This is a genomic window from Streptomyces flavidovirens DSM 40150 (assembly GCF_000429085.1).
Classification (GTDB): domain Bacteria; phylum Actinomycetota; class Actinomycetes; order Streptomycetales; family Streptomycetaceae; genus Streptomyces; species Streptomyces flavidovirens.
In genome coordinates this window covers 1-54,127 of the sequence record NZ_AUBE01000025.1, presented here as the reverse complement: position 1 = coordinate 54,127, position 54,127 = coordinate 1, and the positions used below count along the sequence as shown (strand labels likewise).

The 54,127-nt window shown below is 71.0% G+C and carries 59 protein-coding genes, 1 tRNA gene and 1 pseudogene; 40 read left to right on the top strand and 21 right to left on the bottom strand.

Features of this window, described 5'->3' with window-relative positions:
* Nucleotides 1-110: 110 nt before the first annotated feature.
* The 3 genes from G412_RS0125970 to G412_RS0125960 all read left to right on the top strand — a co-directional run bounded on the left by G412_RS0125970 (nt 111) and on the right by G412_RS0125960 (nt 1,628).
* On the top strand, nt 111-950 hold the full coding sequence (locus G412_RS0125970) for a sulfurtransferase (protein ID WP_028814640.1): 840 nt from the start codon (nt 111-113) through the stop codon (nt 948-950).
* Between the two features lie 36 nt (nt 951-986).
* The gene (locus G412_RS0125965; protein WP_028814639.1) at nt 987-1,274 is read left to right on the top strand and encodes a DUF1416 domain-containing protein; all 288 of its coding nucleotides are present in this window, start codon (nt 987-989) and stop codon (nt 1,272-1,274) included.
* 93 nt (nt 1,275-1,367) lie between these two features.
* Nucleotides 1,368-1,628: a DUF3099 domain-containing protein gene (locus G412_RS0125960; protein ID WP_028814638.1), complete on the top strand. Its 261-nt coding sequence runs from the start codon at nt 1,368-1,370 to the stop codon at nt 1,626-1,628.
* 48 nt (nt 1,629-1,676) lie between these two features.
* On the opposite strand, the gene G412_RS0125955 is transcribed toward G412_RS0125960, so the two are convergent.
* Nucleotides 1,677-2,039: a DsrE family protein gene (locus tag G412_RS0125955; RefSeq protein WP_028814637.1), complete on the bottom strand. Its 363-nt coding sequence runs from the start codon at nt 2,037-2,039 to the stop codon at nt 1,677-1,679.
* A gap of 185 nt (nt 2,040-2,224) precedes the next feature.
* Between G412_RS0125955 and G412_RS0125950 the strand changes: the two genes are divergently transcribed.
* The 6 genes from G412_RS0125950 to ygfZ all read left to right on the top strand — a co-directional run bounded on the left by G412_RS0125950 (nt 2,225) and on the right by ygfZ (nt 6,841).
* Nucleotides 2,225-2,962 carry a hypothetical protein gene (locus G412_RS0125950; RefSeq protein WP_028814636.1) on the top strand — a complete coding sequence of 246 codons (738 nt, stop codon included), beginning with the start codon at nt 2,225-2,227 and terminating at the stop codon, nt 2,960-2,962.
* Nucleotides 2,959-3,735 carry a hypothetical protein gene (locus tag G412_RS0125945; protein WP_028814635.1) on the top strand — a complete coding sequence of 259 codons (777 nt, stop codon included), beginning with the start codon at nt 2,959-2,961 and terminating at the stop codon, nt 3,733-3,735. The genes G412_RS0125950 and G412_RS0125945 overlap by 4 nt, the downstream gene beginning before the upstream one ends.
* Complete coding sequence (locus tag G412_RS0125940) at nt 3,732-4,556, top strand: hypothetical protein (protein WP_028814634.1); 825 nt, start codon at nt 3,732-3,734, stop codon at nt 4,554-4,556. Before G412_RS0125945 ends, G412_RS0125940 begins: the two co-directional genes overlap by 4 nt.
* A 222-nt stretch (nt 4,557-4,778) precedes the next feature.
* Nucleotides 4,779-5,342 (top strand): heme-binding beta-barrel domain-containing protein, encoded by a 564-nt coding sequence (locus tag G412_RS0125930; protein ID WP_028814632.1) that lies wholly within the window; start codon nt 4,779-4,781, stop codon nt 5,340-5,342.
* Nucleotides 5,343-5,388: 46 nt separating this feature from the next.
* The gene (locus G412_RS0125925; RefSeq protein WP_028814631.1) at nt 5,389-5,850 is read left to right on the top strand and encodes a Fur family transcriptional regulator; all 462 of its coding nucleotides are present in this window, start codon (nt 5,389-5,391) and stop codon (nt 5,848-5,850) included.
* A gap of 10 nt (nt 5,851-5,860) precedes the next feature.
* Nucleotides 5,861-6,841, top strand: coding sequence for a CAF17-like 4Fe-4S cluster assembly/insertion protein YgfZ (gene ygfZ / locus G412_RS0125920; RefSeq protein WP_028814630.1), 981 nt, complete (start codon nt 5,861-5,863; stop codon nt 6,839-6,841).
* 42 nt (nt 6,842-6,883) lie between these two features.
* Here ygfZ and dtd read toward each other — a convergent pair whose 3' ends face one another.
* Nucleotides 6,884-7,309: a D-aminoacyl-tRNA deacylase gene (gene dtd, locus G412_RS0125915; RefSeq protein WP_037649914.1), complete on the bottom strand. Its 426-nt coding sequence runs from the start codon at nt 7,307-7,309 to the stop codon at nt 6,884-6,886.
* Nucleotides 7,310-7,425: 116 nt separating this feature from the next.
* On the opposite strand from dtd, the gene G412_RS0125910 reads away from it, so the two are divergent.
* From G412_RS0125910 to G412_RS0125885, 6 genes are all read left to right on the top strand, one after another.
* The gene (locus G412_RS0125910; RefSeq protein ID WP_028814628.1) at nt 7,426-8,028 is read left to right on the top strand and encodes an RsiG family protein; all 603 of its coding nucleotides are present in this window, start codon (nt 7,426-7,428) and stop codon (nt 8,026-8,028) included.
* A gap of 53 nt (nt 8,029-8,081) precedes the next feature.
* Nucleotides 8,082-9,062, top strand: coding sequence for an asparaginase (locus G412_RS0125905; protein WP_028814627.1), 981 nt, complete (start codon nt 8,082-8,084; stop codon nt 9,060-9,062).
* 121 nt (nt 9,063-9,183) lie between these two features.
* Nucleotides 9,184-10,428, top strand: a complete 1,245-nt coding sequence (locus tag G412_RS0125900; RefSeq protein ID WP_028814626.1) for a GNAT family N-acetyltransferase — start codon at nt 9,184-9,186, stop codon at nt 10,426-10,428.
* A 91-nt stretch (nt 10,429-10,519) separates the two neighbouring features.
* Nucleotides 10,520-11,224: an HAD family hydrolase gene (locus G412_RS0125895; protein ID WP_244283211.1), complete on the top strand. Its 705-nt coding sequence runs from the start codon at nt 10,520-10,522 to the stop codon at nt 11,222-11,224.
* Nucleotides 11,225-11,265: 41 nt separating this feature from the next.
* Complete coding sequence (locus tag G412_RS0125890) at nt 11,266-11,886, top strand: TetR/AcrR family transcriptional regulator (RefSeq protein WP_028814624.1); 621 nt, start codon at nt 11,266-11,268, stop codon at nt 11,884-11,886.
* Between the two features lie 42 nt (nt 11,887-11,928).
* Entirely contained in the window at nt 11,929-13,944 is a 2,016-nt protein-coding gene (locus G412_RS0125885) for a HelD family protein (RefSeq protein ID WP_028814623.1), read from the top strand.
* Nucleotides 13,945-14,052: 108 nt separating this feature from the next.
* Here G412_RS0125885 and G412_RS0125880 read toward each other — a convergent pair whose 3' ends face one another.
* Nucleotides 14,053-14,493 carry a nitroreductase family deazaflavin-dependent oxidoreductase gene (locus G412_RS0125880; protein WP_037649911.1) on the bottom strand — a complete coding sequence of 147 codons (441 nt, stop codon included), beginning with the start codon at nt 14,491-14,493 and terminating at the stop codon, nt 14,053-14,055.
* Nucleotides 14,494-14,673: 180 nt separating this feature from the next.
* Between G412_RS0125880 and G412_RS0125875 the strand changes: the two genes are divergently transcribed.
* The 4 genes from G412_RS0125875 (at nt 14,674) to G412_RS0125860 (ending at nt 16,778) form a co-directional block, all read left to right on the top strand.
* Complete coding sequence (locus tag G412_RS0125875; RefSeq protein ID WP_028814621.1) at nt 14,674-15,177, top strand: DinB family protein; 504 nt, start codon at nt 14,674-14,676, stop codon at nt 15,175-15,177.
* Between the two features lie 94 nt (nt 15,178-15,271).
* Nucleotides 15,272-15,709 carry a helix-turn-helix domain-containing protein gene (locus G412_RS0125870; protein ID WP_028814620.1) on the top strand — a complete coding sequence of 146 codons (438 nt, stop codon included), beginning with the start codon at nt 15,272-15,274 and terminating at the stop codon, nt 15,707-15,709.
* A 25-nt stretch (nt 15,710-15,734) separates the two neighbouring features.
* Nucleotides 15,735-16,307 (top strand): hypothetical protein, encoded by a 573-nt coding sequence (locus G412_RS0125865; protein WP_028814619.1) that lies wholly within the window; start codon nt 15,735-15,737, stop codon nt 16,305-16,307.
* Between the two features lie 126 nt (nt 16,308-16,433).
* Nucleotides 16,434-16,778, top strand: a complete 345-nt coding sequence (locus G412_RS0125860) for a DUF2516 family protein (RefSeq protein WP_028814618.1) — start codon at nt 16,434-16,436, stop codon at nt 16,776-16,778.
* Nucleotides 16,779-16,801: 23 nt separating this feature from the next.
* On the opposite strand, the gene G412_RS0125855 is transcribed toward G412_RS0125860, so the two are convergent.
* The 3 genes from G412_RS0125855 to G412_RS0125845 all read right to left on the bottom strand — a co-directional run bounded on the left by G412_RS0125855 (nt 16,802) and on the right by G412_RS0125845 (nt 20,437).
* Nucleotides 16,802-18,073, bottom strand: coding sequence for a PP2C family protein-serine/threonine phosphatase (locus G412_RS0125855; RefSeq protein WP_425274514.1), 1,272 nt, complete (start codon nt 18,071-18,073; stop codon nt 16,802-16,804).
* Between the two features lie 322 nt (nt 18,074-18,395).
* On the bottom strand, nt 18,396-19,436 hold the full coding sequence (locus tag G412_RS0125850; protein WP_028814616.1) for a C40 family peptidase: 1,041 nt from the start codon (nt 19,434-19,436) through the stop codon (nt 18,396-18,398).
* Between the two features lie 194 nt (nt 19,437-19,630).
* Nucleotides 19,631-20,437: a class I SAM-dependent methyltransferase gene (locus G412_RS0125845; RefSeq protein WP_028814615.1), complete on the bottom strand. Its 807-nt coding sequence runs from the start codon at nt 20,435-20,437 to the stop codon at nt 19,631-19,633.
* 164 nt (nt 20,438-20,601) lie between these two features.
* On the opposite strand from G412_RS0125845, the gene mshA reads away from it, so the two are divergent.
* Both mshA and G412_RS0125835 read left to right on the top strand, forming a co-directional pair.
* A complete protein-coding gene (gene mshA / locus G412_RS0125840; RefSeq protein ID WP_028814614.1) occupies nt 20,602-21,948 on the top strand; it encodes a D-inositol-3-phosphate glycosyltransferase in 1,347 nt (448 codons plus the stop codon).
* Nucleotides 21,941-22,441 (top strand): type III secretion system chaperone family protein, encoded by a 501-nt coding sequence (locus tag G412_RS0125835; RefSeq protein WP_028814613.1) that lies wholly within the window; start codon nt 21,941-21,943, stop codon nt 22,439-22,441. The genes mshA and G412_RS0125835 overlap by 8 nt, the downstream gene beginning before the upstream one ends.
* Nucleotides 22,442-22,512: 71 nt before the next feature.
* On the opposite strand, the gene G412_RS35985 is transcribed toward G412_RS0125835, so the two are convergent.
* Nucleotides 22,513-22,929: a hypothetical protein gene (locus G412_RS35985; protein WP_037649895.1), complete on the bottom strand. Its 417-nt coding sequence runs from the start codon at nt 22,927-22,929 to the stop codon at nt 22,513-22,515.
* 538 nt (nt 22,930-23,467) lie between these two features.
* Here G412_RS35985 and G412_RS35980 point away from each other — a divergent pair.
* Nucleotides 23,468-24,547: pseudogene (locus tag G412_RS35980) on the top strand (glycosyl hydrolase family 28-related protein); the annotation flags it as partial.
* On the opposite strand, the gene G412_RS35975 reads toward G412_RS35980, so the two are convergent.
* Entirely contained in the window at nt 24,537-25,916 is a 1,380-nt protein-coding gene (locus G412_RS35975) for an MDR family MFS transporter (protein WP_341860600.1), read from the bottom strand. The pseudogene G412_RS35980 and the gene G412_RS35975 sit on opposite strands and share 11 nt — an antisense overlap.
* Before the next feature lie 154 nt (nt 25,917-26,070).
* On the opposite strand from G412_RS35975, the gene G412_RS0125810 reads away from it, so the two are divergent.
* Nucleotides 26,071-26,832 carry a phosphoglyceromutase gene (locus G412_RS0125810; protein WP_028814611.1) on the top strand — a complete coding sequence of 254 codons (762 nt, stop codon included), beginning with the start codon at nt 26,071-26,073 and terminating at the stop codon, nt 26,830-26,832.
* A 130-nt stretch (nt 26,833-26,962) separates the two neighbouring features.
* The gene (locus tag G412_RS37355; protein ID WP_157839157.1) at nt 26,963-27,259 is read left to right on the top strand and encodes a hypothetical protein; all 297 of its coding nucleotides are present in this window, start codon (nt 26,963-26,965) and stop codon (nt 27,257-27,259) included.
* Between the two features lie 130 nt (nt 27,260-27,389).
* Here G412_RS37355 and G412_RS40310 read toward each other — a convergent pair whose 3' ends face one another.
* Nucleotides 27,390-27,554 carry a hypothetical protein gene (locus tag G412_RS40310; RefSeq protein WP_167546491.1) on the bottom strand — a complete coding sequence of 55 codons (165 nt, stop codon included), beginning with the start codon at nt 27,552-27,554 and terminating at the stop codon, nt 27,390-27,392.
* A 131-nt stretch (nt 27,555-27,685) separates the two neighbouring features.
* Nucleotides 27,686-28,378: a phosphate signaling complex protein PhoU gene (gene phoU, locus G412_RS0125800; protein WP_028814610.1), complete on the bottom strand. Its 693-nt coding sequence runs from the start codon at nt 28,376-28,378 to the stop codon at nt 27,686-27,688.
* A gap of 188 nt (nt 28,379-28,566) precedes the next feature.
* On the opposite strand from phoU, the gene phoR reads away from it, so the two are divergent.
* Nucleotides 28,567-29,838, top strand: coding sequence for a two-component system sensor histidine kinase PhoR (gene phoR / locus G412_RS0125795; protein WP_028814609.1), 1,272 nt, complete (start codon nt 28,567-28,569; stop codon nt 29,836-29,838).
* Complete coding sequence (gene phoP / locus G412_RS0125790; RefSeq protein WP_028814608.1) at nt 29,835-30,515, top strand: two-component system response regulator PhoP; 681 nt, start codon at nt 29,835-29,837, stop codon at nt 30,513-30,515. The genes phoR and phoP overlap by 4 nt, the downstream gene beginning before the upstream one ends.
* Before the next feature lie 107 nt (nt 30,516-30,622).
* On the opposite strand, the gene G412_RS0125785 is transcribed toward phoP, so the two are convergent.
* Nucleotides 30,623-31,303, bottom strand: coding sequence for a copper chaperone PCu(A)C domain-containing protein (locus tag G412_RS0125785; RefSeq protein ID WP_028814607.1), 681 nt, complete (start codon nt 31,301-31,303; stop codon nt 30,623-30,625).
* 566 nt (nt 31,304-31,869) lie between these two features.
* Here G412_RS0125785 and G412_RS0125780 point away from each other — a divergent pair.
* The 6 genes from G412_RS0125780 (at nt 31,870) to G412_RS0125755 (ending at nt 38,440) form a co-directional block, all read left to right on the top strand.
* Nucleotides 31,870-32,352 (top strand): CarD family transcriptional regulator, encoded by a 483-nt coding sequence (locus tag G412_RS0125780; protein WP_006380568.1) that lies wholly within the window; start codon nt 31,870-31,872, stop codon nt 32,350-32,352.
* Nucleotides 32,353-32,729: 377 nt separating this feature from the next.
* Nucleotides 32,730-33,485 carry a 2-C-methyl-D-erythritol 4-phosphate cytidylyltransferase gene (ispD, locus tag G412_RS0125775; protein ID WP_028814606.1) on the top strand — a complete coding sequence of 252 codons (756 nt, stop codon included), beginning with the start codon at nt 32,730-32,732 and terminating at the stop codon, nt 33,483-33,485.
* Nucleotides 33,475-33,993 carry a 2-C-methyl-D-erythritol 2,4-cyclodiphosphate synthase gene (gene ispF, locus G412_RS0125770; protein ID WP_028814605.1) on the top strand — a complete coding sequence of 173 codons (519 nt, stop codon included), beginning with the start codon at nt 33,475-33,477 and terminating at the stop codon, nt 33,991-33,993. Before ispD ends, ispF begins: the two co-directional genes overlap by 11 nt.
* A 198-nt stretch (nt 33,994-34,191) precedes the next feature.
* Nucleotides 34,192-35,595: a cysteine--tRNA ligase gene (gene cysS, locus G412_RS0125765; protein ID WP_028814604.1), complete on the top strand. Its 1,404-nt coding sequence runs from the start codon at nt 34,192-34,194 to the stop codon at nt 35,593-35,595.
* An 82-nt stretch (nt 35,596-35,677) separates the two neighbouring features.
* Nucleotides 35,678-36,634, top strand: coding sequence for a 23S rRNA (guanosine(2251)-2'-O)-methyltransferase RlmB (rlmB, locus tag G412_RS0125760; RefSeq protein ID WP_028814603.1), 957 nt, complete (start codon nt 35,678-35,680; stop codon nt 36,632-36,634).
* A 108-nt stretch (nt 36,635-36,742) separates the two neighbouring features.
* A complete protein-coding gene (locus G412_RS0125755; protein WP_028814602.1) occupies nt 36,743-38,440 on the top strand; it encodes a DoxX family membrane protein in 1,698 nt (565 codons plus the stop codon).
* Between the two features lie 119 nt (nt 38,441-38,559).
* On the opposite strand, the gene G412_RS0125750 is transcribed toward G412_RS0125755, so the two are convergent.
* The 3 genes from G412_RS0125750 to G412_RS0125740 form a co-directional block, all read right to left on the bottom strand.
* Nucleotides 38,560-39,285 carry a nucleotidyltransferase family protein gene (locus tag G412_RS0125750; protein ID WP_028814601.1) on the bottom strand — a complete coding sequence of 242 codons (726 nt, stop codon included), beginning with the start codon at nt 39,283-39,285 and terminating at the stop codon, nt 38,560-38,562.
* Nucleotides 39,286-39,324: 39 nt separating this feature from the next.
* Entirely contained in the window at nt 39,325-39,741 is a 417-nt protein-coding gene (locus tag G412_RS0125745; RefSeq protein ID WP_028814600.1) for a membrane protein, read from the bottom strand.
* A gap of 239 nt (nt 39,742-39,980) precedes the next feature.
* Nucleotides 39,981-41,117: an ABC transporter ATP-binding protein gene (locus G412_RS0125740; RefSeq protein ID WP_028814599.1), complete on the bottom strand. Its 1,137-nt coding sequence runs from the start codon at nt 41,115-41,117 to the stop codon at nt 39,981-39,983.
* Between the two features lie 206 nt (nt 41,118-41,323).
* On the opposite strand from G412_RS0125740, the gene G412_RS0125735 reads away from it, so the two are divergent.
* Nucleotides 41,324-41,401 (top strand) — tRNA-Thr (locus G412_RS0125735).
* A gap of 60 nt (nt 41,402-41,461) precedes the next feature.
* Here the strand turns inward: G412_RS0125735 and G412_RS0125730 are convergent.
* Nucleotides 41,462-42,853 carry an NAD(P)/FAD-dependent oxidoreductase gene (locus G412_RS0125730; protein WP_028814598.1) on the bottom strand — a complete coding sequence of 464 codons (1,392 nt, stop codon included), beginning with the start codon at nt 42,851-42,853 and terminating at the stop codon, nt 41,462-41,464.
* An 87-nt stretch (nt 42,854-42,940) separates the two neighbouring features.
* Here G412_RS0125730 and G412_RS0125725 point away from each other — a divergent pair, with 87 nt between their 5' ends.
* Entirely contained in the window at nt 42,941-43,903 is a 963-nt protein-coding gene (locus G412_RS0125725) for an aminoglycoside phosphotransferase family protein (protein ID WP_208857934.1), read from the top strand.
* The gene (locus G412_RS0125720) at nt 43,900-44,370 is read left to right on the top strand and encodes a GNAT family N-acetyltransferase (RefSeq protein WP_037649894.1); all 471 of its coding nucleotides are present in this window, start codon (nt 43,900-43,902) and stop codon (nt 44,368-44,370) included. The genes G412_RS0125725 and G412_RS0125720 overlap by 4 nt, the downstream gene beginning before the upstream one ends.
* Before the next feature lie 62 nt (nt 44,371-44,432).
* Here G412_RS0125720 and G412_RS0125715 read toward each other — a convergent pair whose 3' ends face one another.
* Complete coding sequence (locus G412_RS0125715) at nt 44,433-45,437, bottom strand: zinc-binding dehydrogenase (RefSeq protein WP_028814595.1); 1,005 nt, start codon at nt 45,435-45,437, stop codon at nt 44,433-44,435.
* A gap of 87 nt (nt 45,438-45,524) precedes the next feature.
* Entirely contained in the window at nt 45,525-46,709 is a 1,185-nt protein-coding gene (locus G412_RS0125710; protein WP_028814594.1) for a phytoene desaturase family protein, read from the bottom strand.
* Nucleotides 46,710-46,837: 128 nt separating this feature from the next.
* Between G412_RS0125710 and G412_RS35965 the strand changes: the two genes are divergently transcribed.
* A complete protein-coding gene (locus G412_RS35965) occupies nt 46,838-47,548 on the top strand; it encodes a pentapeptide repeat-containing protein (RefSeq protein ID WP_051338610.1) in 711 nt (236 codons plus the stop codon).
* A 187-nt stretch (nt 47,549-47,735) separates the two neighbouring features.
* Here the strand turns inward: G412_RS35965 and G412_RS0125700 are convergent, their stop codons facing one another.
* From G412_RS0125700 to G412_RS35960, 3 genes are all read right to left on the bottom strand, one after another.
* Nucleotides 47,736-48,239 carry a hypothetical protein gene (locus tag G412_RS0125700; protein WP_028814593.1) on the bottom strand — a complete coding sequence of 168 codons (504 nt, stop codon included), beginning with the start codon at nt 48,237-48,239 and terminating at the stop codon, nt 47,736-47,738.
* Nucleotides 48,240-48,366: 127 nt separating this feature from the next.
* Nucleotides 48,367-49,014: a response regulator gene (locus G412_RS0125695; protein WP_028814592.1), complete on the bottom strand. Its 648-nt coding sequence runs from the start codon at nt 49,012-49,014 to the stop codon at nt 48,367-48,369.
* On the bottom strand, nt 49,011-50,159 hold the full coding sequence (locus tag G412_RS35960) for a sensor histidine kinase (RefSeq protein ID WP_051338613.1): 1,149 nt from the start codon (nt 50,157-50,159) through the stop codon (nt 49,011-49,013). The genes G412_RS0125695 and G412_RS35960 overlap by 4 nt, the downstream gene beginning before the upstream one ends.
* A 356-nt stretch (nt 50,160-50,515) precedes the next feature.
* On the opposite strand from G412_RS35960, the gene G412_RS0125685 reads away from it, so the two are divergent.
* Both G412_RS0125685 and G412_RS35955 read left to right on the top strand, forming a co-directional pair.
* Nucleotides 50,516-51,070, top strand: a complete 555-nt coding sequence (locus tag G412_RS0125685) for a GlcG/HbpS family heme-binding protein (protein ID WP_028814591.1) — start codon at nt 50,516-50,518, stop codon at nt 51,068-51,070.
* A gap of 57 nt (nt 51,071-51,127) precedes the next feature.
* A complete protein-coding gene (locus G412_RS35955; protein ID WP_051338609.1) occupies nt 51,128-52,612 on the top strand; it encodes a M1 family metallopeptidase in 1,485 nt (494 codons plus the stop codon).
* A gap of 36 nt (nt 52,613-52,648) precedes the next feature.
* On the opposite strand, the gene G412_RS0125675 is transcribed toward G412_RS35955, so the two are convergent.
* Complete coding sequence (locus G412_RS0125675) at nt 52,649-53,224, bottom strand: TerD family protein (RefSeq protein ID WP_028814590.1); 576 nt, start codon at nt 53,222-53,224, stop codon at nt 52,649-52,651.
* A gap of 157 nt (nt 53,225-53,381) precedes the next feature.
* On the opposite strand from G412_RS0125675, the gene arfB reads away from it, so the two are divergent.
* Together arfB and G412_RS40565 are read left to right on the top strand one after the other, a co-directional pair.
* Complete coding sequence (arfB, locus tag G412_RS0125670) at nt 53,382-53,807, top strand: alternative ribosome rescue aminoacyl-tRNA hydrolase ArfB (RefSeq protein ID WP_028814589.1); 426 nt, start codon at nt 53,382-53,384, stop codon at nt 53,805-53,807.
* Nucleotides 53,808-53,879: 72 nt separating this feature from the next.
* Nucleotides 53,880-54,127: hypothetical protein (locus G412_RS40565; RefSeq protein WP_208857933.1), on the top strand; the 248-nt coding region annotated here is incomplete at its 3' end.

The window sequence follows — 54,127 nt, the reverse complement described above, 5'->3', positions numbered from 1 at the left end:
TCAGGGCCACCCCCGCCCGTGCGGTCGTACGCCGCCCCGCTTCCGCGTACCGGCGTACCCGCACAGCCCCTCGCGCATAACCGCCGCACACTGCCCCGGAGGAGAACAGCATGAGCCGCAGCGACGTCCTGGTCGACGCAGACTGGGTCGAGGCCCACATCGAGGACCCGAAGGTCGCGATCGTCGAGGTGGACGAAGACACCTCGGCGTACGAGAAGAACCACATCCGCAACGCGATCCGGATCGACTGGACCAAGGACCTCCAGGACCCCGTCCGCCGCGACTTCGTCGACCAGGCCGGCTTCGAGAAGCTCCTGTCGGAGAAGGGCATCGCGAACGACACCACGGTCGTCCTCTACGGCGGCAACAACAACTGGTTCGCCTCGTACGCCTTCTGGTACTTCAAGCTCTACGGCCACCAGGACGTTCGCCTGCTGGACGGCGGCCGCAAGAAGTGGGAGCTCGACTCCCGCGACCTGGTCGCCGAGGTCCCCCAGCGCCCGGCCACCCAGTACAAGGCCAAGCCGCAGGACACCTCGATCCGCGCCTTCCGCGACGACGTCGTCTCCGCGATCAACAACCAGAACCTCGTCGACGTGCGCTCGCCCGACGAGTTCAGCGGCAAGCTGCTCGCCCCGGCCCACCTGCCGCAGGAGCAGTCGCAGCGCCCGGGCCACGTCCCGTCCGCCCGCAACATCCCGTGGTCGAAGAACGCCAACGACGACGGCACCTTCAAGTCCGACGAAGAGCTCAAGGCCCTGTACGAGGCCGAGCAGGTCGACCTGGCGAAGGACACCATCGCGTACTGCCGCATCGGTGAGCGTTCGGCCCTGACCTGGTTCGTCCTGCACGAGCTGCTCGGTGTCGACAACGTCAAGAACTACGACGGCTCGTGGACCGAGTACGGCTCCCTGGTCGGCGTGCCGATCGAGCTCGGCGCCAACAAGTAACCCCTCTCGCCTGAGACTTGAAGGACGGATTTCAACATGTGTGGAGCAAAGGCCGGCGGCCCCGACGCCTCGACGATCAAGCCCGGTGAGACCACCATCCAGGGCAGCGTGACCCGCGACGGCGAGCCCGTCACCGGTTACGTCCGCCTCCTGGACTCGACCGGCGAGTTCACCGCCGAGGTGCCCACCTCGGCCACGGGCCAGTTCCGCTTCTACGCGGCCGAGGGCACGTGGACCCTGCGCGCGCTGGTCCCCGGCGGCACGGCCGACCGTACGGTCGTCGCCCAGAAGGGTGGCCTCGCGGAGGTCGCGATCGCCGTCTGACGACGGTTTCACTACTGGCCGAAGGGCCGCACCCCAGGGGGTTTGGACGCTCTGCCTGGACCGGGTGCGGCCCTTCGGTCGTACGGTGGAGATATGTACGCGCGGCGGCGGCACGCCTACTTCCTGCTGATGGGCGGATGCGTCTTCCTCTTCGTCTCCGCCTGGGCCGTCGTGCGGCTGTGGTCGGTGCCGGCGGCCGTCGCGATGTGCTTCGTCGCCATGGTCATCCCGCCCGTCGCGGCGATGGTCGCCAACCGGCGGGGGCCGGACGACCGCTGGTGGGACGATCCGTCCGGGGACCCGAAGTCCGACGACTGGTGGGACGAGCTGGACGGCAAGAAGCGCCCCCAGTAGGCCGCCAGTCCCCCAGCAGCAGGCCGTGAGTCCACCAGCAGCAGGCCGTCAGTAGACGAGGGACTGGACGTCGTCCGCCATGACCTCGCTGACGAAGACCTGGGCTCCGGCGATCCGTACGCCCTCGATCACGTCCTTCTCGGTGATCTCCCGCCGCGCCGCGCACTGCGTGCACAGGGTGATCTGTCCGGCCGCCGTGATGGACTCGATCAGGTCCGGCAGCGGCGCCGCGTGCGGCAGTTCGAACTCGGCCGCGCGCCCCGGCAGCGCGAACCACGAGGACTCGCCGGTCAGCCAGAGCGAGACCTCCACTCCACTGGCGACGGCCACCGCCGCCACCGTGAACGCCTGCGAGCACCGCTCGGGGGCGTCGGCCCCGGCGGTCACCTTGATCACGAGCTTCTTCGCCATGTCCGAACTGTAATCCGCCGCCGTACAACCGCGGCCGCCCCTCACTGGTCTGTAGTGCGCCGCAGGTGATGGAACCTGCGCTTCAGGTCTGGTGGGGGGACCCTTTGGAAGCTCAGCAAAACGTTCCTGATCAGCAGGAACCAGCAGAATCGCAGGAAGCGGCCGCGCCGGCGGACGACCGCCCAGTGCGCCGCGTCCGCCCTCGGGGCCGTACAACCCTGATCATCGCCGCCGCCGCGGTGCTGGGCATCGTCGGCGGGACCGCGACCGGCTACACCGTCCAGGCCGAGCGGCCGCCGACGCCACTGCCGGCGCTGGCGCAACCCGGACTGGCGTACCCGGCCAAGGCCCTGCCCGAGGGCAAGGAGCCCGCGCCGCTGTCCGCCAGGGACGACCGCCGGGTCAGGACGGACGGGGACCTGCGCAAGCTGCTCCTGCCCAAGCCAGCGGGTGCGCGTGCGTCGGACGAGGAGTGGGTGAAGGACGGCCGGGGCGACCTCACCTCGTACGCCCGCGGCTACGACAGCGAGGGCTACATGTTCGGGGAACTGGCCGCGTGGGACTTCCGCCGGTTCGTGGGCACCGCCTGGGAGCAGGACGCGAACCGGTGGGTGAGCGTACGGCTCGTGCAGTTCGGCTCGGGCCCGGTGGCCGGCGCCGCCGAGCACGCGGACGGCCAGTACAGCTACATGCCCGAGGACGAGGACGGCGCCGGCAACAACGGCGACGCGCTCAAGGGCAGCGGCAACGGCCGCTACTACGTCTACAAGGTGGACCGGAAGGCCGGATACCTGCCGGGCTACCGGGCCCGTGCCCTCTTCCAGCGCGGCGACATCATGGCCGACATCCACGTCTTCGACACCAAGCCGATCAGCAAGAAGGACATCCGCGTGCTGGCCGAGCGGCAGCTGGAGCGACTGTGAACAAGACGCCTGTGAACAAAAACGTGACGCGCCGGCTCCTCGGCACGGTGCTCCCCGCTGTCCTGGTGCTCGGCGCCGTCGGCGGCGGGCTGGCGTACACCCGGCACACCGTCGTCAACGCGGACGTGACCGTCCCCACCACCGTCTGGAAGGAGACCGACGGCGAGCCCGCCAAGGACCCGGCGGGCGACGTCGGCCGGGGCAGGGACTCGACCGAGCTCAGCGCCCTGCTGCTCCCCGTCCCCGACGGCTACCGCCTCGGCCCCGACATCGAGTCGCACGGCAACGACACCGAACTCAGCGGCGCGCAGGCGGTGGCCCTCCTCAAGGAAGCGGGTCAGGGAGTCTCGGCGGCCAAGCGCAGGGAGTACGAGCGGAAGGTCGACAAGCTGGGTGTCCAGGGCATCGCCCTGCGGTCGTACCTCTCGGAAGAAGACGACCTGGTCGTCAGCACGCAGATCGTCCGGATGAAGGACAAGAAGCACATCCACGATCTGAACCAGTTCCGGGCGGAGCTGCTCCGCTTCCTCGACGTGCCCAAGGGGCCGAAGATCAAGAAGCACAAGAAGGCGTTCTGTTACATGGCGCCGCAGGAGAGCCGGAACGGCTCGGACGCCAAGTCGGCCCTCGACGGAATGATCTGTTCCGGGTACGACGGCGAACTGATGGTGACCGTCACCGCGTCCGGCACGAAGCCCTTCTCGAAGTCCACCGTCGCCGCGCTGGTGGAGGACCAGCTCGACCACATCGTGTCTCCGGGGGAGTACATATGACCGAGCAGATCACGCCCCCTGTGCCGGCGCACGAGCCGGCCGTGGAGCCGGCCGCCGCGCCCGCGCCGCCCCGCAGGGCCCTGCGGGCCGTCGCCCGCTGGGCCGCCGCCCTGCTCGTCTGCGGCGGCCTCGGCACCGGCACGGCGCTCGGCATCACCTCGATGGACCGCGCGGACGTCCCCGGCCTGGCCACCCGCGACGACGGTCGCTGGGACTATCCGCGCCTCTCGCTGCCCGCCCTGCCGGCCGGCTCCCCGCGCCCCTTCAACGACGGCAACCGCGGCGAGATCCACCACGCCGACCTGCGCGCCCTGCTGCTGCCCCTGCCGGCCGGTGCCGAGCAGGACAAGGAGCTGGACGGCGGCTGGGTCGCTCCGGAGCGCTATACGGCGGCGTACGAGGAGGAGAAGCGCGCCGACCTGGCCCTGGCGCTCGACGACTACGCCGTACGCCATGTCGCGGCACGTGGCTGGACGATGCCGGACGGCACCACGGCCCGCGTCCACCTGCTGCGGTTCAACTCGGCCGGGATCGCGGAACGCTTCAAGGTCCGCGTCATCGGCGTCGGTCTGAGCAGCGGTCTCCCGCCGGCGGGCTCTCCGTCCCTGGAGCTCGACCCCGTGTGGACCAGCTCCGGCCTCGTGGAGAACACGACGGCATATCTGTACGCGGAGACGAAGCCGTACGACGGCGAGCAGCTACGGCTGGCGTACATCCAGTCCGGCGACACGATCGCGCTGATCACGCACGCCAGGAAGGGCGGCGTTCCCGAGGTGCCCTTCCACCAGTCGGTGATTCTGCAGAACCAGCTGCTCGGCTGAAGCCCCCGGACGGCCGTGCCGGGCCCCGCCGACTAAGCTGGGGCCCGGCCCCGTACTGCCCACCGCTCGTGCAAGGAGCAACCCCGTGCTGACGATTTTCTTCGAAGCCCTGCTGGTTCTGGTCTGCGTCGGCGTTCTCGCCTTCGCCGGTCTGACCGTGAAGAAGCTCTACCAGGGTCAGCGCTAACCCACCCTCCCCCTCACAGATCGTCTGAGCAGCTCATGATCGAGATCCCGTCCGACCTCCACCCGGACCTCGTCCCCCTCGTCTTCCTCCTCGGTAACTGGGAGGGTGCGGGCGTTTCCGACTTCCCCGGCGCCGAGAAGTGCAACTTCGGCCAGGAGGTCAGCTTCACCCACGACGGCCGGGACTTCCTCGAGTACGTCTCGCACACGTGGGTGCTCGACAGCGAGGGCAAGAAGGTCCGCCCGCTGGAGAGCGAGACCGGTTACTGGCGCATCGACAAGGACCGCAAGGTCGAGGTCGTCATGATCCGCGACCAGGGCGTCGTCGAGATCTGGTACGGCGAGCTGGCCGACCAGAAGCCGCAGATCGACCTGGTGACGGACGCGGTGGCGCGCACCGCCGCCTCGGGGCCCTACTCCGGCGGCAAGCGTCTCTACGGCTACGTGAAGAGCGACCTGATGTGGGTCGGCGAGAAGGCCACCCCGGACGTCGAGCTCCGCCCCTACATGTCGGCGCACCTGAAGAAGGTCGTCGACCCGAGCGAGTGGGCGAAGGACCTCAAGGACCTGCCCGACGACGGCATCGCCTTCTTCAAGTAGGCCGGACACCCCGTCGGTCGCTCGCCGCGCTGCCTACACTGGGCACGTGGTGAGCACCGACTGGAAAAGCGACCTGCGGCAGCGCGGCTACCGGCTGACGCCCCAGCGTCAGCTTGTCCTGGAGGCCGTGGACACCCTGGAGCACGCGACACCTGACGACATCCTCGTCGAGGTACGCAAGACCGCGTCCGGTGTGAACATCTCCACCGTCTACCGGACCCTGGAGCTCCTGGAGGAGCTGGGTCTGGTCAGCCACGCGCACCTGGGGCACGGGGCCCCGACGTACCACCTGGCGGACCGCCACCACCACATCCACCTGGTCTGCCGGGACTGTACGAACGTGATCGAGGCGGACATCGCGGTCGCCGCCGACTTCACGGCCAAGCTGCGTGAGACGTTCGGCTTCGAGACGGACATGAAGCACTTCGCGATCTTCGGGCGCTGCGAGAAGTGTGCCGCGAGGGCATCGGCGCAGGCTTCGTCGCAGGCTTCAACTACCGAGTCGTAGGCTGGCGGGTATGCAGCCACACTCACCGGCAAGCCCCCTGCTGTCCCTGCCCGGCGCCGTCCCCGCCGAAGGGCGCGACGAAGGTGTCGCCGCGCACTACGGAGACCTGTTCCGCGAGCAGCGCGCGCTCGCCGGCGGCACCGGTTTCGTCGACCTCTCGCACCGCGGCGTCGTCACCGTCAGCGGTGACGACCGGCTGAGCTGGCTGCACCTCCTGCTCACGCAGCACGTCAGCGATCTCCCGGCGGGCCAGGCCACCGAGGCGTTGATCCTTTCCGCGCACGGTCATGTCGAGCACGCGATGTACCTCGTCGACGACGGCGAGACGGTGTGGATGCACGTCGAGCCGGGTACGCAGGGCGATCTCATCGCGTACCTGGAGTCGATGAAGTTCTTCTACCGGGTGGAGACCGCCGACCGGACCGAGGACTTCGCGGTCGTCCACCTGCCGGCCGGCTCGATCGCCGACGTGCCGAAGGGCGTGGCCGTACGCGAGACCCCGCACGGCCGTGACCTGTTCCTGCCGCGCGGTGAGCTGGAGGCGTACGCCGGGGCTCATGGCCCGGCGGCCGGCATCCTCGCGTACGAGGCCCTGCGCGTCGAGGCCCACCGGCCGCGCCTCGGCTTCGAGACCGACCACCGCACCATCCCGCACGAGCTGGGCTGGATCGGCAGCGCCGTACACCTCCAGAAGGGCTGCTACCGGGGGCAGGAGACGGTCGCCCGCGTCCAGAACCTGGGGAAGCCGCCGCGGCGGCTCGTCTTCCTGCACCTGGACGGCAGCGATGTGCTGCTGCCGGGGCCGGGGACCCCGGTGCGGCTGGCGGCGGACGGTGAGGAGGGGCGCCAGCTGGGGTTCGTCACCACGTCGGCCCGCCACCACGAGCTGGGGCCGATCGCGCTCGCGCTCGTCAAGCGCAATGTGCCGGTGGACGCGGAGCTGCTGGCGGGGAACACGGCGGCGGCGCAGGAAGTCGTCGTAGAGCCGTAGGTCCGGGCTCGGCGCTGACCGTAGGTCCGCGCTCCGCGCTGCTCAGACTTCGATCAGGACTGTGAACGGGCCGTCGTTCGTGAGGGAGACCCGCATCTGGGCTCCGAAGCGGCCCGTCTCCACGTGCGCGCCCAGCGCGCGCAGCTGCGCGACGACCTCGTCCACCAGCGGTTCGGCGATCTCGCCGGGGGCCGCGGCGTTCCAGGTGGGGCGGCGGCCCTTGCGGGCGTCCCCGTAGAGGGTGAACTGTGAAATGACCAGAAGCGGCGCATTCACATCCGAGCAGGACTTCTCGCCCGCGAGGATCCGGACCGACCACAGCTTCCTGGCGAGCTGTGCGGCCTTGTCCGTTGTGTCCTCGTGGGTTACTCCCACCAGCACACACAGCCCTTCGCCAACGATTTCGCCGACCGTCTGTCCGGCCACGACGACGCTCGCGCCGTCCACTCTCTGCACCACTGCACGCATACGCAGCAATGTATCGGGGGCTGAACGGGCGTAGAGCACCTGCGTAGCCGCCGTCAAGAGTGGCACGATGCACAAAGGCGGTGCGCGCCGCACCGGTCGAGGGGACGGAACAATCCATGAGCACACCTGGCGCCGGGCAGCCGCCCGGCCCCGTACCTATGCAAATGATCCAGCTGACGACATCCGCTCCCGCCGCCCGGCCACCGGCGCAGCGGACCGGCGAGAGCGCGGATCGTGAGACGCGCAACGATCTCGGCGGGCTGCGGCTGCCCGAACTGCGCGGCCTGCGCCGGGACTCGCAGCGGGACGAGGCGGACCTCAGCTATGTGCGGCGTCTGCTGCACGGGCGGATCGACATTCTGCGGGCCGAGCTGGCGCGGCGTACGGGGCCGGAGTCCCCTGTCGTCGAGCGGCTGTCGGAGATCCTCGCGGACGCCCCTTCCCAGCACCGCTCGTCCGCCCGACACGTGACGATGTCCACCCCGCACAGCGAGGAGTTCCGGCTGCTGGCCGCCGAGATGCTGGCGGACGTGGAGCTGTCGGACCTGGCTGCCCGTACGGACGAGGAACTGCACGCGGCCATGGGGCGGCTGGTCCGGTACGAGCAGCAGGTCTCGCGGCGCCGGCAGCAGCTTCAGCGGACGGCGGACGATTGCAGTGCGGAGATTGCCCGCAGGTACCGTGATGGGGAAGCACAAGTAGACGACCTGCTGACCTGAGGCCACGCCGGCCTTGCGGGAGCCTGGTCTGTTCCCGTTCCCGGAAGGTCGAGATGTCCTCCAGCACCGCCGCCGCTGCCGCCACGCCCCCGGTCATATCCCCGGTCCTCGCGGAAGTCGTCCGTTCCGGTTTCGTCGAGGGCCGGCACCGGGGTTCGCTGGTCGTGCTGGCGGCGGACGGCAGTGTGGACCTGGCGGTCGGGGATCCGTACGCCCCGGTCTTCCCCCGCTCCAGCAACAAGCCGATGCAGGCGGCGGCGATCCTGCGGGCCGGGCTCGACCTTTCGGGGGAGCGGCTGGCGCTGGCGGCCGCGAGTCACTCGGGGGAGCGCTTCCAGCTCGATCTCGTACGGAAGATGCTGGCGGACGCCGGACTCACGGAGGCGGACCTCCAGACTCCGCCCGATCTGCCGCTGGACCCGGTGGAGGCCGAGTCGTACCTGGCGGCGGGCGGTGTGCGGGAGCGGCTCACGATGAACTGCTCGGGCAAGCACGCGGCGATGCTGGCGGTGTGCGGGCTGAACGGGTGGGACACGGCCTCTTATCTGGATCCCGCGCATCCGTTGCAGCAGCTCGTGCTGCGCGTGGTCGAGGAGGCGAGCGGCGAGCGGGTCGCGGCGGTGGGTACGGACGGGTGCGGCGCGCCTCTGATGGGGATCAGCCTGGTCGGTCTCGCGACGGCGTTCCGCGGCTTCGTGCTGGCCGAGCCGGGTACGGCCGAGCGCCGCGTCGCGGACGCGATGCGCGCGCACCCGGAGTACGTCGCCGGTACGCGCCGCCCCGACACCTGGCTGATGCGCGAGGTGCCGGGCACGCTGTCCAAGATGGGCGCCGAGGCGGTCCAGGCGGTGGCCCTGCCGGACGGCCGCGCCCTGGCGTTCAAGGTCGACGACGGAGCGACGCGCGCCCTGGGGCCGGTGCTGGCGCGGGCGCTGCGGCGGCTCGGCGTGGACGGGCCGGTGGTGGAGCGGATCGGACGGGCGCCGCTGATGGGCGGAGCCGCCGAGGTGGGGGAGATACGGGCGGCGTTCTGAGGGCCGGAGTCCGGGCGCGGGGCGGCTGGTCGGCGGGCAGCGAGGGCTGGTCGGCGGGCGGCCGGCCGGGCGGGCGGAAAAGCACGCGACAGGGCGTGTCCGGTGTGCTTAGCGTGGGCGCATGAGTGTCGACGTCCGCACGATCACCGAGTCAGAATTCACCGACTGGCTGCGCGCACTCGCCACCGGTTTCCTCCGGCCGCCCGTCGTCCGGGAGGACGAAGCGGCGGAGCGCCTGCCGCACATGGGCCTGCCGCGTATCCGGGGCGCGTTCGACGACGGGCGCTGTGTCGCGACGTACCGCTCCTTCGCCCAGGAGCTCACGGTGCCGGGCGGGGGGAAGGTCCCGGCGAGCGCTGTGTCGAACGTGACCGTGTCGCCGACGCACCGCCGCCGGGGGCTGCTCAGCCGGATGATGGACGCGGACCTCGCGGCGGCGAAGGAGCGCGGGGATGTGCTGTCGACGCTGATCGCCGCCGAGTACCGGATCTACGGGCGGCACGGGTTCGGGCCCGCCGCGTCGATCACCGAGTGGGAGGTCGACGTACCCAGGGCCGGGCTGGACGCGCGCTGGGCGGGGCCCGGCGACGGGGGCCGGATCGATCTGGTCGACGGGGCCGACGTACGGAAGCTCGGGCCTGAACTGCACGAGCGCTTCCGCGCGACGCAGCACGGCGCCGTCGACCGGGACGAGCGCTGGTGGCAGCTCGGCACCGGACAGGTCGTCATGTCGTTCCAGCCCTGGACCGAGCCGTTCTACGCCGTGTACCGGTCGGCGCAGGGCGAGGTGGAGGGGCTGCTGGTCTACCAGGCCGACGAGAAGTGGGGCGACGCCAAGCAGCCGCTGAACACGGCGACCGTACGCGACATGATCGCGGTGTCGCCGGCGGCGGAGCGCGCGCTGTGGCACTTCGTCTGCGCGGTCGACTGGATCACGACGGTACGGTCCGGATACCGCGCCAGTGACGATCTGCTTCCCCTCCTGCTCCCGGATCCCCGCGCCGCCAGGATCGTCACCCAGGCGGATTTGCTGTGGGTGCGGCTGCTGGACGTCGTACGGGCCCTGGAGGCCCGCACGTACGCGGTGCCCGGCTCGCTCGTACTTCAGGTGCACGATGCGGCGGGGCTGGCCGGCGGGCGGTTCCGGCTGGACGCCTCGGCGGACGGGGCGGTGTGTGCGCCTTCCGCCGAGTCGCCCGATCTGACGCTGGACGTACGGGAGTTGGGGTCGCTGTACCTGGGTGAGGAGTCCGCGGTGCGGCTGGTCGCGCTCGGCCGGGTCACGGAGGAGTCGGCGGGCGCCGCCGCCGTTGCCGACGCCCTGTTCCGTACCCCCAGGCGACCGTGGTGCCCGGACATCTTCTGAGCCTGGTTCGACGCCCTCTGGAACACCGTCACGTCTGCCCCGACACTTTCAAGCGACTCCTGATGTGGCTCAAGGCGGACAGGTGGCACCGGTGATCCAGCAACTGCGGAATCTGATCAAGGGTGCGCAATGCGTGCTCTTCGACTTCGACGGCCCCATGTGCCGGCTCTTCGCGGGCCGCCGGGCGCACGACGTGGCGGCCGGCCTGGCCGACTGGCTGGAGAAACGCGGCCACCATGTGCCGTCGGCCCAGGAGGGCTTGGCTTCGGACGACCCGCTCGCCGTCCTGCGGGCCGTGGCCCGGATCCGCCCCGGCGGCGACTTGGTCCAGGCCCTGGAGGAAGAGCTCACCCGCGAGGAACTCCGCGCCGCCGCCACCGCCCGGCCCACCCCTTACGCCGACCCGCTGGTACGCACCTGGAGCGCGGTCGGCGGGCGCCTCGCGATCACGACGAACAACTCCCCGCTGGTCGCGGAGCAGTACCTGACCGGCCGTGGCCTCGCCGGCTGCTTCGCGCCGCACTTCTACGGCCGTACGACCGACCTGAGCCGGCTCAAGCCGGACCCCGACTGCGTCAAGCGCGCCCTGACCGGCTTGGGCGCCTGCCCGGACGCGACGCTGATGATCGGCGACACACCGTCGGACCTCTTCGCGGCGCAGGAGGCGGGCGTACGGTTCCTCGGCTACGCGCGCGACGAGACGCGGGCGCGGCGGCTGCGCGGGGCGGGGGCGGAGGTGGTCGTGGACACCCTGGAGCCGGTGCTCGCGACGGTACGGGCGATGGCGAGTCCGTGACCTCAAGTTCTGTTGAGGTCAAGCGCGTACGCTTCGTCCTCATGAGTGGTTTGCGCGAGCGGAAGAAGCAGCGGACGTACCGGGTGATCTCCGATGCCGCGATCGCCCTGTTCCTGGAGAAGGGCTTCGACAAGGTCTCCGTCGCCGAGGTGGCGGCCGCGGCCGAGATCTCCAAGCCGACGCTCTTCCGCTACTTCCCCGCGAAGGAAGACCTCGCCCTGCACCGGTTCGCCGACCATGAGGACGAGGCGGCCCGTGTGGTGACCGCCGGGCGGGCGGAGGGGCTCTCGCCGCTGGACGCCCTGCACCGGCACTTCCTGGCGGGCCTCGGCCGGCGCGAGCCCGTGACCGGGCTCAGCGACGACGCCGACGTGCTGGCCTTCCACCGGCTGCTGTACGGGACGCCGAGCCTGGTGGCTCGGCTCCATGCGTACGTGCGGCGTTCCGAGCAGGCGCTCGCCGCCGCCCTCGACGGACCGGACGACCTCGTCGCCGCACGGCTCGCGGCCGGGCAGATCGTGGCCGTACAGCGGATCCTCGCGGAGGAGAACTGGCGCCGGATCGAGGCGGGGGAGCGCGCGGAGGACGTGCTTCCGGGGGCCGTGGCGGCGGCTGCTCTCGCCTTCGGGCAGCTGAGGGCCGGACTCGGGTCCAAATTCTAATGCTAGGTTAAATTCGTTACTAGGTTACGTTATCTTGGGTGGATGACGTCACTCGACCATGCCCTCAGCCAGGAACGGACCTTCCACGACCTCTGCCGCGCAGCCCTGACCCGGATGACCGAGGGCGCCGGTGAACAGGTCGTCACCGGTGAGGACGTGTCCGCCTCCGGCGCCGACGCCGAAGCCCTCGGCTTCCATCTGCGCTCGTACGCCAAGGAGTTGCGGGAGGAACCCGAAAGCCCGCTCTTCTTCGGGCGGCTGGATCTGGCCGACGGCCGCAGTCACCACATCGGGCGCCGCCGCATCGCCGAGCACCCCGCCGATCCGCCGCTGGTCATCGACTGGCGCGCCCCCGTCTCCCGCGCCTTCTACCAGGCGAGCGCGCGCGACCCGCAGGGCGTACGGGTGCGCCGGCGGTTCGGCTGGGCGCCGTGGAGCAAGGGGGCCTCGGAGGATCTGACCGGGCTGGAGGACGAGCGGCTCGCGGCGGGGGAGCAGAGCGGCGGCGTACCGGGGGGTGGCGTACCGAAAGGCGGCATCCTCGCCGGTGAGATCGAGCGGCCACGCGTCGGTCCGATGCGCGACATCGCCGCCACCATCCAGCCGGAGCAGGACGATCTCGTACGCGCCGGGCTCACCGAATCCCTCTGCGTACAGGGCGCTCCGGGCACCGGCAAGACCGCTGTCGGCCTGCACCGCGCGGCGTACCTCCTCTATACGTATCCGCAGCGCCTCAGGCGCGGCGGCCTCCTGATCCTCGGGCCCAACCGGACGTTTCTGTCGTACATCCGCGAGGTGCTGCCGGCGCTCGGCGAGGGCGGCATCAGACAGTCGACGGTCGAGGACGAGATCGCGCGCCATCCCGTGCGCGCCGAGGACAGCCCCGCTGCCGCCGCCGTCAAGCACGACGTCCGGATGGGCCAGGTGCTCCAACGCGCGCTGTACGGGCGGGTGTCGGCGCCCGCCGAGGCCGTCGCCGTGCCCGACGGCTCGTACCGCTGGCGGATTCCGCTCGGCGAGCTGGAGCGGATCGTCGAGGAGGTACGGGCGGAGGCGCCCCCGTACGCCGTCGGCCGCGAGCGCGTCCGCACCCGCGCCGTGCGCGCGCTCCAGCTCCAGGCCGAACGCCGCGCCGGGCCGACCGGCAACGAGTGGCTGCGGCGGATGGGGCGGTGCCGGGCGATCGGGGCGTTCGTCGACTCGGTATGGCCGAAAATCCACCCGGAGGAGATCGTGGCCGCGGTGCTCACCGACCCGGCCGACCCCCTCCTCACTCCTGACGAGCGGCAGGCCATCCGCTGGGGGAAGCCGCCGCGGTCCTGGCGGAGCGCCAAGTGGTCGGCCGCGGACCTGGTGCTGATCGACGAGGTCGCCGGGCTGATCGAGCGGCCCGAAAGCTATGGCCACGTCGTCATCGACGAGGCACAGGACCTCTCGCCGATGCAGTGCCGGGCGATCGCGCGCCGCGTCGGCTTCGGTTCGGTGACGGTGCTGGGCGATCTCGCGCAGGGTACGACGCCGTGGGCCGCCCGCACCTGGCCCGAGCTCCTCGCCCACCTCGGCAAGGAGACGGCCGCCGTCGTGCCGCTGACCACCGGTTTCCGTGTCCCCGCCGCGATCGTGGAGCTGGCGAACCGGCTGCTCGGGGCGCTGGACGTCGACGTACCGCCGGGCCGGTCGCTGCGGTCCGACGGGGAGCTGGCGGTGCGTGAGGTGCGGGATGTGGTGGCCGCGACCGTCGACGCGGTACGGGCGGCCCTGAGCCGGGAAGGATCGGTGGGCGTCGTCGCGGACGCGGGCCGGGTGCGGGAGCTGCGGGAGGCGCTGGACGCGGCGGGGCTCGGCGAGGCGGCGGCGGGAGAGGAGCGCCGGGTGTCCGTACTGCCCGCCACGCTGGCCAAGGGCCTCGAATTCGACCACGTCGTCGCCGTCGAACCGGCCGAGATCGCCGGCGCCGAGGACCGGGGCCTGCACCGCCTCTACGTGGTGCTGACGCGGGCGGTCAGCCGCCTGGACGTGCTGCACTGCCGTCCGCTTCCGCCGCACATGCGGCCCTGAGCGGCTCGTAGCGCCGGGTGGACGCACGAGCCCTCCCATGGGGGAGCCGCCCGGCGCCCCGAAGCTCCGGGCGGCTTCCGCCTGAGCCGTGCCCCTCAGCGGTTCCCCTCAGCGGTCCGTACGCCGCAGCCGTACTACCGGAATGTCACGGGTGGTCTTCTTCTGGTAGCTCTCGTACGGTGCGAAGACGTCCACCAGGTGCGGCCACACACGGGCCTTCTCCTCGGCGGAGAGGGTCTCGGCGCGGGCCGGGAACCGCTCGGTACCGACGCGCAGTTGTACGTCCGGGTTGTCCTGGATGTTCAGGTACCACAGGGGGTGCTCGTCCGAGCCGCCCTTCGACGCCACGACCAGGTAGTCGTCGCCGTCGCGCCCGTAGATCAGCACGGTGCGCCGGACGGTGCCGGTGCGCCGTCCCACGTAATCCAGCAGCAGGCAGGGCGCGCCCTGCATGGTGGTGCCCTTGGTGCCGCCGGACTCCTCGTACAGCTCGGCCTGCTCGGCCACCCAGCCGCTGGGGCTGAGCTTCACCGCACTCACCGCACTCACCGCACCGCTGCCGTCGCCGGTGCTGTTCTCGTCTGCCACGTGTGTGGTCACCTGTGCCGCTCCTTCTCGCCGTATCGCTGTCGCGTCGTAGTGCCGGACACCATCCAGGGTCACCCCTGTCGCCTCCGGTGGCGCAAAATCGCTCGACAACGGTCGTACGGGCAAAGAACATTCACCCCGATGACACGAACCGATATCCCTCCCACGCCCGACGAGCGCGCCTCGCTTGCGACCTTCCTCGACTACGTCCGCGACACCGCGCGCGCCAAGTGCGACGACGTGTCGCAGGAGGACGCCCGCAAGGCCCCGCTGCCCGGATCGCCGCTGATGACGCTGTGCGGGCTCATCAGCCACCTCCACTGGGTCGAGTACTACTGGTTCCAGGTGGTGTTCCTCGGCGAGGAGGACGAGGGGCCGTGGACGGAGGAGGACCCGGACCGCGAGATGCGCATCGCCCTCGACGTCCCGCTCGCGGACCTGCTCTCGGCGTACGACGCCCAGTGCGCCCGCTACCGGAAGCTGGTCGCCGACCACGACCTGGACACCGAGGCGCGGCGCGCCAGGGACAACGGGAGCCGCGTCAATCTGCGCTGGATCCTGCTGCACCTGATCGAGGAGACCGCCCGCCACAACGGCCACCTCGACATCCTGCGCGAGCTGGCGGACGGCCGTACCGGCTCCTAGGGGCCGCCGTACAACTGAGGCCCGAGGGCGACACGTGAACACTTTTGCAAGCAGGCGCTTGCAAAAGTTAGCGATGATGGCGCACTATCGGGACATGGCATCACTCAACGTCGGCAATCTCGGCGAGTACCTGCGCGAGCAGCGGCGCACCGCGCAGCTGTCGTTGCGGCAGCTCGCCGACGCCGCCGGGGTGTCCAATCCGTATCTCAGCCAGATCGAGCGCGGCCTGCGCAAGCCGAGTGCGGAGATCCTGCAGCAGCTCGCGAAGGCGCTGCGGATCTCCGCCGAGACGCTGTACGTGCAGGCCGGGATCCTCGACGAGCGGGAGCGCGAGGAGCTGGAGACGCGTGCCGTCATCCTCGCCGACCCGTCGATAAACGAGCGGCAGAAGCAGGTGCTGCTCCAGATCTACGAGTCGTTCCGCAAAGAGAACGCGACGGATGTCCCCACGGACGTCCCGTCGGACGCCCCGGCCGGCCGCCCCCGCACGGCCGACGACGGCAGTGATGCCGGCACACCACCCTCACAGTGAACTGAGCTCCGGGAGGACCACAGTCATGGCCATCACCGATGACCTGCGTAAGACCCTCACCGACCCGACCCCCCTCTACTTCGCGGCCGGCACCGCGGACCTCGCCGTACAGCAGGCGAAGAAGGTGCCGGCGCTGATCGAGCAGCTGCGTGCCGAGGCCCCGGCGCGTATCGACGCCGTGCGCAACACCGACCCCAAGGCCGTCCAGGAGAAGGTGACCAGCCGCGCCAAGGAGGCCCAGGCCACCGTTCAGGCGAAGGTCACCGAGGTGCTCGGCACGCTCGACACCGATGTGAAGAAGCTGGGCGAGCAGGCCCAGGACCTGGCGCTGCGGAGCGTGGGCGTGGCCGCCGAGTACGCGGTCAAGGCGCGTGAGGCGTACGAGAAGGTCGCCGAGCACGGTGAGCAGAGCGTGAAGGCCTGGCGGGGCGAGGCGGCTGAGGAGATCAACGAGATCGCCGTCGCCGTCGAGCCCGACCCGGAGCCCAGGGCGGACGAGCCGAAGGCCGCCGAGGCCAAGGCCGCTCCGGCGAAGAAGACCCCTGCCGCACGCAAGGCGCCGACGGCGAAGAAGGCCACCCCGGCCTCCGAGAAGTAGGACAAACAAGGCGAGCAGGCGATCAGGGCTGTACGGGCGCGAGCCGGGCACCTTTATGGGTGTCCGGCTCGTTGTCCGGGTACCTTGGCCGCGAGGCGCTCATCCACTCTCTAGGCGGTGTACAGCATGTTGCTCCAGGGATTCGGCACTTTGTTGTCGTTGCTCAACCTCGCCATGCTCCTCCTCGCCGTGGTCGCGCTGTTCTTCGCCGCGACGGCCCGCGAGGACGCGTACCGCGCCACCGACAAGCAGACCAAGGTCTTCTGGCTGGTCCTGCTGGGCGTCACGGTCGCCGTGAACCTCTTCGTCCCGATGCTGTTCCTGCAGATCGCCGGTCTGATCGCGACCATCGTCTTCATGGTCGACGTACGGCCCGCGATCAAGCAGGTCTCGGGTGGCGGCGGTGGCGGGCGCAGGGGCGGCGGCAGCAGCAGCGACGGTCCGTACGGGCCGTACAACGGCGGACGCTAGACCGCAGCGGGCGGGCGGCTGCCTCAGCCCCGGTCCAGGAGCACCAGCGCCACGTCGTCGGTCAGTTCACCGCCGTTGAGGTCCCGTGCCTCGGTGACCGCGGCCTCCAGCAGGGCCTCGCCGCTGAGTCCGGCCGCCAGCTGGCGGTTGATCATCTCGACCATCCCGTCCTGGCCGAGCCGCTGCTTCGAGCCGGGCGGGCCGACCCGGCCCTCGATCAGGCCGTCCGTGTACATCATCAGGCTCCACGAACCGCCCAGCTCGACCTGCCGGCGCGACCAGCGGGCGCGGGGCAGCAGGCCGAGCGCGGGGCCCCCGTCCTCGTACGGGAGAAGCTGCGCGGCCCTGCCCTGGCGCGCTATCAGCGGTGACGGGTGGCCGGCCAGGCACAGTCCGGCCCGCCGTCCGTCCGGCGCGATGTCGACCGTGCAGAGCGTCGCGAAGATCTCCTCGCTCTCCCGCTCGTGTTCCAGGACCTGCTGGAGCGTGGACAGCAGCTCGTCGCCGCACAGTCCCGCGAAGGTCAGGGCGCGCCACGCGATGCGCAGTTCCACACCGAGGGCGGCCTCGTCCGGGCCGTGGCCGCAGACGTCGCCGATCATCGCGTGGACCGTGCCGTCGGAGGTGCGGACCGTGTCGTAGAAGTCGCCGCCGAGCAGCGCGCGGGAGCGTCCGGGCCGGTAGCGGGAGGCGAAGCGCAGGTTCGAGCCCTCCAGCAGCGGGGTGGGCAGCAGGCCGCGCTCCAGGCGGGCGTTCTCCTGGGCGCGCAGCCGCGACTCGGCCAGCTTGTGCTGCGCGGTGTCGGCGCGCTTGCGCTCCACGGCGTACCGGATGGCCCGGCTGAGCTGGCGCCCGTCGAGCTCGTCGCGGAAGAGGTAGTCCTGCGCGCCGACGCGCACCGCCTCGGCGGCCCGCTCGGCGTCCGTCTCGGAGGTCAGAGCCAGCACGGCGTGCCGGGGCGCGAGGCGCAGCACGTGCCGCAGCGTGGCCAGCCGGTCCCCGTTCTCGCCGTCGTCGCCGGTCTCCGCGGAGGGTCCGGAGGTGGGGGCGGGCAGGGCCAGGTCGAGCAGGATGCAGTGCACGTCGTCCGTGAGCAGCCGTTCGGCCTCGGTGAGGTTCCGGGCGGTGCGGATACGGACACGGGTGCCGGCGGCGTCGAGCAGCGAGGGCACGGTGAACGTCCCCGCCGGATCGTTCTCGATCACCAGCAGGGTGAGGTCGGTGCTGTTCGCGGACACGACGGGGGCGGCCGGGGCGGCGGGACCCGCGACGGCCGGGGCTGACGCGCTCTCCATGCTGCTCCCGGCCTGCTGTTTCGGCAGGACGGCCTGACCGTGTTCCACGGCCGGACTCTCACGCTGCCGCGGTACGGGTACGGGCATCGGTTTCGGTTTCCTTCCCTCCCCCCGAGGGTGCGGCGGCACGACGATCGACGTTCCGCCAAACGGGGACCATAGCGTTACCGGGCACTCCGGCGGAATGCCGTGCGGAAAGCCGGCCGCGGCCGTATGCCGCCTCCCGCAACGCATCCGGCGGCATCGGCGGCTTCCCGCGCCATGACGAACATCACGCCCCCGGCCACCCGTACGGCCCCTCGCGACCCCCGCGCGCCCGGCTTCACTTGTCCGGACGTACGACTCCCAGAATCGGCATCGAACCGGCCCCGGCGATCGTCACGTTCCGGCCGGGGCGGGGCGCGTGCACCATCGCGCCGTCGCCCACGTACATCCCGATGTGGCTGGCGTCGTCGAAGTAGACGATCAGGTCGCCGGGCCGCATGTCCCGCACGTCGACGCGGGGCAGCCGCTTCCACTGCTCCTGCGACGTGCGCGGTATGGCGCGTCCGCCCGCGAGCCACGCCTGCGACGTCAGCCCCGAGCAGTCGAAGGAGCCCGGACCCTCGGCCCCCCAGACGTACGGCTTGCCGATCTGCGCCGTCGCGTAGGCGACAGCCGCCGCGCCGCCCTTCGTCGCCTTGCCGGCGGCGCCCCGGAGCACGCCGGAGTCGAGCCAGGCGGTCTGGGCTCTGAACTGCGCCTCCTGCTCCATCGTGAGGAGCCGCGCCCGCTCCTCCTTCTCCAGCGTCGACTCCAGCTTCTCGGCGGCGGCGATCTGCTTCTTGATCTCCTTCTTCGCCGCTTCCTTCTTCTTACGGCTGGACTCCAGCCTCTGCCACTGGGCGGTCGCGTCCTTGGTGTACGCCTCCAAGTCGGCCTGGGTCCGCGACAGTTCGCCGAGAAGCCCCGCGGCCGCCTGCTGGCCCTCACGGATGCGGCCCGCCCCGTCCAGGAAATGCTGCGGGTCGCCGCTGAGCATCATCTGCGCCTCGGGCGGCAGCCCGCCGGTGCGGTACTGGGCGCGGGCCTCCGCCCCCACCTGCTTCTTCAGCCGGTCGATCCTCTTCTGGCCCTCGACGATCTCCCTGGCCAGCTTCACGATCTCGGACGACTGCTTGTCGGCGCGCTCCTCGGCGAGGTTGTACGCGTCCGTGGCCGCCGCGGCCTTGCGGTAAAGGGCGTCTATCTCGCCGCGTACCGCCTGGAGGATCTGCTCACTCCTCGGCGGCTTGGGGTCCGCGTACGCCTGTCCAGGTGCGGCCAGCACGGTCAGGGCGCAGACCAGCGCGATCGCGGTCGCGGCGCTGCGACGTCGGTTCACAAGCTCCCCCGGATCCCGGATCCCTCATCACATGGCCCCGCATGTGATTTACCGTCAGTAACTTAGGTGCGATGCCGTGATGCTGCCATGTCGTCCGTGAAAACGACAGAGCCCCCACTCACAGGTTTCTGACGAACAGCCGGCCCGCCGCGTTCCCCCTGTCCACCACTCTTCCGAGTAGGTCCAAAACCGTTTCAGCCGGTGCGCGGCTGGAGAGCGGCCCAGTTCACCGTGACTTCGCCCTGCCGCCACCGCCGCTCCCCGTCCGCCAGCGGCCAGTCCGCCGACAGATCGCGCACGGCCTTGATCCAGCGCTGCCGGGCGCCGAGCGAGGCGTACGGAGCGGCCGCCGCCCACGCCCGGTCGAAGTCCCGCAGGAAGGCGTGCACCGGCTCGCCCGGCACATTGCGGTGGATCAGCGCCTTCGGCAGCCGCTCCGCGAGGTCGGAAGGCCGCTCCAGCGACCCCAGCCGCGTCGCGAACGTAACCGTCCGCGGCCCCTCCGCCCCCAGCGCGACCCACACGTGCCGCCGCCCGATCTCGTCGCACGTCCCCTCGACCAGCAGCCCGCCGGGCGCCAGCCGTCCGCACAGCCGCGCCCAGACGGCGGCGACCTCCCCTTCGTCGTACTGGCGCAGCACGTTCGCCGCCCGGATCAGGGCGGGGCGGCGGCCGTCGGGCAGGGGCACCTCGAAGCCGCCGTGCCGGAAGGCGAGGCCCAGCCGCTCGTACGGCTTCGCGGCGGCGACGCGGGCCGGTTCGATCTCGATGCCCACGACCTCGGTGGCGGGTGCGGCGGTACGCAGCCGGCCGAGCAGCTCGACGGCGGTCCAGGGCGCGGCCCCGTACCCGAGGTCGACCGCGACAGGATCGCTGCTGCGTCGCAGCTCAGGGCCGTGCGCGGCGGCGATCCAGCGGTCCATGCGGCGCAGGCGGTTGGGGTTGGTCGTCCCGCGGGTGACGGCGCCGACCGGGCGCGCGGGGGAGGTGCGGGAGGCCATGAAGCGAGGGTAAACGCCCGCGCGGCCCGGTAAAGGTTGAGGCAGCCGAAGTAATGATTTGGCAAAGCGGAAATTGGAGGGGGTCATTCCGCTGTTTGGGCTCAACGGAGGGCGGACCGCGCGCCCTCGCCCTGCCATGTCCCGAGCGAGGAGGATCCGTCGACGTGAGCCAGTACGTCTCCCGACTCGCCGGCACACTGGCGACGCCGCCCCGCCTCCGGCTGCCCGGCGGCCACCACCGCAAGCCGCGCCGGATCGCCATGCTCAGCGTCCACACCTCCCCGCTGCACCAGCCGGGGACGGGCGACGCGGGCGGCATGAACGTCTACATCGTCGAGCTCGCCAAGCGCCTAGCCGCCATCAACATAGAGGTCGAGATCTTCACCCGCGCGACCACGGGCGGCCTGCCGCCCAGCGTCGAGCTGTCGCCCGGCGTGCTGGTCCGCCACGTCGACGCGGGTCCGTACGAGGGCCTGGCCAAGGAGGAGCTGCCCGCCCAGCTCTGCGCCTTCACGCACGGCGTGATGCAGGCCTGGGCCGGCCAGCGACCCGGCTACTACGACCTCGTCCACTCCCACTACTGGCTCTCCGGACACGTCGGCTGGCTCGCCGCCGAACGCTGGGGCGCGCCCCTCGTCCACGCCATGCACACCATGGCGAAGGTCAAGAACGCCGCGCTGGCGGCGGGCGACACCCCCGAGCCGGCCGCGCGCGTCATCGGCGAGACGCAGATCGTACGGGCGGCGGACCGCCTCATCGCCAACACGGCGGAGGAGGCGGACGAACTGGCCCGCTTCTACGAGGCCGACCCCGGCAAGATCGCCGTCGTACACCCCGGCGTGAACCTGGACCGCTTCCGCCCTGCCGACGGCCGGGCAGCGGCCCGCCACCGCCTGGACCTCCCCCAGGACGCGTTCATCCCGCTCTTCGCGGGCCGCATCCAGCCGCTCAAGGCCCCGGACATACTCCTGCGAGCGGTAGCCGTGCTCCTCGACAACGACCCGTCGCTGCGCTCGAAAATCGTCGTACCGGTCGTCGGCGGACCGAGCGGCAGCGGCCTCGCCAAGCCGGAGGGCCTGCAGAAGCTGGCGGCCCGCCTGGGCATCGCCGACGTCGTACGCTTCCGCCCGCCCGTCGGCCAGGACCGTCTGGCGGACTGGTTCCGGGCGGCCTCCGCGCTGGTCATGCCCTCCTACAGCGAATCGTTCGGCCTGGTCGCGATAGAGGCCCAGGCGTCCGGCACGCCCGTCGTCGCGGCGGCGGTCGGCGGCCTTCCGGTAGCCGTACGGGACGGGCAGACCGGCATCCTCGTCGAGGGCCACGACCCGGCCGGATACGCCCGCGCGCTGCGGCGCTTCATCGACGAACCGGGCCTGGCGGACCGGATGGGCGCGGCGGCCGCCCGCCACGCCCAGTCCTTCGGCTGGGACACCGCCGCGTCCGCCACGGCCGACGTGTACACGGCCGCGATGCACGAACACCGCCGTCGCGTACGCTCGCACCATGGCTGACGCGCAGCAGCAGGGCATCGAGACGCTAGAGCAGACGCTGAAGGACGCGGAGCTGGAGTGGGAGAGTCCTGAGCCCGGCTCGTACGTGGTGAAACTCCCCGGCACCCGCAAGCTCTCCACGACGTGCTCCTTGATCGTCGGTCGCCACTCCCTCTCCATCAACGCCTTCGTGATCCGCCACCCGGACGAGAACGACGCGGCGGTGCACCGCTGGCTGCTGGAGCGCAATCTGCGCCTGTACGGGCTGAGTTACGCGATCGACAGCCTCGGCGACATCTACCTGACCGGCAAGCTGCCGCTGTCAGCGGTCACTCCCGGCGACGTGGACCGCTTGCTGGGGAGCGTTCTGGAGGCGGCGGACGGCAGCTTCAACACGCTGCTGGAACTGGGCTTCGCGAGCGCGATCCGCAAGGAGTACGCGTGGCGGGTGTCGCGCGGCGAGTCGACGAGAAACCTGGAAGCGTTCACGCACCTGACCCAACGGCCCGACTGACCTGCCGAACGGCCCCGCCTCCACGTTGGAGGCGGGGCCGTTCGAATGCGGCGACAGCTCGCCGGCTTTCGTCAGTCCTTGTCGCGGTGGCCCTTGTGGGCGTGGCCCTCGTGGTGCTCCTCGCCCGAGGCGTGGGCGGCGTGGAGCTTGGTGATGCCGTTGCGGCCGCCGATGTTGACGAAGCCGAACTCCCCGTACTCTCCCCCCTCGTGGTGGCTGTAGCTCTTGTACCCCTTGGAGCCCTTGTGGCCCTTCTCGACGTGCTCGCCGTGGTGCTTCTCGCGCGAGGAGAAGGAGCCGTGGGCCTTGGTGATGCCCTTGCGGCCGCCGATGTTGAGGGCGTCGACCTCCCCGTGGGCCTTCTTGGCGTCGTAGCGGTTGGACTTGTAGGGCCTGCCGTCGTCCATGGTGGCGGCGGCAGCGGGGCCGGCTGCCATGAAGCCGGCGGCGGTGATGCCGACGAGGGTGATAGCGACGCGACGAAGCATGTTTCGCTCTCCTGTTACGTACGTGACGGGTGGGGCCTGACGGGGTCTGACTCCACCTCACCCCGCGGGCACTCGTCAGCGGCACACGCCATGAGGTCATCCGGACGGGGGAGACCCCTGCATCCGATCGGTCGCACCAACTGGTGACCCCAGGCCCGCCCACCGACGGCACGCGACCGCGCCCGACCCCGCCTCGCCTGCCTGGCCGCCGGGGAGGGGACGTGTCGGGGCGCTCCCCGCAGGGCGTTGAACGCAACCACCGCGAACGAACCAGCACCTACCCGAACGTTCGACGCCCGAGGAGACGCCCCGGCGCGGCACCGCCCCCGAAGCTCCAACCCCCTTCCGCCCGCCCCCACCCCGTGGCATGCTCGCCGCCGACGCACATATGAACACCGTTCACATACTTGGAGGCGAAGTATGGGTCAAGGTCAAGGTCAACAAACCATCACCAGACTCGGCCTGATCACCGCGATAGCCCTAGCAGCGGCAACCACCCCCACCCCAGCGCACGGCACCGCCCGCCGAAGCTCCCCGCCCCCCACCACCCCGTAGTGGCCAACGTCCTCACCACGGCGCCAAGCCCGACAACTCCGCCGACGCCGCCCCCGCGATCAACCGCGCCCTGGCCGCCGCCGGCGCCCGCGGCGGCGGCACCGTCCTCGTCCCGCCCGGCACGTACCGCATCGACGACGTCATCCGCATCGGCCACAGCAACGTCGTCCTGCGCGGCGCCGGCAGCTGGGACGACAAGACCAAGCTGACGAGCTACGTCCCGTACGAATGGCCCGTACGCATCACCCGCGTCACCGGCACCACACTCACCCTCGAACGCCCCCTGCCGCTCGACATCCGCCCCGAGTGGGACCCGAGACTCACCACCCTCACCACCCCCCTCACCGGCTCCGGCGTGGAAGGCCTCACCCTGGAAGCGGTCGAGACGCCGCAGGCCCCGCACCTCCTCGACAAGGGCTACAACGGCGTCACTTTCCAGTGCGCGTACGACTGCTGGGCCGAGGACGTCACCGTCCGCCACGTCGACAACGGCTTCGGCCTGGTCGCCGCCTCCGCCTGCACGCTCCGCCGCACGCGCGTCGAAGGCCGCGGCTCACACCACCCGTACTTCTGCCGCGAAGGCTCCCACGACGACCTCGTCGAGGACTTCACCATCGCGCAGCGCACCACCCCACCCCCCACGGGCACCCAGCTCCACGGCATCAACGTAGAAGGCCTGTCCAGCTACAACGTCTGGTCACGCGGCGTCATGCACATGGGCACCTTCGACACCCACCGCGGCATGCCGTTCGCCAACGTCCGCACGGAGATCACGGTGAACAACAACGGCCGCCACGGCGGCGACGCCTCCGCCGGTCCGCTCTACGGCGCCCGGTTCACCCACTGGAACGTGACCGTCACCAACGCCCGCGCCGGCCTGGTCAGGATCGACACCATCGCCCCGTACAGCGCGACCGTCGGCATCAGCGAGGTGAGGGAGTTCGACCAGACCGACGTCCCCGATTTCACCGGGCCTCTGCACAGCCGCCTGGAGGCGTACGGATGCCCCACTTCCGTACACCCGCCCAACCTCTACGAGGCCCAGCGCGCCCTCACCCGCTGACCTTCTCCCCGTCCGCATCAGGAGCCGGAACGGGGACGACCGCCACCGCACCCGCACCGGCCACCGCACCAGCACCGGCACCTGCACCCGCCACCGCACCAGCACCGGCCGCCGCCACCGCAGCAGCCTCCGCCTCCGCTTCCTCCTCCGCCCCAGCGAGCACCCGCCGCAGCAGCGTCGCGTACCCCGCCGCGGCGACCACGCCGATGACCCCGCACCCGATCCACAGCACGTCGGGCCCGGGCCCGTCCACGATCCAGCCCGCCAGGATCGGCGCCAGGAAGCCGGCCAGGGCCCAGGACATGCCCATCACGCCCTGGTACCGCCCCCGCGCGTGCTCCGGGGCCAGCCGCGCGGTGGCGGCGGCGTTCGTCGGCACGTGCACCATCTCGCCGAGCGTCCACACCACCACGGTCACCGCGAACAGCAGCGGCGTCCCGGCCAGCGCGGTCGCCCCGGTCCCGGCGGCGAACAGCAGCGAGGAGACGGTGAGCAGCGCGGCCGGTGAACGCCGGTCGGTGATCTTGTTGACGAGCAACTGGAAGCCGACTATCACCACACCGTTGACCGCGATGACCATGCCGTACGCACTCGGCTCAAGACCCTCGCCGGCCATCGTCAGCGGCAGCCCCACCCACGGCGCGGTAAAGATGAGGCACACCAGCAGGTTGAGCAGCACCAGCGTCCGGAACGGCCCGTCCCGCAGCACCTCGACCAGACTCACCTTCGTCCCGTTCGTCCCGCCGGCCGCTTCTTCCCCCTTCACCGCCGCCGGGACGGCGGGCCGGGTCTCCGGCAGCCGCAGGAAGACGATCACCGCGCACAGCACGGTCGCCGCCGCGTCCACCAGGAACAGCGTCCGGTAGCCGAAGACGATCGCCGCGCCACCGCCGAGCGCGGCGATCGCGAAGCCGAGGTTGAGCGCCCAGTAATTCAGGGCGTACGCGCGCCTGCGCTCGTGCTCCGGCACCAGGTCGGCGATGGTCGCGCCGATGGCCGGGCGTACCGCCTGCATGGCGACGCCCATCAGCAGCACCACCACGGCGACGCCGACCGCGCTGGTCACCACGGCGAGCGCGGCCGCGCCCGCCGCCGTACCGAGGTGCCCGGCGATCATCGTGGGCCGCCGCCCCCATCGGTCGGTGAGCATCCCGCCGAGCGGCGAACCGGCTATCCCGCCGAGCCCGTGCAGCGCTATGACGAGTCCCGCGTACCAGGCCGAGTAGCCCAGCTCCTGCGTCAGATACAGCGACAGGAAGGTCAGGACGAAGGCACCGGTGCGGTTCACCAGTGTCGAGGTCCACAGCCACCAGAAACCGTCGGGCAGCCCCGAGACCGTTTCCTTCGCGGCACGTCCGATCGTGGCCATGGACATACGTCATCCCCCCAGGGACCTTCGGTGGCGGCGGTGGACGCCTGTAAGCGGCTGAAGCGGTATCCGCAAATTACAAGGGCGACGCTCCCCCGGCCACTCAATTGACGCGAGCCGTCAACCGTCCGAGGCGTCCATTAGTCTCGTACGCATGGCCGACGCACCGTACAAGCTGATCCTCCTCCGCCACGGCGAGAGCGAATGGAACGCGAAGAACCTGTTCACCGGATGGGTGGACGTCAACCTCACCGAGAAGGGCGAGAAGGAGGCGGTACGCGGCGGTGAGCTGCTCGTCGAAGCCGGCCTGCTGCCCGACGTACTGCACACCTCGCTGCAGAAGCGCGCCATCCGCACCGCCCAGCTCGCGCTGGAGGCGGCGGACCGCCACTGGATCCCCGTGCACCGCTCCTGGCGCCTGAACGAGCGCCACTACGGCGCCCTCCAGGGCAAGGACAAGGCGCAGACGCTCGCCGAGTTCGGCGAGGAGCAGTTCATGCTCTGGCGCCGCTCGTACGACACCCCGCCGCCGGTCCTCGAAGACGGCACGACGTACTCCCAGTCCGACGACCCGCGTTACGCGACGATCCCCAGCGAGCTGCGCCCGCGCACGGAGTGCCTCAAGGACGTCGTCGAGCGCATGCTGCCGTACTGGTACGACGGCATCGTCCCGGACCTGCTCGCGGGCCACACCGTCCTGGTCGCCGCCCACGGCAACTCGCTGCGCGGCCTGGTGAAGCACCTCGACGGCATCTCCGACGAGGAGATCACCGGCCTCAACATCCCCACGGGCATCCCGCTCTACTACGAGCTCGACGCCGACTTCCGCCCCGTCACCAAGGGCGGCAAGTACCTCGACCCGGAGGCCGCGAAGGCCGCCATCGAGGCCGTGAAGAACCAGGGCAAGAAGAAGTAACACGCACGGATCGAGCCCCCTGGCGCGGATTTTCCGCGGCAGGGGGCTCGGTGTTGCTGCGTGACGTGAAGGTTCCCGACGGTCCGCGATGTACGCGGTACGCATGTACGCGAAGAGGCGAGCGCACGATATGAGCGACACCCTGCTGACCACATTGGCCGCCACCATGGCGCAGTTGGTCACCGCCATCGACCTGACGGACGAGGACGACGTCGATCCGGACCTGGCCACGACCTGGTTCGAAGACGTCGCCGACAACCTCGGCAGGCTCTCCGCCGACGACCGTCACCGGCTCGCGGCGCTCTTCCGGGAAGCGGCCATGGAGGAGACGCGCCCGGAGTTCCGGGAGGCGATGCTGGAGGTGCCGGAGAACTTCGGGCTCGAGGACGACGACGATGACCGGTACGACGACGGGGACGCGGCGTAAGCGGGTCAGCCCGTACGGAACGTACCGAACGTAAACAGGTCAAGCCGTACCCAATGTGACAGGTCAGCCCGTATGGAAAGGGACCCGTCCGCACCGGACGGGGCCCTTTCCATACGCACCGGCAGCCCCGCTAGCCGCAGCAGCCACCGCACTGGCACGGCGCGCCCGACTGGCAGCCGCAGCCGCAGCTCGACCCGCAGCCGCACGCGCCGAGGACGGGCAGCGACGCGGGACGGTGGTGGACCGCTTCAACCGGCGGTTCCTGCTGGGAGTTGGGCGTGGGGGAATCGGCCATGGGGATCCTCCTCGAAGGCGCGCGCGGCGTACTCCTGCTGCCCATTGGATGCCCACTCCAGCGGGCGCATCAACGGCGCACACGCGCAATGCTCCGATGTGCCGCGCCTACGCGCCTGCGCGCCTACGCGTCTACTCGCCCTGCGCGGGCTGGGGCGTCGTGGCGGCCGCCGCCTGGAGCTCGTCCGCGTGCTCACCCGTCACCAGGTACACCACGCGCTTGGCCACTGACACCGCGTGGTCGGCGAACCGCTCGTAGTAGCGGCCGAGCAGCGTGACGTCGACCGCCGTCTCGATGCCGTGCTTCCAGCGGTCGTCCATCAGGTGCTGGAACAGCGTGCGGTGCAGCAGGTCCATCTCGTCGTCGTCGTGCTCGAGCTGGAGCGCGAGGTCGACGTCCTTCGTGGTGATGACCTCCGCGGCCTTCGCCATCAGGCGCTGCGCGAGCTGACCCATCTCCAGCATGGTGGCGTGCAGGTCGTGCGGTACGGCCGAGGCCGGGAAGCGCAGCCGGGCGAGCTTCGCCACGTGCTGGGCCAGGTCGCCCGAACGCTCCAGGTCGGCGCTCATCCGCAGCGAGGTGACGACAATCCGCAGGTCCGTCGCCACGGGCTGCTGGCGGGCCAGCAGGGCTATGGCGCGGGCTTCCAGGTCGTGCTGGAGATCGTCGACCTTCTGATCGGCGGCGATCACGCTCTCGGCGAGCTTGAGGTCCGCGTCGAGCATGGCCGTGGTGGCCCGCCCGATGGCGGAGCCGACGAGCCGGGCCATCTCGACCAGGGCTTCACCGATCGAGTCAAGTTCCTCGTGGTACGCGTCGCGCATGTGAAAGTCCCTCTCTTGTCTTTCTGAGGCCTCTGAACCCCACGCTCCCACGTTCTGTCCGTTACGCGTCCGATTCCGGCACCCCAAGTGAACCAACCCCATCCCCTTGGTGAACTCTGAGCGACGAGTGTTCGAGAGGCCACCCATTTGGCTGGGGGAGTGTCACAGCCCCCGCTTAACCTGGGTGCATGGACGTGAACGCGGCAGTCGCCGCAGCAGCAGCGATCGCCGGTCTGCTGACCGGTGTGATCGCCGTGCTGACGTTCCGCTGGAGCGAGCGCGAGCAGGCCAGGCCCACCCGGTCCTCCATGCGGCCCGACGTCAACGCGGTGCTGCCGCCGGGCGTCGACACCGTGCTGTCCGTGCTCCGCTCCTCCGCCGTCGTACTGGACGAGAGCGACAGCGTCGTCAAGGCCAGCTCGGCGGCGTACGCACTCGGGCTCGTCCGGGGCGGGAAGCTGGCCGTCGATCCCATGCTCCACATGGCCCGCGACACCCGCCGCGACGGTGAGATACGCCAGGTCGAGCTGGACCTCCCGCGTCGCGGCACGGGCCGTGGCGAGGCTCTCGCGGTCTCCGCCCGCGTCGCCCCGCTCGGCTCGCGCCTCGTACTGCTCCTGGTGGAGGACCTCACCGAGGCCCGCCGCATCGAAGCGGTACGGCGCGACTTCGTCGCGAACGTCAGCCATGAGCTGAAGACTCCTACGGGTGCGCTGTCGCTGCTCTCCGAGGCCGTCATGGACGCCTCGGACGACCCTGAGGCGGTCACCCGGTTCGCGGGCCGTATGCAGATCGAGGCGACCCGCCTCACCAATCTGGTCCAAGAGCTCATTGATCTTTCCCGCGTCCAGAACGACGACCCCCTGGAGGACGCGGAACCGGTCCGCGTCGACGAACTGGTCGCCGAAGCCATGGACCGCAGCCGCCACGCCGCGTCCACCAAGAACATCACGATGGCCGCCGGCGGCACCGATGGCCTGTACGTCTGGGGCAACCGCGGCCAGCTCGCCGCCGCCCTCGGCAACCTCGTCGAGAACGCCGTCAACTACAGCCCGGCCCGTACCCGCGTCGGCATAGCGGGCCGCAGGATCTCCGCGCCCGGCGGGGACCTGATCGAGATCGCCGTCACCGACCAGGGAATCGGCATCTCCGAGAAGGACCGCGAGCGGATCTTCGAGCGCTTCTACCGCGTGGACCCGGCCCGCTCCCGGGCCACCGGAGGCACGGGCCTCGGCCTGGCCATCGTCAAGCACGTGGCCGCCTCGCACGGCGGGGAGGTCACGGTGTGGAGCTCCGAGGGACAGGGCTCCACCTTCACCCTGCGACTGCCCGAGGCAGCCGCGTCACGCGACCGGTCCCCGGTCGCCGCCCCGGACGACGACGAGTCGGCAGATACTGCTGCCGGGCCGTACGAGACCACTGATCGCGAACCCATTCCCCACCCGGAGGTCCTTCCGTGACCCGAGTGCTCGTCGTCGAGGATGAGGAATCCTTCAGCGACGCCCTGTCCTACATGCTCCGCAAGGAGGGCTTCGAGGTCGCCATCGCGGCCACCGGCCCCGACGGGCTCGACGAGTTCGAGCGCAACGGCGCCGACCTCGTCCTGCTGGACCTGATGCTCCCCGGCCTGCCCGGCACCGAGGTCTGCCGACAGCTCCGCAGCCACTCCAATGTCCCGGTCATCATGGTGACCGCCAAAGACAGCGAGATCGACAAAGTCGTGGGCCTGGAGATAGGAGCCGACGACTACGTCACCAAGCCCTTCTCCTCGCGGGAGCTGGTCGCCCGCATCCGCGCGGTCCTGCGCCGCCGCGGCGAGCCGGAGGAGGTCACTCCGGCCGCTCTGGAGGCCGGTCCGGTCCGTATGGACGTCGACCGCCACGTGGTCACGGTAGGCGGCGGCAAGGTCGACCTCCCGCTGAAGGAGTTCGACCTCCTGGAGATGCTGCTGCGCAACGCGGGCCGGGTCCTCACCCGCATGCAGCTGATCGACCGCGTCTGGGGCGCGGACTACGTGGGCGACACCAAGACCCTCGACGTCCACGTGAAGCGCCTGCGCGCCAAGATCGAACCGGACCCGGGTGCGCCCAGATATCTGGTGACGGTCCGCGGCCTGGGCTACAAGTTCGAGCCGTAAAGTCGAAAACTGATCATGCATGCTGAAGGGGGCGCTCTTGCCGGTACGAACCGGCGGGAGCGCCCCCTTCAGCATGCTGCGCGTGATGCTGCGCGTGCGTACGGGCGTCAGTGGGACGCGCCGTGCTCATCGGCGTCGTCCTCGGGCTCCGAGGCGCCCTTCGACGGGCTCGTCGACGCCGTGGCGCCCGCCGCGCCCGTGGCCGCGCCCGTCGGGGTGCCCGAGGGGGTGGTGGTCGCCGTGCCGGACGGCGCCTGGGCCGGCGGCTTCGGGAGCTCGCTCGGGCCGACGTCCTTGAAGTAGTGCGTCGCCGGGACGACGAACGCCCGCAGCTCCACCGTGCCGGTCTCGCTGAGCTCGAAGCGCACGGGCTGCGCGTCGCCGGCCTTCGCCGCCTCGCGGCCGTTCTCGATCACGGCGGAGGCGTTGCCCTTGCCGCCGAGGAGGAGCGAGCCGCCGGCGGGCACGGTCAGCGGGCCGGAGCCCTTGGCCGGCTTGAGCGTCACCTTGGCGCTGGTGCCGGGCAGCGTGATCGCTTCGAGCGTCTCCGCCTTGGTGCCGTTGTTGAACACCATGCCGGTGACGACCGCGGGACCCTCGGCGTCGGGCTTGGGCTGGGTGACGATCGTCGCGTTTTGGATCTTGATGTCGTCGACGCTGGCCGCGGCGTTGTCCGGCCTGACTTGCAGTGTCTGCGCGTCGTTGCCCGCCCCACAGGCGGCAAGCGAAGCGATCGAGAACACGATGGCGGTGGCGGCGAGGGCACCGCGTCGAAGGCTGCGGCTCACGGCGGAGGCATCTCCTGTTAGACGGGTTCGAGCGGCGTAAAGCCGCCCTAAGGGTGTGTCAGCGCGCTTAGGTTACCGAGCCGCCGTCCGGCCCTCGCACCCGACCCGCCCCACCCCGCCCGCCCATACCGGCCACCGGTGACGCGGCGGCTTGTTTCGTACGGCGCTCACAAATCCGCAGGGCGGCGTACGTGCGTCCCGCATGCGGATTATTCGTAAGGAATGTATGGGGGCCGGGGGAATTGATCACGGTCGTCGTGATCAATTCCCGATTCCGGCCGAACGGGTGACCGGTCGCCGAACGGAGTACGTCAAGTTCACCGCTTGGAACCCGGCAAAACGGGACGTTCGGCCTCTTCGGGGGGCTCCGTGATGTGTGTAACGTACGCGTTTCTCTCCGCCCGCACAGCCGCTCCGACCTGCGAATACCCGCTTCCGGAAGGCCTGCGCAGCACGTTCCTGTTGCTGTTGTCAAGCCCCGAGATACGCCCTGACCTGCGGAAACGCCATTCAGAAGAAGCCGTATCCGTGTTACTCTGGATAGCCACGGAAGGGGTACCTGTCACATGACGTTCAAGGTTGGCGACACCGTGGTCTATCCCCATCACGGGGCCGCGCTGATCGAGGCTATCGAAACTCGCCAGATCAAAGGCGTGGACAAGACCTACTTGGTGCTCAAGGTCGCCCAGGGTGACTTGACTGTTCGTGTGCCTGCGGACAATGCGGAGTTCGTCGGTGTACGCGATGTAGTCGGTCAGGAAGGGCTCGACCGGGTCTTCGAGGTGCTCCGCGCACCGTATGCCGAAGAGCCGACGAACTGGTCCCGGCGCTACAAGGCAAATCTCGAAAAGCTCGCCTCCGGTGATGTCATCAAGGTCGCCGAGGTAGTGCGCGACCTGTGGCGCCGTGAGCGTGAGCGCGGTCTCTCCGCAGGTGAGAAGCGCATGCTCGCCAAGGCGCGCCAGATCCTGGTGAGCGAGCTCGCACTCGCGGAGAACACCAATGAAGACAAGGCCGAGGCTCTGCTCGACGAGGTCCTCGCGTCCTGACTCCGGGTCGCAGGGTCTCCTTCCCTGATACCCAGTAACGATGCCGCGGTGCCCGCCGGCAAGGTCTCCGGCCCTTGTTGCGGGCGCTGCGGCATGTTGCGTTCACTGCGCTTGCGTGCACGGCGCGCGCCTGATCCCCGGTCCCGCAGATCAGCCCCGCTGATCTTTCGCGCGCCCGCGATGCCTTGATCCCTTGGTGCTTCGGTGCTTCGGGCTCCGGTGTGCCGGGCCCGGGCTGCTGGCCTCGACCAGTCGTCACGGAAGGGGCCGGTCAAGGCATCGCGCCCGGCACGCTGTGCGCATACCCATGAACGCCGCGGACACAAACCTGGCGGACCCGAACCCGTTCCCGAAGCTTTTCGGCCCCGGAGCTACAGATGACAGACGAATCCCGTCCCCCGTCCACTCCGCGCACCGCCGCCGTGATCCCCGCGGCCGGCCGCGGGGTACGGCTGGGCCCGGGCGCGCCGAAGGCGCTCCGCGCGCTGAGCGGCACCCCCATGCTGATCCACGCGGTACGGGCCATGGCCAACTCCAGGGCCGTCTCCCTCGTCGTCGTGGTGGCCCCGAAAGACGGCGCCGTAGAGGTGAAGAACCTCCTCGCCGAACACGCGCTGCCCGAGCGGACGGACTTCATCGTCGTACCGGGCGGTGAGACCCGCCAGGAGTCGGTGCGGCTCGGACTCGCCGCGCTGCCCGCCGACATCACCGCCGTCCTCGTGCACGACGCCGCCCGCCCGCTCGTGCCGGTCGACACCGTCGACTCGGTCATCGAGGCCGTACGCGACGGAGCGCCGGCCGTGGTACCCGCCATGCCGCTCGCCGACACCGTCAAGGAGGTCGAGCCCGGGGAGAAGGGCGCGCCCGAGCCGGTCGTCGCCACGCCCGAGCGGGCCAGGCTGCGCGCCGTACAGACTCCGCAGGGCTTCGACCGCGCCACGCTCGTGCGCGCGCACGAGACGATCGCGGCGAGCGGGGAAGGCGCGACGGACTGCGCCGGCATGGTCGAGCGGCTCGGCGTGCAGGTCGTGGTCGTACCCGGCCACGAAGAGGCATTCAAGGTGACCCGGCCGCTGGACCTCGTCCTGGCCGAGGCGGTACTCGCCCGCAGGAGGGCCCACGATGGCTTCTGAGCTTCCCCCGGTCGTTCCCGGTCCCGTTCCCCCGCTGCCGCAGGTCGGCATCGGCACGGACATCCACGCCTTCGAGGAAGGCCGCGAGCTGTGGTGCGGCGGCCTGCTCTGGGAGGGCGAGGGGCCCGGCCTCGCCGGCCACTCGGACGCCGACGTGGTGGCGCACGCCGCCTGCAACGCGCTCTTCTCCGCCGCCGGTCTCGGTGACCTCGGAGCGCACTTCGGCACGGGGCGTCCCGAGTGGTCCGGTGCGTCGGGCATCACCCTGCTGACGGAAGCGGCGCGGATCGTACGGTCCGAAGGCTTCGGGATCGGGAACGTCGCCGTCCAGGTCGTCGGCGTACGGCCGAAGATCGGCAAGCGGCGGGAGGAGGCGCAGAAGGTGCTCTCCGCGGCGGTCGGTGCGCCGGTTTCGCTGTCGGCCGCGACGTCCGACGGCCTCGGCTTCACGGGGCGCGGCGAGGGGCTTGCGGCGATCGCGACGGCGCTGGTCGTTCGCACGGGCTGAGGTTCGCACGGGCTGAGCGGGGCGGGCCTGCGGCGCTGTTCCCCTACCCGCCCCTTCCCGAAACTGGGGCGCTGCCCCAGACCCCGCTCCTCAAACGCCGGAGGGGCTGGATGGTTGCGGGCGCCAGTCCGCCCGCCCCGCCGCCCCCGTACAGGAAAGGGTCGCTAGGCACTGTCGTCCGCCCACTACCCTGGTGTGGTGACTATTCGGCTGTACGACACCAGCGCCCGGCAGACTCGCGACTTCTCCCCGCTCACACCGGGCTGCGTCTCGATCTACCTCTGTGGCGCTACCGTGCAGGCCGCCCCGCACATCGGCCACATCAGGTCGGGCCTCAACTTCGACATCATGCGCCGCTGGTTCACCTACCGCGGCTACGACGTCACGTTCATCCGCAACGTCACGGACATCGACGACAAGATCATCAAGAAGTCGGCGGAGCAGGGCCGCCCCTGGTGGTCGATCGGGTACGAGAACGAGCGCGCCTTCAACGACGGCTACGCCGCCCTCGGCTGCCTCCCGCCCACCTACGAGCCCCGCGCCACCGGCCACATCACCGAGATGGTCGAGATGATGCGCGGCCTCATCGAGCGCGGGCACGCGTACGAGGCCGACGGGAACGTCTACTTCGACGTGCGCTCGTACCCCGGCTACCTGGAGCTCTCCAACCAGGACCTGGACAACCTCCTCCAGCCGTCCGGCGAGGGCGAGACCGGCAAGCGCGACCCGCGCGACTTCGCCATGTGGAAGGCCGCGAAGCCCGGCGAGCCGAGCTGGGAGACCCCGTGGGGACGCGGGCGTCCCGGCTGGCACCTGGAGTGCTCCGCGATGGCCCACAAGTACCTGGGCAAGGCGTTCGACATCCACGGTGGCGGAATCGACCTGATCTTCCCGCACCACGAGAACGAGATCGCCCAGGCCAAGGCCTTCGGTGACGACTTCGCCACGTACTGGGTGCACAACCACTGGGTCACCATGGCCGGCGAGAAGATGTCGAAGTCGCTGGGCAACTCGGTCCTCGTCAGCGAGATGGTCAAGGCGTGGCGCCCCATCGTGCTGCGCTACTACCTCGGTACGCCGCACTACCGCTCCACCATCGAGTACAGCGAGGAAGCCCTGCGCGAGGCCGAGTCCGCCTTCGCGCGCATCGAGGGCTTCGTCCAGCGCGTGATGGAGAAGGCGGGGGGCGTCGTCGAGCCCTCGGCGGAGGTCCCGCCCGCCTTCGCCGAGGCGATGGACGACGACCTCGGCGTCCCGCAGGCGCTCGCGATCGTCCACACCACCGTGCGCCAGGGCAATTCCGCGCTGGCCGCCGACGACAAGGACGAGGCCGTCGCGCGGCTCGCGGAGGTACGGGCGATGCTCGGCGTCCTCGGCCTCGACCCGCTCGCCGAGCAGTGGTCGGGCGGCGGCACGGAGCGCGGCGAGGACCTCCACGGGGTCGTGGACACGCTCGTACGCCTCGTACTCGACCAGCGTCAGTCGGCCCGTGACCGCAAGGACTGGGCCGCGGCCGACGCCATCCGGGACCAGCTCCAGCAGGCCGGTCTCGTCATCGAGGACAGCCCGTCGGGCCCGCGATGGACCCTCGGTTCGCGCTGACCGGCGCGCCCGGCGACGCCGAGCGGGGCACACTTTCACTTATACGTACGCACGTCTGAAGCAACGGAACAGGTAACAGGTCATGGCCGGGAACAGCCAGCGCAGGAACCGCCGCACGTCCAACAAGAAGGGCGCTACGGTCGGCAGCGGTGGCCAGCGGCGCAAGGGCCTTGAAGGCAGGGGCCCGACGCCGCCCGCCGAGGCGCGCAAGAAGCACAAGAAGAACCGCATCGCCACCGCCAAGGCCAAGCAGGCCGCGGTCCGCCGCCCCGCGCCCCGGCGCGGCGGCGTCAAGGGGACGTCCGAGATGGTCGTCGGCCGCAACCCGGTCTTCGAGGCGCTGCGCGACGGCGTCCCGGCGACCACGCTGTACGTCCAGCAGTACATCGACAACGACGAGCGGGTGCGCGAGGCGCTCCAGCTCGCGGGCGAGCGCGGCAACATCAACCTGATGGAGGCTCCGCGTCCGGAGCTCGACCGGATGACGAACGGCCTGAACCACCAGGGCCTCGTCCTCCAGGTCCCCCCGTACGAGTACGCGCACCCGGACGACCTCACGGCGGCGGCGTACGACAAGCACGAGGACCCGCTGATCGTCGCCCTCGACGGCGTGACCGACCCGCGCAACCTCGGCGCGATCGTCCGTTCCGTCTCCGCGTTCGGCGGGCACGGCGTGGTCGTGCCGGAGCGCCGCGCGGCGGGCATGACGGCCGGTGCGTGGAAGTCGTCCGCCGGTACGGCGGCCCGTACGCCGGTCTCCCGCGTCACCAACCTGACGCGCGCCCTGGAGGGCTACCAGAAGGCCGGGATCACGGTCGTGGGCCTGGCGGCCGACGGCGAGCACACGGTCCAGGACCTGGAGCAGCTCGGCGGCCCGGTCGTCATCGTCATCGGCAGCGAGGGCAAGGGCCTCGGCCGCCTCGTCGGCGAAACGTGCGACTACCTCGTGCGCATCCCGATGCCGGGCGGCGCCGAGTCGCTGAACGCCGGTGTGGCGGCGGGCATCGTGCTCTGGGAGGCGGCGCAGCGCAGGCGTTGACCGGGGACCGAGGGAGAAGTCGGTTATGTCCCAGTAAGGGGGTCTTGACGGGTCTCGGACAGATCGGAGGCGTCAAGGCAGTGTCCTAACCACACGTCCCTCGGTTAGATGAGTGTGGACACCAGAACACCCGGGTTCGACGATCAGCCCGCCCTGAGCATGGTCAAGGTGCCCTGCGATCCAGCGCAGGTCATCGTCAACCACGCCAGCTTCCGCGTGCAGCTCGCCCCAGCCTCGAGCCGGCGTCCCGTCCCGCCGTACGCGGGGGCGGGCGGTGTGAGCAGTGGGCCGGGGGACACGGCGCGCATGCCGGCGATGGCCGGCACGGCCATCGTCCGGCGGCGGGCGCCCGTCGTCTGGAGCGGGAAGTCCGAGCCGGGAGACCCCGGCGCGACGGGGCTGCTCCAGGCCGTACGGAACTCCTCCGCCGGCGAGCGCCTCGACAGCGGCGCCACGCAGGTCATCCCCCGGCTCCCCGCGGACGAGAACGCGGACGACACCGCGGCGATCCCCACCGTCATCGGGCCGCGCGCCTCCGAGCCGCCCCGGACGCCGATGCTGCCCCGGACGAGGCAGGCCGTCGGCGCGTACGACGCCCCCGACCGGAACGGCGAAGACGCCCACGCCGGCAGGGAGTTCGACGACGACGAGTTCGCGGACGACGACGAGTACGGCGCGGAGAACGAGCGCATCCGCCGCAACGGCGCCGACCCGGTCCGGCACGCGTACTACCCCGGTCGGCGCATGAACCTCGGCGTGGTGCTGCTGCCACTGCGGGTGTTCCTCGGATTCATCTCCATCTACGCCGGCATGGGCAAGCTCTGCGACCCCGTCTACTTCGACGGCGGCGAGCGCGGCTCCATGGTCAAGTGGCTCACGTCGCTGCACCCCTGGACCGTCGCCGAGCCGCTGCGCGACTTCGCGCTGAGCCACCCGGTGGGCGCCGGCCTGACCGTGGCGTTCCTCCAGGTCGTCGTCGGCGTGCTGACGGTGCTGGGACTGTGGCAGCGGGTCGCCGCCTGCTTCGGGACGCTGCTGTCCGCCGCGCTGCTCATGACGGTGAGCTGGAAGACCGTACCGGCGTACGACGCGCCGGACATCATCTACCTCGCCGCCTGGTCGCCGCTGATCATCGCCGGCGCGCCCGTCTACTCCATCGACGGCCGTCTCGCCGGCGAGGCCTGGCGCAAGCTCGGGCCGCGCTCGGAACTGTGGGAGCTGCGACGGCGCGTACTGCGGCGCGGCGCCGTCGTCGCCTCCCTGGTGGTCGGACTTACTTTGCTCATCGGCTCGATGCTGGGCGGGGCCGTACGGTCCTCGGACCTGGTGACCGTGCCCGGTCCGAACGACGACCCGACCAACCACCTCCCCGGCGCCCCGCTGCCCCAGGAGACCGGCGGCGCCTCGGGCCGTGCCTCGCAGGGCCCGACCGGCCGAAGCCCCGCTCCCTCCGCGAGCAGCTCCGCCGGCCCCTCGGCCACGGCCACGACGCCGGGCGCCGTCCGCGAGACCGGCACCGTCGGCACGGAATCCCAGCGGCCGACCGCGACGCAGGGCAGCACGGCGGGCCAGGCCCCGCCCCGGCAGCAGCCCCCGGCTCCGCAGCCGCCCACCACCAGCGCCGGACCGACGTCCAGCGGCGGCGCGGGCAGCGGCGGGACCACAGGCGGCGGCGGCACCACCGGTGGCGGCACGACGGGCGGCGGCACCGACGGCGGCACCACGGGCGGCAGCGGCGGCAGCAGTGGTGGCGGCAGCGGGAGCGGCGGCAACGGCGGCAGGGTGATCGGCGGCCTGCTCGGCTAGGCGGCTCGGCGGTAGGCAGTACGGCCAGGTGGTACGGCGAAGGGCCCGGCGCACGGGATGTGCGCCGGGCCCTTCGCCGTACTGGCACTGGTACCTGGGACCGGTACGTGCTCGACTGCTCAACCGCGCGCGGCGGCGAGCTCCTTGGCGGCCTCGCTCAAGTCCTTGGCGGTGTCGATGGCCCGCCAGTACGCCCCCTGCGGCAGCGGGAAGCCCGCCAGACGGCGCTCTCGCGCCAGCCGGGGGAACGTGGTGCGTTCGTGGTCACCGAGGTCCGGGAGAAGCTCTGTGAAGGCCGCTGAGAAGACGTACACGCCCGCGTTGATGAGGTAGGGCGAGGGTGGCGACTCGATGAAGTCCGTGATGTGGCCGAAGGCGTCCGTCTCGACGGCGCCCCACGGGATGCGGGGCCGGGCCAGGGCGAGGGTCGCGGTGGCGTCGCGCTCGGCGTGGAAGGCGGCCATGTCCTGGAGGGAGAAGCGCGTCCAGATGTCGCCGTTGGTCGCGTACCAGGGAAGCTCGGGGTCCGGGAGGTGCGCGGCGGCGTACTTGAGGCCGCCACCGCGGCCCAGCGGCTCGCTCTCCACCACGGTGGTGACACGCAGCGGAAGGTCGGCGCTGTCCAGCCACTCCTGGAGCACGCCGGCGAGATGGCCGCAGGAGATGACCGCGTCGGTCACGCCCTCGGCGGCGAGCCAGGCAAGCTGATGGCCGATGATCGGGGTCCCGGTCCCCGGGATCTCGACCATCGGCTTGGGGCGGTCGTCGGTGTACGGGCGCAGTCGCGAGCCCTGGCCGCCTGCCAGGACCACGGCCTGCGTCGGAGTCGTCGTCGTACGGGTCATACGGGGCACGATATGCGGCAGAACGCCGTCGGCCTCCGCTCAGCCGGTCTGCTGGGCGACGCCCGAGGCGAAGGACGTGTCGCAGACCGGCCGCGAGAACGACTGGGCGCGGGTCGGACCGTACTGGCTCACCGCGGCGCGGCCGAGCGAGCGGGCGATCGACATGCAGTGCTGGGCGAGCGAAGGACGGCGCTCGACCTCGCGCTGGAGGTGTGTGAGCGCGACGCCCGGGTCCTTCTCCTGAAGCTCCAGGAGAAGCTTGTCGCGCAGTACGTCCTGCGGAGCGCGGGACTTGGCGCGTACGTTCACTTTCTCGGAGGACGCGGTGAGCACCTGTGACTCGGATCCGCTCGTGGACCACGGGACACGGGCTACCGCGAGGGTCCCGGAGAGCACCAGGACGACGGGCAGTACGAGAGCGAGACTTCGGCCGATTCGGCGGGCTGTGTGGGTCACGCGAGTGAGCGTAGCGGGCGGTAATTATTTGGCGACATTTAGTCACCCTTACGGGGGATGGTTCGATGTCTTTTTTCGAATCGGGTGTTGACGAACACGGTTCGAAATGGCCGGTCTGCCGGGGTATTTGTCGACACCGCAGGTCCTGGCTGAAACATGGAAAAGGGACGGGAAGGGCCCCACACCTGCTTCCGGTGTGGGGCCCTCGACCCTCCGTACGCGCTGATGTCAGTCGCTTGTCAGTCGCTGAGGCGCTCGCCGGTCGACGAGGAGAAGACGTGCGTCTCGCCCGCGCGCGGCACGACGTGCAGCTCGGCGCCCTTGTCCGGTACGGCGCGGCCGTTGACGCGGACGACGAGGTCCTGGTGTGCGCCGCCGACCTGCGCGCTGCCGTACACGTAACCGTCGGCGCCGAGCTCCTCGACGACGTTGACGGTGACGGCCAGGCCGGCCGGGGCGTCGTCGGCGGTCTTGGTGAGCGACGCGGCGGCGGCGCCGTTCTGCTCGACGATGTCGAAGTGCTCGGGGCGGACGCCGACCGTGACGGTCGTGTCGCCGCGGTCGGCCGCGGCGGAGAGCGCCTCGCGCGAGACCGGGACGACGCTGTTGCCGAACTTCACGCCGCCGTCGGTGATCGGGACCTCGACGAGGTTCATGGCGGGGGAGCCGATGAAGCCGGCGACGAAGAGGTTCGCGGGGCGGTCGTACATGTTGCGCGGCGAGTCGACCTGCTGGAGCAGGCCGTCCTTCAGGACGGCGACCCGGTCGCCCATCGTCATGGCCTCGACCTGGTCGTGCGTGACGTACACGGTGGTGATGCCGAGGCGGCGCTGGAGCGACGCGATCTGCGTACGGGTCGAGACGCGGAGCTTGGCGTCGAGGTTCGACAGCGGCTCGTCCATGAGGAAGACCTGCGGCTCACGCACGATGGCGCGGCCCATCGCGACACGCTGGCGCTGACCGCCGGAGAGGGCCTTGGGCTTGCGGTCGAGGTACTCGACGAGGTCGAGGATCTTCGCGGCCTCTTCGACCTTCTTGCGGATCTCGCTCTTGTTCACGCCGGCGATCTTGAGCGCGAAGCCCATGTTGTCGGCGACGGACATGTGCGGGTACAGCGCGTAGTTCTGGAACACCATGGCGATGTCCCGGTCCTTCGGCGGCAGGTGCGTGACGTCACGCTCACCGATGCGGATGGCTCCGCCGTTGACGTCCTCAAGACCCGCGAGCATGCGCAGGGAGGTCGACTTGCCGCAGCCGGAGGGCCCGACGAGGACGAGGAACTCGCCGTCCTCGATCTCGATTTCGAGCTGGTCGACGGCGGGCTTGGTGGAGCCCGGGTAGATCCGGGTCGCCTTGTCGAACGTGACAGTGGCCATGGTGATGTTCTCCTTCACCGGCAGGAACGTGCCGGACGATCCGTTGTAAGGGAGTGGTGTAGTCCACAGGGTGAACCTGCCGTGACGCTACCTGGCGGCGCCGGTTCTGTCAGCAGCCTGGAGGCGATGGAATTCTGATGGCCCGGGGATCTGGGGGCTGTGTAGAGTGGACCAGCCTTCGCGCGCGGCTCCGACCGCGGCGCGATGCCTCCTTAGCTCAGTCCGGCCAGAGCAACGCACTTGTAATGCGTAGGTCGTCGGTTCGAATCCGACAGGGGGCTCCATCAGGGAAAACGCCCCGAACTTCGAAAGTTCGGGGCGTTTTCTGCTGCGAAGGGCTGGTCTCAGTTGCGGCCCGCCACGCGGTTGGCCGTTTTGGCTATGGGGTCCGTTTCGGTGGTGCGGCCTGCGGCTTCGCGGCGGTCCGCGGTGCGGTAGGCGGCGTACATGGCCTGGACTCCCAGCCAGCGGAAGGGCTCCGGCTCCCACTTGCGGACCTTGTGGTTGACCCAGGGGAGCGTGGTGAGGTCGGTGGGGCCGCCCTGGCCGGAGTCCTGCTGGATCAGGTCGCGCAGGGTGCGGGCGGCGAGGTTGGTCGTGGCGACGCCGCTGCCGACGTAGCCGCCCGCCCAGCCGATGCCGGTCGAGCGGTCCAGGGCGACGGTGGAGCACCAGTCGCGGGGCACGCCCAGTACGCCCGACCAGGCGTGGGCGATGGGGACGCCGGCGGCGGTGGGGAAGAAGCGGACGAGGATCTCGCGCAGGGCCTCGATGGTGGCGGGCTGGGTGCGCCCGTCGTTGTCGGTGCGCGAGCCGTAGCGGTACGGGACGCCCCGGCCGCCCAGGGCGATGCGGTCGTCGGCGGTGCGCTGGGCGTACATGTAGGCGTGGGCCATGTCGCCGAGGGTTTCGCGGCCGTCCCAGCCGATGGTCTCCCATACGGAGGCGGGGATCGGCTCGGTCACGATCATCGAGGAGTTCATGGGGAGCCAGGTGCGGCGCTGGCCCTTGAGGCCCGCCGTGAAGCCCTCGGTGCAGCGCAGGATGTACGGGGCGCGGACCGTGCCGTACGGGGTCACGGCGTGCTTGGGCTTGATCTCCGTGACGGGTGTTGATTCGTGGATCGTCACGCCAAGGGACTCCACCGCCGTGGCCAGCCCCTTGAGGAGCTTGACCGGGTGCAGGCGGGCGCCGTGCGGGGTCCAGGTGGAGCCGACGGCGCCGGTCACGCGGATGCGTTCGGCGGTCTCGCGGGCGCCGTGGAGGGTGCGTTCCTTCTCGCCGAAGGCGATCTCGGCGGCGTGGAAGTGCTTGAGGCGGGAGAGCTGGGCGGGGGTGTAGGCGACTTCGAGTACGCCGCCGTGGTGGATGTCGGCGTCGATGTTCTCGGCGGCGGCGGTGTGGATGACCTCGGTGACCGTGTCGTTCATCGCCTGCTGGAGACGGACGGCGGCGTCGTGGCCGTGGAGCTTGGCGTAGCGGTCGCGGCCCGCGATGCCGTTGTAGAGCCAGCCGCCGTTGCGGCCGGAGGCGCCGTAGCCGCAGAACTTCGCTTCCAGCACGGTGATGTTGAGGAAGGGAACGGCCTTTTTGAGGTAGTACGCCGTCCACAGGCCGGTGTAGCCGCCGCCGACGATGCAGACGTCGGCCGTCGCGTCGCCGGGCAGGGGCTCACGGGGGTCGGGTATGCCTTCGTTCGCGTACCAGTAGGAGATGCCGCCGTTGACGGTGCTCATGGTGTCTGATGCCCCTGCGTTCGTTTCGTTGCGCTGCTGATCAGTGGTGGTGGCGCGGACGGTAGCGGGCGGGAGTGGGGTGCGGCAATGGCGGGGCCGGTGGGTGCGGTGACGGGCGGTCGTAGGATCCGGGGCGTGATCGAGATTCCGGAAGCTTTGGCCATGACCCAGGAGGAGATCAACGGTGCGGCGGGGCGGGCGTGGATCGCCGCGCTGCCGCGGGAGGCGGCGGCGTATCTGGAGCGGTGGCGGCTTCGGCTCACCGGGCCTTCGATGCACGGCGCGGTCTCGCTCGTCCTGCCGGTGGAGCGGGCCGACGGGACGCCCGGTGCGCTCAAGCTCCAGCTCCTGGACGAGGAGACCGAGGGGGAGGCCGCCGCGCTGCGGGCGTGGGACGGGGACGGCGTCGTACGGCTGCTGGAGCACGACGAGGTGAGTGGCGCCATGCTGCTGGAGCGGCTGGACGCCGGCCGGCACCTGTCGGTGCTGCCGGACACCATGGCGGCGGTCCAGGTGCTCGCCGGGCTGCTGGTGCGGCTGAACGCGGTGGCCGCGCCCGAGGGCGTACGCCGCCTGGGGGACATCGCGCAGGAGATGCTCGACGACGTACCGCAGGCGCTGCGGGCGCTGGCGGATCCGGCGGAACGGCGGCTGCTGGAGCGGTGTGCGGGGGCGGTGCGGGAGGTCGCGGGGGAGGCGGGCGGGCAACTGCTCCACTGGGACCTGCACTACGAGAACGTGCTGGCGCCGCTGCCGGGTTCGGGGCGCGATGAGCCGTGGGTGGTGATCGATCCGAAGCCGCTGGCCGGTGATCCGGGGTTCGAGTTGTTGCCGGCGCTGGTGAACCGGTTCGAGATCTCTCAGGTGCTGCCGCGTTTTGACCTGATGACGGATGTGCTGGGGCTGGACCGGGAGCGGGCGCGGGCGTGGACGCTCGGGCGCGTACTGCAGAACAGTCTCTGGGACTTGGAGGACGAGGAGGAGGGGGAGGGCGAGCTGTCGGGGGAGCAGGCGGCGGTCGCGCGGGCATTGCTTAGGCTGCGGGGATGATTCGTAACGCCACGCCGGCCGATGTCCCCGTTATTCACGCGATGGTCCGCGAACTCGCGGAGTACGAGAAGGCGTTGCACGAGGCGCGCGCCAGTGAGGAGCAACTGCGCGACGCGCTCTTCGGGGAGCGCCCGGCGGCGTACGCGCACATCGCGGAGACGCAGGACGGGGAGGTCGCGGGCTTCGCGCTGTGGTTCTTGAACTTTTCCACCTGGCGTGGAGTGCACGGGATTTACCTGGAGGACTTGTACGTGCGGCCTTCGCGGCGCGGGGGCGGGTACGGGAAGGCGCTGCTGGCCTCGTTGGCGCGGATCTGTGTCGAGCGGGGGTACGAGCGGCTCGAGTGGTCCGTCCTGGACTGGAATGAGCCGTCGATCAACTTCTACCGGTCGCTGGGCGCGCTGCCGCAGGACGAGTGGACGGTGTACCGGCTGACGGATGACGCGCTGGCGAAGCTGGGCCGGTAGGCCGGTCTTGTGCTGGGGGTGGCGGCCCGACCCCTGTGCGGGCCGCCGGCCGGCGGTGGGTTTTACGGTACGAGGACGACCTTGCCCATCGTGCCGCGCGTCTCCAGGGCGCGGTGGGCGGCGGCCGCCTGCGCCAGGGGGTAGCGCTGGACCGCCGGGACCAGGCGGCCGGCCGCCGCTTCGGCGAGGGCGCGGGTCTCCAGGGTCCGGACGGGGTTGTCGCCGCCCGCTTTGCCGAGCATCGCCGGGCCGAGTACGCCCTCGGAGGTGATGCCGCGCTCGGCGAGCTCCTCGTCGGTGAAGGTCAGCGGGGAGCCGTCGTGCAGGCCGTCCGACGACCAGCCGAAGACGATGTGCTTTCCGCCTTTGCCGAGGAGGTCCACGGCGGCGCGGCCGGTGTCTCCGCCCACCGAGTCGAAGACGAGGGTGGCCGCGCCGTCGCCGAGGAACTCGCGTACCCGCTCGGGCCAGTCGGGCAGCTTGTAGTCGACGGCGAGGTCGGCGCCGTTGTCCTGTACGCGGGCGACCTTGGCGGGGCCGCCGGCCAGGCCGATGACGGTGCCTCCGGCGTTCTTCACGTACTGGACGAGGAGTGTGCCGATGCCGCCGGCGGCGGCCGGGACGATGGCTACGGTGTCGGCCGTCACCTCGGCGAACTGGAGGATGCCCATGGTGGTGCGGCCCGTACCGATCATGGCGACGGCCTGGGCCTCGTCGAGGTTCTCCGGGATGTCCTGGAGGCGTTCGGCTTCGGTGACGGCCAGTTCGGCGTAACCGCCGGGGTGCATGCCGAGGTGGACGACGACGCGCTTGCCGAGCCACGACGGGTCGGTGCCCTCGCCGAGCGACTCGACCGTGCCGGCGACCTCGCGACCGGGGATGGTGGGCAGCTCGGCGGGGGCGGGGAAGGGGCCCGGCAATCCCTCGCGCAGGGCGGTGTCGAGCAGGTGCACGCCGGCCGCGGCGACGGCGATGCGGACCTGGCCGGGGCCGGGGACGGGGTCGTCGGTCTGCTCGTACGTGAGGTTCTCGGCGGGGCCGTAGGCGTGAAGACGGATCGCGTGCATGGCGGGCTCCTCGGAGGGTGCTGGGCTTCTGTGGTGCGACCGGGCGGTGCTTCGGTGGCTGTGGTGCGACAGGCCCAGGCTCACGCCTCAAGCGCGGTTGAGGTCAAGCCCTTCGCGGCCGGTGATCCTTTTGGTTCTCAGCGCGAGGGCCGCCGCCTCCAGGCCGCTGTTGAAGGCGACTTCCGCCAGCAGGCCCGGCGCCGCCACCTGGTCGCCCGCGAGGAACACGCCGTCGCCCCGGTTGACGGCGGGGCGGTCCCGCCAGGTGGTGCCGGGCCGGTCGAGTGCGCCCGTACGGCCCGCTGCCAGCACCTCGCGCCGCCAGGTGACGCGCTCACGCCAGCCGGGGAAGCCGAGGTCGAGCAGGCGCTCGGCACGCGTGATGCCGTCCGCCTTGGCCTCTTCCGGGGCGATCGGGAACTGGCTCTGGACGAGCTGTTCACCGGCCGGGGCGAGGGTGGGGTCCTGGGCGGTGAACCGTTCGATCCAGCCGGGCGCCTGGAGGTCGGAGATGACGAACGGGTCGCCCTTGCGCGCCCTGACGGCCAGGTCGAGCAGCACGGTACGCCCGCTGTCCCAGGCCAGGGTGGGGTCGCCGAGCAGCCGGCGGGCTGCTTGTAGGGACGTGGCGACGATCACCGGGCCCCCGTTGTCGGGCAGGGTGGTGACGCGGTGCGTCATCTCGATCCGTACGCCGAGATTCCAGGCCCGCGAGGCCATCCGGTCGACGACCGAGGCCCAGCCGCCGCGCGGGTAGTGCGCCTCCGGCGGCAGTGTGACGACGCGCCGCAGCCGCTCCTGCACGAAGCGGGCGGACAGGGAGCCGGGGTCGTGGTGGAAGAGGGCGACCGCGATGTGGTTCGCCGCCGCGCGTGCCCCGGCCTCGCCCACCTCGGCGGTGGCCCAGGTGAGGAAGTCGGTGTCCACGGGGGCCTTCTCGGTGGAGCGCAGGCCCAGCCGCACCATGGCGAGCGGCGGGGTCCTGCGCAGGGCGCCGCCCCGGTGGAAGCGGAAGCGGGCGCCTTCGAGGGGAGGCACGGCCATGACGGGGCCGAGCAGGTCGCGCTGTTTGAGCCAGGCCCAGAGCGGGCCGCCGTTGTAGAGGGCGTGCGGGCCCTCGTTCGTCTTGTACGGTCCCTCGGCGGTGCGGGCTCGTCCGCCGAGGGTGTGGTGCGCCTCGTACAGGGTCACCTTGGCGCCCGATTCGGCCGCCGTGACGGCCGCGGTGAGTCCGGCCACGCCGCCCCCGATGACAGTGATGTGGTGCCGCATCTCTCCGGGTCTCCTTGCCGTCGTCGGTCGCTCTCGTGGGTGGTGACGGACGGCGGGTCGCGGATGTGACATCGGGGCCGGGGGATGGGTTGGGGGGGACTGTCAGTGGGGTGGTCCAGCATGGGGGGATGGCACGGAACACGAGCACCCCCGCGCACGCGAAGACGAAGCAGCCCCGCGCCGTACGCCCCGTACGGCGCCCAGAGGTGCGGCTGCCGCCGCTCGCGCCGTTCGGTCCCGGCGAGCTGGAGTCCGAGGGGGACTACGACGGTCTGGAGCTGCGTGAGCTGGACCTGGCCGGCCAGGAGGCGCGCGGCGCCCGCTTCATGGACTGCGGCCTGTACGGCGTCGCGCTGGACGAGACGAGGCTGAGCCGGGCGCGCGTCATGGATTCGGTGCTGCACGGGGTGCGGGGTGTGGGCACCGACCTGGCCGAGGCGTCACTGCGTGACGTGGAGGTGATCGACGCCCGGCTCGGCGGGGTCCAGCTGCACGGGTCGTCGCTGGAGCGGGTGCTGGTGCGGGGCGGGAAGATCGACTACCTGAATCTGCGCAGGGCGCGGCTGAAGGACGTCGTCTTCGAGGGGTGCGTGCTGGTCGAGCCGGACTTCGGCGGGGCGCGCCTGGAGCGGGTGGAGTTCCGCGACTGTGTGCTGCGGCGGGCGGACTTCAGCTCGGTGACGATGGCCGACGTAGACCTGCGTACGGTCGCGGAACTGGACATCGCGCGGGGCGTGGACCGGCTGGCGGGATCGGTGATCAGCCCGTCCCAACTCCTTGAGCTGGCACCGGCGTTCGCGGCGCAGATAGGGGTGCGGGTGGTGAGTCCGGGGGAGTAGGGGCCGGGAGGGGCCCCGCCCCGGCGTCCTGCGCGCGGGCCAGCGCCTGGCCTCGCGGACCCGGCGCCTCCACCCGACCACCCTGCCGGGACCCGGCCACGTCGGCCGCCGCCACGACATGGTCCTTGGGGACCACCACCACAGTCGTGTCGGTGCGGAGAGGGATCTGCCTGTACGCCGCTGCGATCTAGGAGGGCATGCGGGGGAAGCGGGCTTGGAGGTCCCAGATCGCCGGGTTGTCGGCGAGGCCGTCGTGCATGTCGGTGAGGTCCGCGATCAGATCGTGCAGGAAGTCGCGGGCCTCGCGGCGCAGCAGCCGGTGGCTGAAGGTGATCGGGGGCTCCTCGACCGGCATCCAGTCGGCCGCGATGTCGACCCACCCGAAGCGGCGCTCGAAGAGCATCCGGTCCGTCGACTCGGTGAAGTCCAGCTCGGCGAACTGCGGCTTGGCGGAGCGGCTGCCGCGCGGGTCCTGGTCGAGCTGCTCGACGATGTCGCACAGGGCCCACGCGAAGTCGAGCACGGGCACCCATCCCCAGGCTGTGGATACTTCCCGGTCCGCCTTGGTGTCGGCGAGGTAGACGTCCCCGCAGAAAAGGTCGTGCCGCAGGTCGTGGACGCCGGCGCGCCGGTAGTCGGTCTGCGGGGGGTCGGGGAAGCGGCGGGAGAGGGAGTAGCCGATGTCGAGCACGTAGTCGATGGTGTCACGTCCGCCGGGTGGGCCTGTCCCGCCGGTGAACGGTTCGGGTTCCGGTGCCCGAAAGCGGCCCGCGCCGGGGCCGCCGCTCCGCACGGAAGGGTGCCCCCGCAGGCCGCCGCTACGGCAGCAGGCGCTGTTCCTTCGCCACCGCTACCGCGCCCGATCTCGTGTCCACGCCCAGCTTGGCGTAGATGCGGCCCAGGTGGGTCTTCACCGTCGCCTCGCTGATGAACAGCGCGCGGGCGATCTCCCGGTTGCCCAGGCCGTGTGCAAGCTGCCGCAGGATGTCCGTTTCCCGTTCCGTCAGTGCCGGACGGGCCGCGCCGCGCATGCGGTCCATGACGCGGCTTGCGACCGGTGGGGACAGCGTCGTGCGGCCCTGGGCGGCCGAGCGGATCGCGGTGAAGAGTTCCTCCGGGCGTTCCGCCTTGAGCAGGTAGCCCGTCGCGCCGGCCTCGATGGCCCGTGTGATGTCCGCGTCCGTGTCGTACGTCGTGAGGACGAGGACGTGGACGCCGGTCGGGGCGATGCGGCGGGTGGCCTCGACGCCGTCGATGCCCGTACCCAACTGAAGGTCCATCAGGACCACGTCCGGGCCCAGCTTGGCGGCCAGCGCCACCGCCTCCTCGCCGCTGCCCGCCTCCCCGACGACCTCGATGTCCGGTTCGCTGCCCAGCAGGGCGAGCAGTCCGGCGCGTACGACCACGTGGTCGTCGCAGAGCAGGATGCGTACCGCACGCGCCGGACGCGCCGGGGCCGGATTCATGACGGGGGCTCCAGGGGGATCGCGGCGGAGAGCACGGTGCCCTCGCCGGGGGCCGACTCGATCGTCAGGGTGCCGCCGAGCTGGCGTACGCGGGCGCGTATCGCGGGCAGACCGTGGCCGCGTACGCCGGGCGAGGCGGCCGGGGCCGGGGCCGGGGCTTGGGCGAAGCCCGTGCCGTCGTCGGCGATGTCCAGGACCACCTGGTCGTCCAGGTACGTCAGCGTCAGCGCCGCCGTCCGCGCGTTCGCGTGTTCTCGTACGTTCGCCAGCGCGCCCTGCGCGATCCGCAGCAGCGCCGACTGCACCCGGTCCGGCAGGCCGGCGACCGGCGCCCCGTCCACCCGGAACGCGGCGGACTCCCGCGCGGCGAGCTTGCGCAGCGCCTCCTCCAGGCTGCCGCCCCCGGCCAGGTCGGCCGGGGCCAGGTCGTGGACGAAGCGGCGCGCCTCGGCGAGGTTGTGCTCCGCGATGGACTCGGCGGTACGGACATGCCGGCGGGCGGTCTCCGGGTCCGCGTCCCACTGCCGGTCCGCCGCCTGGAGCAGCATCTGCTGGCTGGACAGGCCCTGGGCGAGGGTGTCGTGGATCTCCATGGAGAGGCGCTGGCGCTCGGCGAGCGTTCCCTCGCGCCGCTCGGTGGCGGCCAGTTCCCGGCGCGTACGGATCAGGTCGTCGATGAGCGCCCGCTGCCGCGCGGCCTGCCGCTGCATGCAGAGGAAGACGGCGGTCGCGACCGTCGCCACGGCGGGCGGCGCCAGCACCAGGTTGGGGTCGAAGCCGCCGTGGGCGAGCTGGAGCTGCGCGGCGACGACGAACGCGGTGAGCACGCCCACGAGGACGAGTGCGGCGCGGGAGGGGAGCGTACGCAGCCCGGTGTAGAAGAGCGGCACCGCGCACCACGCGAAGCTCGGCGCCAGGACCACGAGCACCATCCAGACGGCGACGACGCCGCCCAGCCAGGCCAGCCGGCGAGGGGCGGGGCGGGTGGCTCCGGGGGCGGTGGGGCCGAGGACCGGCCCGAGTACGTACAGCAGTGCCAGCGTGATGCTCAGCGCGATGATCCACGGGGTGCGGGCCTCGCCGGGGTGCCGCAGCAGGAACCGGGTTAGCGAGGCGCCGAGCAGCAGGAAGAACGCCACGTGCATCACGGGGGCGAGCCAGCGGGCGTCGGGGTCCGGCTGCTGCGGCCGCTCCTCCGGCTGGTGCTGCTGCTGCCGGGCCGGGGCCTGCGCCTGGTCGTAGCCGTGCTCCTGCTCCTGGTCGTGCCGCACCGTTCGCTCCTCGCCGGCCTGCGCCTACGTCCCCATGGTGGCCCGCAGGGACCAGAGCCGCATCAACCGATCGGCTGACGGGGAGGTCGTCCGTCCCGCACCCCGTATGCAGCCGGTACGCCGACGGTACGGGCCCGGAGGTGGCCGGAGGATCGATGGCAGAGCCGGGTGGGGCGGAAGCACACCCCACCGGGCCCCACTCGAAACCTCCCCCTTCCCAGGAGTTCGCCATGAAGCTTTCGCTGCGCACCCGTGTCCTGACCGGCGCCGTCGCCGCTGCCGCCCTCAGCGCCGGCACCTTCGGCGCGATGTCCGCCAACGCCACCGAGCCCGCCGCCGCCCCGGCGGCCGCCGTCACGGCAGACCCGGCGAACAAGAACCTCCAGCAGTCCACCCACCTGACCGTCGCCGCCGCCACCGAGGCCGCGCAGGCCGCACTGGACGCCGCCGAGGACGAGAACCAGCGCGTCACCGTCGCCGTCGTCGACCGCAACGGCAACACCGTCGTCACGCTGCGCGGCGACGGAGCCGGCCCGCAGTCGTACGAGTCCGCCCAGCGCAAGGCCTACACCGCCGTCTCCTGGAACGCGCCCACCTCCGAGCTGGCCAAGCGCCTCGCCCAGGCCCCGAACCTGAAGGACATCCCCGGCACGCTGTTCCTCGCGGGCGGCGCCCCGGTGCGGGTCAAGGGCGCCCCGATCGCGGGCATCGGGGTGGCGGGCGCGCCGAGCGGCGACCTGGACGAGAAGTTCGCGCAGGCGGGCGTCGCGGCGCTGGGCAAGTAGGCAGGCCGGCGACGGGACTCCGGGTGGGCGGCACAATCCGCGCATAGGATCATCTGTGTGGACCAATGGACCCGCGTACGCCGCACAGTTCCCGTCGTCGCCACCCTGCTCGCACTCACCTCGTGCACGAGTTTCGGCGGCCTCGGCGGCGTCCAGGGCACACCGGGTGCGTCGGGCGTACGCGACCCGTACTTCCCGAGGCTCGGCAACGGCGGATACGACGTACAGCACTACTCCCTGACCCTCGACTACACGCCCCGCGACACGGGCGGTGAGGACCACACCGGCACCGCCCGCACCCGCCCCGCCGGCCGGCTCACCGGTACCGCCGAGATCACCGCCCGCGCCACCCAGGACCTGAGCGCCTTCAACCTCGACCTCCACGGCCTGCAAGTGTCGTCCGTGACCGTGGGGGGAGCCGAGGCCGCCGTCAGCCGCGCGGGCAACGAGCTGACGCTGCGCCCCGAGAGCGACCTGACCGACGGCGAGACGTTCACCACCGTCGTCCGCTACTCCGGCACCCCCGCCACCCTCGTCGACGCCGACGACTCGGACGAGGGCTGGCTGACGACCGTGGACGGTGCGGTCGCGCTCGGGCAGCCGAGCGGGTCCATGGCGTGGTTCCCCGGCAACCACCACCCGAGCGACAAGGCGTCGTACGACATCACGGTCACCGTCCCCGAGGGCCTGAAGGCCGTCTCCAACGGCGAGTTGAAGAGCGAGCGACGCACGCCGGGCGGCCGAACCGCCTTCGCGTGGCACAGTGGCGAGCCGATGGCCAGCTACCTCGCCACCGTCGCCATCGGCGCGTACGAGACGAAGACTTCGCGCACCCCGTCGGGCGTGCCGGTGTACACGGCCGTGGACCCGGCTGTCGCGACGAGCAGCGCGAAGGCCCTGGCCACCGTCCCGCGAGTGATGGAGTGGGGTGTGCGGAAGTTCGGCCCGTACCCCTTCTCCTCCACCGGGGCGATCGTGGAGCGCGGCAACGACTCCGAGTACGCCCTGGAGACCCAGACCAAGCCGGTCTTCCCCGGAGCGCCCGACCAGGGCCTGCTCGTCCACGAGCTCGCGCACCAGTGGTTCGGCGACTCGGTCACGCCCGAGTCCTGGCGGGACATGTGGCTCAACGAGGGGTTCGCGACGTATGCGGAATGGCTGTGGGCGGAGGACTTCGACCACATTCCCGCAGACGCCAGCTTCGCGCGGGCCTTCAGCGAGCAGGCCAACTGGGCTTTCCCGCCCGCCGATCCGCCCACCGCGGCAGACATCTCGGACGAACCGGTCTACGGGCGTGGCGCGATGGTGATTCACAAGATCCGTGAAGCGGTGGGCGACGACGCCTTCTACGACATCGTGCGGGGCTGGACCGCCGCACACCGCCATGGCAACGCGTCGACGGACGACTTCACGGCGTACGTCGAGAAGAAGTCCGGCAAGGACTTGACGAACCTGTGGGACGCCTGGCTCTACGGCGAGGACAAGCCACGTACCGCAGCGGCGGCGCACCAACCCGCCGACGCGGCAGGGCCCCGGCCGTAGCCGGGGCCCTGCTCACTCAGCGGCTCGAAAGCAGCGTCAGACGTTGACGCCGAAGTCCGACGCGATGCCCGTCAGGCCGGACGCGTAACCCTGGCCGACCGCGCGGAACTTCCACTCCGCGCCGTTGCGGTAGAGCTCGCCGAAGACCATCGCGGTCTCCGTGGCGGCGTCCTCGCTCAGGTCGTAGCGGGCGATCTCGGCGCCACCGGCCTGGTTGACGATGCGGATGTACGCGTTGCGCACCTGGCCGAAGTTCTGACTGCGGGTCACCGCGTCGTAGATCGAGACCGGGAAGACGATCTTGTCGACGTCGGCCGGCAGCCCCGCCAGGTTGACGTTGATCGCCTCGTCGTCGCCCGCGCCCTCACCACTGCGGTTGTCCCCGGTGTGGACGATGGTCTGGTCCGGCGTCGACTTGTTGTTGAAGAAGACGAAGTGACTGTCGGAGTACACCTTGCCGGTCGGGTTGACCGCGATCGCGGACGCGTCGAGGTCGAAGTCGGTACCGGTGGTCGTACGGACGTCCCAGCCGAGGCCGACCGTGACGGCGGTCAGGCCCGGGGCCTCCTTGGTGAGCGAGACGTTGCCGCCCTTGGACAGACTTACAGCCATCGGGATGTCCTCTTCCTTGAAGTCGTGCGGGCCGGTCGGACCCGTGGGGTCCGAAGCTACCGTCACCCGCTCCAACGCCGACAGGCCGCCGCAAGGTTCCAGGACTCCACGGAAAAGTGGGTGACGAGATGCCCGCGAGCACGGGATCATTGGACGCATGTCCGGGCCTCATGTCATTCGCGGTGCCGTCTCCCTGCCGGAGGCGGAGCTCACGTGGCGTTTCTCCAGGTCCTCAGGGCCCGGCGGCCAGCACGTCAACACCACCGACTCACAGGTGGAACTCCGCTTCGACCTCGCGCGGACCGAAGCGCTGCCCCCCGTCTGGAAGGAACGCGCACTGGAGCGGCTCGCCTCCCGGCTGGTGAGTGGCGTCATCGCCGTACGGTCGTCCGAGCACCGCTCCCAGTGGCGCAACCGCGAGACCGCACTCGTCCGCATGACGGCCCTACTCGCCGAGGCGACCGCCCCGCCGCCCAAGCCGCGCAGGGCCAAGAAGATCCCCCGCGGCATCAACGAGCGCCGCCTGCGCAACAAGAAGGCGCGCAGCGAGACCAAGCGCGGCCGTTCGGGCGGCTGGGACTAGTACTCCAGTTGCACTTTGCTATTGCCGCTGGTCAAAGGCTTGTTTTCGAGTGTAGCGAGCTGACTGTCCGCCATGTTGCCGGAGTTCGTGATGCGGGGTGCGGCGTTGGTAGTGACAGCGTTCGGCGGTGGCCTGGTGGCTGCGCCGGAAGCGGGACCATCTCAGGGCGTGCTGTGTGCGCTGACGGTGACCTGTTCCAGGGCGGCAAGCTGCCATGAGCTTGCGGATCTCCGCCAGGCTGAGCGGGACGAGGAAAGATCCGTTTCTGCGGCCCCCCTTTCAGTGATGCTGGCGGCAGCCATGGCGGCGAGGAAGGCGTG

Excerpts from the sequence above, each read along its gene's own strand:
- G412_RS35965 (WP_051338610.1), top strand. The coding sequence starts at position 46,838 with ATGGCACGGAACACGAGCACCCCCGCGCACGCGAAGACGAAGCAGCCC.
- G412_RS0125900 (WP_028814626.1), top strand. The coding sequence starts at position 9,184 with ATGAGTGTCGACGTCCGCACGATCACCGAGTCAGAATTCACCGACTGG.
- G412_RS0125910 (WP_028814628.1), top strand. The coding sequence starts at position 7,426 with ATGAGCACACCTGGCGCCGGGCAGCCGCCCGGCCCCGTACCTATGCAA.
- G412_RS0125905 (WP_028814627.1), top strand. The coding sequence starts at position 8,082 with ATGTCCTCCAGCACCGCCGCCGCTGCCGCCACGCCCCCGGTCATATCC.
- G412_RS0125865 (WP_028814619.1), top strand. The coding sequence starts at position 15,735 with ATGGCCATCACCGATGACCTGCGTAAGACCCTCACCGACCCGACCCCC.
- G412_RS0125855 (WP_425274514.1), bottom strand. The coding sequence starts at position 18,073 with ATGGAGAGCGCGTCAGCCCCGGCCGTCGCGGGTCCCGCCGCCCCGGCC.
- G412_RS0125720 (WP_037649894.1), top strand. The coding sequence starts at position 43,900 with ATGATTCGTAACGCCACGCCGGCCGATGTCCCCGTTATTCACGCGATG.
- G412_RS0125715 (WP_028814595.1), bottom strand. The coding sequence starts at position 45,437 with ATGCACGCGATCCGTCTTCACGCCTACGGCCCCGCCGAGAACCTCACG.
- G412_RS0125725 (WP_208857934.1), top strand. The coding sequence starts at position 42,941 with ATGGCGGGGCCGGTGGGTGCGGTGACGGGCGGTCGTAGGATCCGGGGC.
- G412_RS0125835 (WP_028814613.1), top strand. The coding sequence starts at position 21,941 with ATGGCTGACGCGCAGCAGCAGGGCATCGAGACGCTAGAGCAGACGCTG.
- ispD (WP_028814606.1), top strand. The coding sequence starts at position 32,730 with ATGACAGACGAATCCCGTCCCCCGTCCACTCCGCGCACCGCCGCCGTG.
- G412_RS40310 (WP_167546491.1), bottom strand. The coding sequence starts at position 27,554 with ATGGCCGATTCCCCCACGCCCAACTCCCAGCAGGAACCGCCGGTTGAA.
- ygfZ (WP_028814630.1), top strand. The coding sequence starts at position 5,861 with ATGCAGCCACACTCACCGGCAAGCCCCCTGCTGTCCCTGCCCGGCGCC.
- G412_RS0125845 (WP_028814615.1), bottom strand. The coding sequence starts at position 20,437 with ATGGCCTCCCGCACCTCCCCCGCGCGCCCGGTCGGCGCCGTCACCCGC.
- G412_RS0125965 (WP_028814639.1), top strand. The coding sequence starts at position 987 with ATGTGTGGAGCAAAGGCCGGCGGCCCCGACGCCTCGACGATCAAGCCC.
- G412_RS0125755 (WP_028814602.1), top strand. The coding sequence starts at position 36,743 with ATGAGTGTGGACACCAGAACACCCGGGTTCGACGATCAGCCCGCCCTG.
- ispF (WP_028814605.1), top strand. The coding sequence starts at position 33,475 with ATGGCTTCTGAGCTTCCCCCGGTCGTTCCCGGTCCCGTTCCCCCGCTG.
- G412_RS35985 (WP_037649895.1), bottom strand. The coding sequence starts at position 22,929 with ATGCTTCGTCGCGTCGCTATCACCCTCGTCGGCATCACCGCCGCCGGC.
- G412_RS0125955 (WP_028814637.1), bottom strand. The coding sequence starts at position 2,039 with ATGGCGAAGAAGCTCGTGATCAAGGTGACCGCCGGGGCCGACGCCCCC.
- G412_RS0125940 (WP_028814634.1), top strand. The coding sequence starts at position 3,732 with ATGACCGAGCAGATCACGCCCCCTGTGCCGGCGCACGAGCCGGCCGTG.
- G412_RS0125960 (WP_028814638.1), top strand. The coding sequence starts at position 1,368 with ATGTACGCGCGGCGGCGGCACGCCTACTTCCTGCTGATGGGCGGATGC.
- G412_RS0125730 (WP_028814598.1), bottom strand. The coding sequence starts at position 42,853 with ATGAGCACCGTCAACGGCGGCATCTCCTACTGGTACGCGAACGAAGGC.
- arfB (WP_028814589.1), top strand. The coding sequence starts at position 53,382 with ATGTCCGGGCCTCATGTCATTCGCGGTGCCGTCTCCCTGCCGGAGGCG.
- G412_RS37355 (WP_157839157.1), top strand. The coding sequence starts at position 26,963 with ATGAGCGACACCCTGCTGACCACATTGGCCGCCACCATGGCGCAGTTG.
- G412_RS35960 (WP_051338613.1), bottom strand. The coding sequence starts at position 50,159 with ATGCACGTGGCGTTCTTCCTGCTGCTCGGCGCCTCGCTAACCCGGTTC.
- G412_RS0125710 (WP_028814594.1), bottom strand. The coding sequence starts at position 46,709 with ATGCGGCACCACATCACTGTCATCGGGGGCGGCGTGGCCGGACTCACC.
- G412_RS0125970 (WP_028814640.1), top strand. The coding sequence starts at position 111 with ATGAGCCGCAGCGACGTCCTGGTCGACGCAGACTGGGTCGAGGCCCAC.
- G412_RS0125685 (WP_028814591.1), top strand. The coding sequence starts at position 50,516 with ATGAAGCTTTCGCTGCGCACCCGTGTCCTGACCGGCGCCGTCGCCGCT.
- G412_RS0125870 (WP_028814620.1), top strand. The coding sequence starts at position 15,272 with ATGGCATCACTCAACGTCGGCAATCTCGGCGAGTACCTGCGCGAGCAG.
- G412_RS0125885 (WP_028814623.1), top strand. The coding sequence starts at position 11,929 with ATGACGTCACTCGACCATGCCCTCAGCCAGGAACGGACCTTCCACGAC.
- G412_RS0125750 (WP_028814601.1), bottom strand. The coding sequence starts at position 39,285 with ATGACCCGTACGACGACGACTCCGACGCAGGCCGTGGTCCTGGCAGGC.
- G412_RS0125930 (WP_028814632.1), top strand. The coding sequence starts at position 4,779 with ATGATCGAGATCCCGTCCGACCTCCACCCGGACCTCGTCCCCCTCGTC.
- G412_RS0125780 (WP_006380568.1), top strand. The coding sequence starts at position 31,870 with ATGACGTTCAAGGTTGGCGACACCGTGGTCTATCCCCATCACGGGGCC.
- dtd (WP_037649914.1), bottom strand. The coding sequence starts at position 7,309 with ATGCGTGCAGTGGTGCAGAGAGTGGACGGCGCGAGCGTCGTCGTGGCC.
- G412_RS0125675 (WP_028814590.1), bottom strand. The coding sequence starts at position 53,224 with ATGGCTGTAAGTCTGTCCAAGGGCGGCAACGTCTCGCTCACCAAGGAG.
- G412_RS0125860 (WP_028814618.1), top strand. The coding sequence starts at position 16,434 with ATGTTGCTCCAGGGATTCGGCACTTTGTTGTCGTTGCTCAACCTCGCC.
- G412_RS0125810 (WP_028814611.1), top strand. The coding sequence starts at position 26,071 with ATGGCCGACGCACCGTACAAGCTGATCCTCCTCCGCCACGGCGAGAGC.
- G412_RS0125890 (WP_028814624.1), top strand. The coding sequence starts at position 11,266 with ATGAGTGGTTTGCGCGAGCGGAAGAAGCAGCGGACGTACCGGGTGATC.
- rlmB (WP_028814603.1), top strand. The coding sequence starts at position 35,678 with ATGGCCGGGAACAGCCAGCGCAGGAACCGCCGCACGTCCAACAAGAAG.
- G412_RS0125695 (WP_028814592.1), bottom strand. The coding sequence starts at position 49,014 with ATGAATCCGGCCCCGGCGCGTCCGGCGCGTGCGGTACGCATCCTGCTC.
- G412_RS0125740 (WP_028814599.1), bottom strand. The coding sequence starts at position 41,117 with ATGGCCACTGTCACGTTCGACAAGGCGACCCGGATCTACCCGGGCTCC.
- phoU (WP_028814610.1), bottom strand. The coding sequence starts at position 28,378 with ATGCGCGACGCGTACCACGAGGAACTTGACTCGATCGGTGAAGCCCTG.
- G412_RS0125875 (WP_028814621.1), top strand. The coding sequence starts at position 14,674 with ATGACACGAACCGATATCCCTCCCACGCCCGACGAGCGCGCCTCGCTT.
- G412_RS35975 (WP_341860600.1), bottom strand. The coding sequence starts at position 25,916 with ATGGCCACGATCGGACGTGCCGCGAAGGAAACGGTCTCGGGGCTGCCC.
- phoR (WP_028814609.1), top strand. The coding sequence starts at position 28,567 with ATGGACGTGAACGCGGCAGTCGCCGCAGCAGCAGCGATCGCCGGTCTG.